Origin of the sequence: Aquibacillus salsiterrae (assembly GCF_028416595.1) — a bacterium.
In the GTDB taxonomy this organism is placed as follows: domain Bacteria; phylum Bacillota; class Bacilli; order Bacillales; family Amphibacillaceae; genus Aquibacillus_A; species Aquibacillus_A salsiterrae.
Genome location: NZ_JAMQKC010000001.1, coordinates 57,672 through 115,342, shown reverse-complemented (window position 1 = coordinate 115,342; position 57,671 = coordinate 57,672). Strand labels below are relative to the sequence as shown.

Sequence of the window (57,671 nt, the reverse complement as noted above, 5' to 3'; positions counted from 1 at the left end):
CAACTATCTTAGCTACATGTGTCACTACCATTTCAGCTATTATTGTTGATAGGCTATTTTATATGAGAAGGGTGCGGAAAAATAAATCATGAGTTTGATAACAACTATTAGCACGTGGATTATTCCTTGTATCATTTTATTTGTATTAGTAGTTGCCACAATGAAAAAGTTACCGACCTATGAAATTTTCGTTGAAGGAGGGAAAGAAGGGATAAAAATGGCTATTTCTCTTCTTCCTTTTTTACTTGGAATGATGGTTTCAATCGCTATTTTGCGAGGGTCTGGAGCAATGGATGCCATGATTGCTTTTATATCACCGTTTTTAAAAGCGGTTGGTGTTCCATCAGAAATTGTCCCGCTCGCTGCCATTAGACCAATTTCTGGGACAGCGGCATTAAGTATGACGACAGAATTGATTAAAACGTACGGACCTGATTCCTTTATTGGGAAATTAGCTTCAACTATGCAAGGGAGTACAGATACAACGCTTTATATCTTAACGGTGTACTTTGGAGCTGTTGGGATTAGGAGAATGGGTGATGCTTTAAAAGTTGGACTCATTGCCGATTTTATTGGTATAATAGCTTCAATCGTCATCGTAACGATTGTTTTTTCTGGTTAGGCGTTAACATTATTGTTAACGCTATTGTTATGTTTAAAATAATTTTGAAAAATGGTGATTTTAAATGTCTAATAATCAAGAACGACTACAAAAAGTGATTGCACAAAGTGGCTATACATCAAGACGCAAAGCAGAACAGTTAATTGAAGCTGGTAAAGTAAAAGTAAATGGTGCGATTGTAAAAACGTTAGGTGCTAAAGTATCGCCAAATGATGCTATTGAAGTAGAGGGAATCCCTTTAGAAAAGGAACAGCCTGTATATTATATGTTGTACAAGCCCCGTGGCGTTATTTCAAGTGTGAAAGATGAAAAGGGAAGAAAGGTTGTTACCGACCTATTACCTGAAGTGAAAGAAAGACTGTTTCCTGTTGGTAGACTCGACTATGATACATCAGGTATATTACTCTTAACAAATGACGGTGAATTTGCTAATTTGCTGATGCACCCAAAACATCAAATTGACAAAATTTATGTAGCAAAAGTAAAAGGTATACCGACAAAAGAAGAGTTACAGACTTTTAAAAAAGGAATACGGATAGATGGAGAAAGGCTAAAAGCAGAGTTTGTCAAAATAATATCGTCTGATCGACAAAAAAACACAAGTATCATACAGCTTGTATTGCATCAAGGAAAAAATCGCCAAATAAGACGAATGATGGAATCGATTAATTGTCCAGTTATGAAACTTAAGCGTGAGCAGTATGGCTTCTTAACTTTACATGGTCTAAATCCTGGTGAGTTTCGCGAACTAACTCCAAAAGAAGTTAACCAACTTCGGGCAGAGGCAGCAAAATAGGTTAAAAAGATAAAAAGGGTAGAAGTTTATTTAATTGCTGCTTTTTTATATTGCAACACTTTAATAATAGGCATAAAGTATTAAGAAAAGGGGGGTTTTGGAGATGGATAAACAAGCGAAAATTTTAGTTGTAGATGACGAGGAAAGAATTAGGCGTTTAATACGAATGTACTTAGAAAGGGAAGACTATCAAATCGACGAAGCAGAAGATGGTGATACTGCTGTTAAAATGGCATTAGAAAATGAGTATGAATTAATTTTGCTAGACTTAATGATGCCCGGAAAAGATGGGATTGAGGTTTGTAAGGAAATCCGAGAGAAAAAGACTACTCCTGTTATTATGTTAACCGCTAAAGGAGAAGAGTCTAATCGTGTTCAAGGATTCGAAGTTGGTACAGATGACTACATTGTCAAGCCGTTTAGTCCCAGAGAAGTTGTGTTAAGGGTTAAAGCATTATTAAGAAGGTCTGGTAGTGCTAATCTACTTAATAGTGGAAATACAACGAAAGATATTTTAGAGTTTCCTCACCTTGTTATTGATAATGATGCACACCGCGTGTTAGCGGATGGAATAGAAGTTGGCTTAACACCTAAGGAATATGAACTGCTTTATTTCTTGGCGAAGGCACCAGATAAAGTATATGACCGAGAACATCTGCTTAAAGAGGTATGGAAGTACGAATTTTTTGGGGACCTTCGAACAGTAGATACGCACGTTAAAAGACTACGTGAAAAATTAAATAAGGTGTCAAAAGATGCCGCTAAGATGATTGTTACAGTTTGGGGTGTAGGCTACAAATTTGAAGTAGCTAGTGAGTAATGTTTTGGCGAAGTGTAGTTGGAAAGCTATGGTTCACATTTCTGTTGTTAGTTTCTGTTGTGCTGGCTATTTTATCATTTCTACTCCTTCAGTTTTTCCAAAATTTTAATATTGTTGAAGCTGAAAAGGATTTGATGCAAACGGCAACAAAGATAACAGTCTTGATTGAACAATATGATGATCGCGATTTTATTATCGAAACGGCTGATCGGGTAAAAGATTTATCAAGTCGAATCGTTATTTTGTTTGATGATGGTGACTTTTGGATATCAGATAGTACGGATGATAAGTTACCAGCTATTTCTAGAAGTTGGATAGCTTCAGAGAATGATTTAAGGCAAGTCATGGAACAGGAGGCACAAGTAAAGAAGCAAAAAACGATTCCAGATAGCAATGATGAAGTGATGATTGTTGGAAAACCAGTTGAAGGCAAAGGCGGGGCTGTGTATGTTTACCAATCATTAAGGGCGGTCAAAGAAACGACTGAGCAGACAACGCAAATTATCCTTATCAGTGCAGGAATTGCGATTGTGCTTACAACTGTTTTTGCCTTTTTCTTATCAACAAGGATTACTTCACCACTAATTAAGATGCGAGAAGGGGCGTTTGAGTTAGCGAGAGGTGAGTTTAATACAAAAGTTCCGATCTTAACTCATGATGAAATCGGTGAATTAGCGATGGCCTTTAACCGGATGGGCCGACAGCTAAAATTTCATATCAATGCGCTAAGACAAGAAAAAGAACAGTTATATAGTATCTTGAGTTCGATGGCTGATGGAGTCATAACAATGAACCGTAAGTCTGAAATTATTGTGACGAACCCACCTGCAAAAAAATTTTTGGAAGACTGGTATTACGAGAATAACGTTGTCCAACCGGATACACTCGAATCACCGACAGAATTAAAAAAGTTACTTCAAGAGGTAATCGAGTCGGAAAAAGAGATCTCAAGAGAAATTTTTATTCAAGGCCGAAGCTGGGTAATCATCATGTCTCCTTTATACGACCAAACGTACATAAGGGGAGTAGTAGCAGTAATTCGAGACATGACAGAAGAGCGAAAACTTGACCAACTTAGGGAAGATTTTATTGCTAATGTCTCTCATGAACTTCGAACACCAATCTCTATGTTGCAAGGCTATAGTGAAGCTATAGTGGATGATATTGCTGAGAGCAAGCAAGAAAAAAATGATTTAGCTAAAATCATCCATGAGGAATCATTACGTATGGGTCGACTTGTTAACGAATTATTAGATTTGGCACGGATGAAGGCTGGTCATATTTCATTGAACAGAGAAAATGTAAAGCTCGAATTGTTTCTTAAGCGAATTGTTCGGAAGTTTAAGGGTCTTTGCGAAAGTAAAGAAATTCAATTAATTTCTGAGTTGAATGTTAACACTGCATCCATATCGATTGACCCGGACAGAATTGAACAGGTGTTAACAAACCTAATTGATAATGCAATTAACCATACGAAGGATAATGGAAGTGTCATAGTCTCTGTTAATGAACAATCAAACTATCTTGAATTCTCCATAAAGGATAATGGATCTGGTATTTCCCAAAAAGATTTGGCATTTGTGTTTGAAAGATTTTATAAAGCTGACAAATCACGGAAGCGAAAAAATGGGAAAACGGGAACTGGCTTAGGACTAGCCATTGCAAAAAATATTGTCGAAGCTCATAACGGTACGATTTCTGTTCAGAGTAAGGTAAATGAAGGAACGACATTTACTTTTAGACTTCCAAAAATTATCGAAAAAGCTGAATAAATGTTGAAACTTCTTGTTACTTATGAAACAACATAAATAAACGATAACTTGTAGAAAAAGCAGTTTTCTACAAGTTTTTTTGTAGGTAAAAAAAACAGTTGGCGGCAATTGTCTAGCTTCAGCACCCTCCATTTTTGTTATGTAATATTTAAATTAGGTCTAGATAGATTGATTTGATTCGATTAATATGAATAGAGAGTGAGTGATCCATACATAGTTATTTCGGAAAGTAATAAACCATAAAGAATTCAGGAGATACCTCCTCAAGTTTTTACTAAAAGATAAAAAAGTATAAAAAAGCCCAAGAGCTGTCTGGCTTCAGCGCCTAGCCCTCCTGAGGTCATAAGTCTGATCAAGGCGCCCTGCGCTTTTCTTAGTCTGTAACTTTTTCGTTGCAGAGACGACAACTATAAATGAAATGGGGGTTCTAGCGTGAGAGCCGCTTTTGATGAACTTTATGAAAACTATCATAAGGATTTATTTCAATTCGTGTTTTACATGGTTAAAGACAGGCAACAAACAGAGGACATTATTCAAGAAGTCTATATTAAAGTAATAAATGCATATGACACATTCAAAGGGGAAAGCTCAGAAAAAACTTGGCTATTTTCCATTGCAAGGCATGTAACGATTGACTTTTTCCGCAAACAGCAACGAAAACGCAATAGAATCATTGATTTCTTTGACTGGGGAGAAAATGGTCATTTTATTAAGGATGAGGCAGACTTGCCGGATGAAGTTGCCGTCATGAATGAAGAAATGAGATTGGTTTATCAATGTTTGGACCATTGTAGTATCGATCAAAAAAGTGTTATTATCCTAAGATATATTCAATCGTTCTCCATCCAGGAAACGGCGGAAACACTAGGATGGACGATAAGTAAAGTGAAAACGACCCAACACCGTGCCTTAAAAACATTAAAGAGAATGCTTGCCGATCATGATCGAGGGGAGGGAACAAATGTTGAGTCACGATAATTTTAATGAAGAAAAGTTAAGTAAAATGCTGTCCGAAATGCCGAAAATTCAAGATAATCAAGATAAAGACAAGTTGTATGAGAAGATATCTAACAAAATAAATGGTGATGATCAACAGGACGCGTTCCGTACAAAACAAAAGTTTCCTTGGGCAATCCCTTCCATTGCATCAATTGCAGTAGTCATTCTGTTAATTGTTATTTTTCAGGATGCTTTTCCAAATAGGCAATATTCTAATAGTGACAGTGCTTCTGAGCAAAGTACGTCCTCTTCAGACAAAGCTTTAGAAAACAGCGATATGGCTCCTTTTGCAGCAGAAAAAAATGATAGTTTTGATGCAGGAAAAAGGGACGAATCTGATGGAATGACGGAAAATGAAATGTCCATGCTTACGAAAGACATTGGGTTTTCTAGTTATATTATTTACGACTCAAATCCGAATGTTTCGATAATTCCTGTGGCGGCGATGGATGAAAATATACAATATGTTGTTCCCTTAACCCTTGTAGACAATACTAATCCAGATGCAGATCCTGCGAATTTTTATAATCAATTGGATGCGTTTATCAATGAAGAAGAGTTGGGTGTGGTAGTCTTTCCGTTTGGCAAAATAGCTTTTCAATTAGAACTAGGTGAAAACAAAGTATTACTTACTATTCCGGACGGTTATCAGATGGAAGAGGGTAGTGCAATCGGGGGGATGTTTAAACAAGTACTTGCTACCATGTTTACACCATATGGTATTACCAAAGCAGTAGTAGACCCTGATAATTCGCGAAACGAGTCATTTGGAATGTACGGAAATATAGATTCATTGCCGTTGGATAAGCCAAAGAACCAAAGTTTTAAGCTGTACCGTGGGACTAAAGCGAATCAAGCTTTACTTATCCCGTCTTTACCAAATCAATTCAACACGATGGAAGAAGCGTTGGAAGATATGAAGCAGAATCAACCAGATTTTCTTTTGGAAGCGACGATAGACAGTGATGTCGATTTAGAGATAAAGGTAAAAGCACAAGGTGTAACGATCAGTAGTTCAAGTAGCAAAGTAGCAAATAATCAGGAAACAGCAACCATGATTGAGGCAATCTTGTTAACAGCTAAAAGTTTTGGTTATACCAGTGTTACCTTTGATTTTCCAGTTGAACAGGTAGGCGCTTATCAGCTTAACAAATCAATTCAAGTCCCGGCAGGCCCAAATCCCATACAATTGCATTAACTAGTTGTAATGTTTAACCGTGAAAGGTCACAAGTACGGAGCATTGAATTGTAAAAAATTTAATGCTCCTTTTTGAACGATAAAACTGCCATACAATTCAAAAGTTGTACAAGTACTAAGCCTTGAACTACTTAGATACTAAGGGTGGACTGACTTATTTGTGAAATGACTGTAGCAAATCGATCCCGTTCCGTGGTAGAATATTGTAGAACTAAATCACTTTATGCCGGTTAGGAACAAAAGCGCTCTGACGTGGCTGTTGCTGGATGGTATCGACGCTTGGATTTTTAATACTTTCTAATCTTTTAAGAAAAAAACAGAAAACGTTACTGGGATAACATACGTAAATCAGCGGGAGTATGCTTATCTGGCTGGCTTATCTAGTTTTTTTATTGATTCTGTCGGACAATTCTCAATAGCGTCAGCAAAATCATCCGCAAGCTCTTTTGGTATTTTAGCTGTACCTGTGTTGTTGTCTAAATGTACGTAGGCTAGTCCTTCATCATCATAATCAAATATAGCCGGAGCAGCTGCACCACAAGCCCCGCAAGCGATACAAGTATCTTTATCTACGATTGTATACGTTGGCATTGTTCTTTCCTCCTATTACTTCCTCATCACTAGAATCGAATAGAATGTACCTTATCCCAATTGTAAGGAGAAAATCAAGTGTTTACACTCATTATACTAGATTGTATTAACAAATTAAGCTTAGATCGTAGTATTTCCGGAATATACCATATGCTAACAGGTAAAAAATCTGTTCAATCCATTCAGGATGCCCACATTTTTCAGTTAACTGCCTATTTTGGTATCTACAAACGATTGGATTTTGCTGAATTTGAACGGATAATAACGGTACTCGAACGAGAACAGTTTATTGCTGTTTCTGATAATTATTCTGCGGTACTCACGGACAAAGGAAAACAGTACGTAACGGACAAACAGGAAATTCTTAACCAAGTTGGATTGAAGGGCTTGAAATATCACCGAATGTCAGAACAGTTTCTGTTACGACTTCAATTGTTTTGCCAAACGGCAACTAACTTATTTGCAGGGAATAACTCTTTTTTGGCGATTACAGATAATCGTGAAGTGCAACTATGGGTTAAACATTTTTATCATGAGACAAAACCTGACTTACGAAAATGTTTAGATGAAATGTATAAAGAGCTGAAGATATTTTTGTCTCAAATAGATCAACGGAGTGCCGAACTCTTCGTTGACCGGTTAACAGGCTTCAAGCGAATCGCACTTAGCAAGGAGCAATTATCAAAAAAGTACAAAAAGTCAATCCATGAAATTGAAGTACAGTTAACCGATATTGTCCACCGCTTGATTGCGTTTATCTTGAATAATAAACAAGTAACACCATTTTTAGTTTCATTTGTTGATGACTTAAAAAGTCAGATGTTTCTGACTGATTCAGCAAGTCACACATACAGGTTGTATCAAAAAGGTTTATCTATTGCTGAGATTGCGAGTACCCGAGGTTTAAAACAAAATACTATTCAAGACCATATCATTGAGATAAGTTATATTTTTCCAGAACTCATTCTTCCATCATTTCTCAATAAAGAAGCAATTGAAACGATCAAATCAGCAATGAATCAAACGAACTCAAAGCGCTTGAAAGATATAAAGGCATTAGTAGGGGATAACTATTCCTATTTCGATATTAGGCTAGTAGTCGCCGTAAACCAAATGGATAAATAGGTGATTAAAATGTTGGAAAAATATTTAGAACAATACTTTGGTTATCCGGAATTTCGACCAGGCCAAAAAGAAATTATAAGCAATGTCCTAGACAACAAGGACGTACTTGGAGTGTTACCGACCGGGTCAGGCAAGTCAATTTGTTATCAACTTCCTGCCAAGTTACTAGATGGTACAGTAGTGGTCGTATCTCCCTTAATTGCCTTAATGGTTGATCAAGTAAAGCAATTAGTTGCGACAGGATTTAAAGAAGTTGTTGCAATTAACAGTTTTCTTGATTTTGAAGGTAGGAGTGATGTGTTATCCAACTTAAGTTCATACAAATTGATCTATATCTCTCCAGAAATGTTACAAAATAAAAATGTGTTCCAACATTTATTACGGATAAGCGTATCATTATTTGTCATTGATGAGGCTCATTGTATATCTCAGTGGGGGCATGAGTTTAGACCAGATTACTTAAAATTACATGAGGTCATTCCATTATTAGGTAATCCCACTGTTCTAGCATTAAGTGCAACGGCAACACCTGATGTGCAAAAAGATATTATTCATCAACTACAAGTTCCAAAGATGAAGAAATTAATTTTCTCCATGGACCGTGATAATATTGCCTTTAAAGTAGAGCACTGTGATGATGTTACCGAGAAATTAACCTATTTAGTGGATATCATTGGCAAATTTCCGGTTCCGACTTTAATTTATTTTACTAGCCGAAATTGGACCGAAAAAGTAGCTAATATTCTTTCAGAAAAGGTTCCCGAAGTTAGTAGTGCATTTTATCATGGTGGTATGGATCAATCGGAACGGCTTCTCATTCAACAGCAATTTATGAATGGGCAATTAGACGTGATTTGTTGTACAAGTGCTTTTGGTATGGGCATTAATAAAAATGACGTACGCTTAATTATTCATTTTCATCTGCCAACACAAATCGAGTCTTTTATTCAAGAAGTGGGAAGGGCTGGAAGGGATGGACAATCAAGTGTGAGTTTAGTTCTTACTGCACCTAATGATAATATGTTACCTAAAAATTTAATTGATGCAGAATTCCCTACCATAGGACAGATTGAGATGGTTTGTACCTACTTGTCAGAAAATGACGGTGTAATAATAAGTAACGATATGCTTCTTGAGCGATATCAGTTGTCCGAATCACAATGGAGGTTTCTGTATTACCAACTTGAGAAAAGCGGTGTGATTAAAGACAACCGAATTGTTTCAAACAACATCGATCTAAATAAGATAGCAAAGCAAATCCAATCCTTTGTTAATCAGCGAAAAATCCACAAATTGAACAAATTTAACGATTTGGAAAAATGGGTGCACCATAAGGAACAGTGTCGACGGGATGGGTTATTTTCTTCCTTTCAAGCTGAAGTTAGGAAGGCTAAATTTATGTGTTGTGACAAATGTGATTTCACCTTTGAACATTGGGAACCACGATATAAAAGTAAGCAAGTGAAGCAGGGGTCGTGGCAGGATGTGCTTGATGAATTATTTTTCAAAGGAGCATACGAATGAAAAATAAGCAAGCAGAAATAGCGCAAATGCTAACTAGTAGACAGTTACAGCAACAGTTATATCTGTCGCAGGCGATGATAGTACTTGTAACTCTTTTAATAAGTTTCTTTCTTTTTGATTCCTTTGGTGATTGGGTACCGCTCTTTAAATTTGCTCCGAAACAACTATTTTGGTATGGGGTATTACCCGGTTTGTCGGTAGTATTGATTGACTTATTGCTGATGAGGTATTTGCCAGAAAAGTACTATGATGATGGTGGAATTAACAAGAAAATTTTCCAGAATCAAACGATTTTTAGTATCTTTATGATTGCCTTCGTTGTCTCGGTAGTGGAAGAAATGCTATTTCGAGGTGTTATCCATACAGAATTTGGCTATGTCATTGCTAGTACACTTTTTGCCGTTGTTCACGTTAGATATTTGACTAAACCTGTACTATTGGTATCTGTTTTTCTGTTAAGCTTTTATTTAGGACTTATGTTTGAATGGACAAATAATCTTCTAGTTACGATAGTTGCCCATTTTATTATCGATTTCTGTTTGGGATTATCGATTCAGAGTCATGCCGAAAGGAGACGATCATAATGAAACATGAAAAAGGCTTAGAAGATGAAACCCTTAGAAATTTAATCGACGAAATAGACAATGATCGTGAAGGTGAACCGAAAGCGGACATAAAAAAGTCTGAGCAGGAGTTAAGTGTTCTTGACTTACCCCCGAGAAAAGAAGTTCACGTAAACAACAAGACGAGAATGAAATGGAAAATTAGTTTTTCATTAGTTCGATTATTGTTTGTGTTATTTTTGTTTATTGTCTTGGTTGTGTTAACCTATCAAATTTGGGGGAAACGGCTAATGGATAGCTCTGAGGGTGTTGAACAAGTAACTTTTGCGCCTAATCCTGCGTATGAACAGGTTCATATTAAAGCAAAAAATGAACAACCGTTTGATAAAAAAGAAGAACCACAATCAAAGCTTAGTAACACCGAAGAAACAAAAACGGAAACAGCAGACGTTGTCAACAAGCAGTCTGAACAAACAAGCCCTTCTAACGTTATAGCAACACCAACACAACAAGAGCGAACAAGCGAAACAAAGCAAGACGAGAAGACAGTTGAACAAGCATCAACTATTTATTATGAGGTGAAAAAAGGAGATACGCTTTTTTCCATAGGGATGAAATATTACGGTGGAAAAAAGGGAGAGCAAATCATTATGGATGCGAATAACCTTTCGGCCAAAACGGTAAAGGTTGGACAAACGTTGGCAATTCCAGTAAATTAAAGGAGGGAGCTGGTATGCTCCCTCTCGTTTGAATGTTTAAGGTATACACGAACTTCGGAAAAAGCAAATTAATGAAGTAATTCGTTGTGTGTCATTATACCTGGCTTTTTAACAACCTCTAAAAGATTATTTTTTTGTCTCTTTCTTCAATTAGTAATTGAGCTGCTTCTCTAAACCGTTGCGAGTGAACAATTTCTCTTTCTCTTAAAAATCTTAACGAGTCATTCAAATCAGGGTCATCCGACAGGTTTATAATCCACTGATAAGTTGCACGTGCTTTCTCCTCAGCTGCTATGTCTTCGTAAATATCTGCAATTGGGTCGCCTTTGGATTGGATGTACGCCGCGGTCCAAGGATTACCAGCCGAGTTATGATAAAACAAAGATTTTTCGTGGTTAACATAGTGTGGAGCAATACCGGCCTCTTCTAACTGTTCTGGTGTTGCATCTTTCGTAAGCTTATAGATCATAGTTGCAATCATCTCAAGATGTGCGAATTCCTCTGTGCCAATGTCATTTAGTAAACCAATAACTTTACCTGGGATGGTGTACCGTTGGTTAAGGTAGCGAAGTGCAGCGGATAATTCACCGTCTGCGCCACCATATTGTTCAATTAAATATTTGGCGAGTCTAGGGTTACATTGTCTTACTTTAACCGGATATTGAAGTTTTTTTTCGTAATACCACAAATGGAATTCTCCTTTCTAAACCTGCCAAGGCCATGGTTGGTCATCCCACTGCCATGGGTACTGGGAATAACTTCTCCCAAAATGCATAAGAGGACCAAATTGCTTTTCAAAGTTCTTTTTCAACTTTCTACTTTCATATGTCAGGCTATTAAATTGTTTGATGGCTTCATAGTCATCTGGATGAGTGTCTAAATATAGATTTAACTCAACAATTGCAAAATCGACCATTTGAATTTCTTCTAATTGCTGATAATATTCGGGCGGCATTTGCTTCGGACTACTCATCGTATTCACCTCGATAGTCTTTCTTATCATATTTACTGTACAATGCGGGCCACAGTGTTCCGCGGTATAGTGCTTCTTTTATTTCAAATTGGGGTAGGTTTGGTGGTTGAAAGCCTAAATACATTTGAGGGGGCGTTGGATAGCTTTTTCTTATGATTGGTTTGCATGGGTCAAACGGACTAATGTATGGGTAGTAATATTTGGTGTACGTATTGCTCATGATTATCCTCCTTTCAACAGAATACGTTCGTTTTCATCCTATGCAATATCTGACATGTCCCATGAATCAATTCACTTAATTCATGCAGGAAAGTTTTTGTTGATGTAGAATTAATAAGGTCAGGAGAGATAGCTAACAGGCTAATTCGTAACATGAAAACTTAAGGTGGAAGAACTTAGGAATTAGGCTTACTGAAGAAATTCGATGTGTCATTCTACCGGGAGCTATTTTTCTTTGTCTTACAAACAAGTTATGTTATTATCTGCTTTAGAAAGCAGTAAAGGAGAATTATGATAGTTACTATAATAGTCGTTTTATGTAGTTTAACTAGTTTGTTTTTCTATATGCTATATAAAGCACACCATGATGTACTTGATGATCGGCCCATATTTATTGAAGGGAAATCAAATCAAAAGTTAGTTAACTTATTTTTTATTTCTGATATTCATAGACGAGTGATTAACCAAAAGACATTAGACCTCGTTCCTCTTGATATCGATTTTGTCGTCATTGGTGGTGACTTGCTTGAAAGCGGAGTGCCATTAGCAAATGCTCGTGAAAACATTAAGCGGTTAAAACAATTACAAGCTCCAATTTATTTTATTTGGGGAAATAACGATTATGAAACAAATATCCAAGCCTTTAAACGAATGTTGTACAATGAAGGTGTATATATATTAAAGAATCAGGTGTTTTCCTTTCAAGTAAATAATAAACACTTTAATCTTATTGGCCTTGATTATTATAAAAAAGGCAAGCCCAAGTATGACTTTAGCTGGTTACAGGCAACAGAAGATGCATATAATATCTTATTAACTCATGACCCACGTGCATTTAATCGTTTCTCTGATAAGGAGATCGAACATATCCATTTGGTTTTAAGTGGACATACGCATGGTGGACAAATTAGGTTTTTTGGCTTCGGTCCATATGAGAAGGGCGGATTGAAATTTGTTCGAAAAACACCTATTTTCATCAGTGAGGGGTATGGATATACGAAATTGCCCTTGCGTCTTGGAACAAACGCCGAATGTCATATTTTGAGGTTAAAGTAATCATTCAACATAGGCTTTCGGACGATGATTTTTAGTTTATCATAAGCTAGTTATGATAAAGGGAATAGGGGGGAACTCATTTGAGATTAGAAAGGCTTTCTATTAATCAGTTTCGGATTTTTCTAACATTTGATGATTTAATTGAGAGGGGATTAACGAAGGAAGATTTATGGCATGATTTACCTAGGGTTCATCAACTATTTCATGACATGATGTATGAAGCAAGTGATGAATTAGGGTTTGAACTAGAGGGATCCCTACTAGTTCAAGTACAAATCATGCAAGCACAAGGTATGCTTATAATTGTTACGCAAAATAATTATACGGACGATGAAGATTATGATGACGAATACGTAGAAATGAAAGTGACACTAGATGAGAGTAGAGAACTAATCTTCGCTTTCGACAACTTTGAAAATATAATCCAAGTCTGTTCACACTTGCATGATATTGGTGTGAATGGGGGCGCAATATATCATATGGAAAACTGTTACTATATGCAATTGAATGACCAATTAGTTGAAGGAAGAAACCGTGAGCATATAATTGCTATTCTTTCCGAGTTTTCGTCTGCAAGTATAATTACTTCCTATAGACTAAAAGAGTATGGGAAACGTATTATGGAGAATAATGCAATTGAACAAGTTGTTAACTATTTTAAAGCATAATCTAATGGAGGTTGGTAAATAAAAACCAATCTCCTTATTTAAACAGATAAGAAAGTATAAAAAGATCAAAGAGCTGTCTAGCTCCGGCGCCTACGCTTTTCTAATGATTTTTATGGTAAATTATTGCATAATAGTATGTAACGTGTATACTATTGTTTGAAATAACCAAAGATAAAAGGTTTACATAAGGATATAGAAGGATATATGGTAAATAACATAAGTTTGTATGATTTGCGTGGGAGGTAAATGATTCATGGTAGCCGATAAACAGTCAGAAAATCCAAATGAACAAAACGATAATTTAGATGTATTAAAATCAACTCAGACCATAGTACAGTTGGCCTTGGAAAAACTGGGTTACCCTGAAGAGGTGTTTGAGCTCTTAAAAGAACCAATTCGAATGATGACTGTCCGAATTCCAGTTAGAATGGATGACGATTCCATTAAAATTTTTACTGGCTACCGTGCTCAACATAACGATGCAGTTGGACCAACGAAAGGTGGAGTCCGTTTTCATCCGGCGGTAACGGAAAAAGAAGTGAAAGCTCTATCGATTTGGATGAGTTTAAAAGCAGGGATAGTTGATCTTCCTTATGGGGGAGGAAAAGGTGGTATTGTTTGTGACCCAAGAGAAATGTCATTTAGAGAACTCGAGGGGTTGAGTCGAGGATATGTAAGGGCGATAAGTCAAATTGTAGGTCCAACAAAAGACATACCTGCACCAGATGTCTTTACTAATCCACAAATTATGGCATGGATGATGGATGAATATAGTCGAATTGATGAATTTAATAACCCAGGATTTATTACAGGTAAACCAATTGTCTTAGGTGGTTCGCACGGTCGAGAATCAGCAACAGCTAAAGGGGTAACGATCTGTATTAATGAAGCAATTAAGACAAAAAATTTAAAACTAGAGGATACGAAAGTCGTGATTCAAGGTTTTGGAAATGCGGGTAGCTTCTTAGCTAAATTTTTACATGATGCAGGGGCTAAAGTAATTGGTATTTCTGATGCTTATGGGGGATTACATGATCCAGACGGTCTTGATATTGATTATTTATTGGATCGTAGGGACAGCTTTGGGACTGTAACTAAGTTATTTGATCAAACGATTACAAATGAAGAGTTGTTGGAATTAGAGTGTGATATTCTTGTACCTGCTGCCGTTGAGAATCAAATTACAGAAAAAAATGCAAAAAACATACGTGCATCCATCATCGTAGAAGCTGCCAATGGCCCAACAACGCTAGAAGCAACGAAAATTTTATCTGATCGGGGTATTTTGTTAGTACCCGACGTACTTGCTTCCGCTGGTGGTGTAACCGTTTCTTACTTCGAATGGGTGCAAAATAATCAAGGGTATTATTGGTCTGAGGAAGAGATTGAAGAAAAATTATATAAAGTGATGACAAAGGGTTTTAATAACGTTTATCAAACAGCTGTGACTAGAAGGATAGATATGCGACTAGCGGCTTATATGGTTGGTGTCAGGAAAATGGCAGAAGCAGCTCGATTTAGAGGTTGGATTTAAATACAATTATATATTGTCTTAAAAAGTACTTGTTAATGTTATTAATGAGTACTTTTTTTGTGTCAAAAATGGATACCACACAAACGAAATGAAAAATTTGGGAGTATTTGATTGGAATAACAAAGTCCTTTAACTTATAGTTAATATGTTAGGTCAAAAGTTATCCAAACAAATAAGGGGTGTAAGACATGCAGAAGGAACATACTATCATTATTGGTGCAGGCCCTTGTGGTATGTCAGTGGCCATTGAATTACAAAAACTAGGAATCAAGCCATTGCTTATAGAAAAAGGGAATGTGGTTAACTCCATCTATCATTACCCAACTCACCAAACTTTTTTTAGTTCTAGTGACAAGCTAGAAATCGGTGAGGTGGCATTTATTACCGAAAAGAAAAAGCCTGTTAGAAATCAAGCACTAGCATACTATCGAACGGTTGCCGAACGGTTGGACTTAAGAATAAATAGTTATGAAAAAGTTGATAAGGTAGAGAAATATGGCGACGATTTTTTGGTTGTGACTCATAAAAGAAATAATCGAAAAGAATATGTTGCGGGTAACGTGGTCGTAGCAACTGGTTACTATGACCAACCAAATATGATGGGTGTTAAGGGTGAGCAACTGGATAAGGTGATGCATTATTTTAAAGAGGCACACCCTTATTACGATAAAGATGTTGTCGTTATTGGTGGTAAGAATTCTTCTGTGGATGCAGCATTAGAGTTACATAAGGCTGGGGCTAGAATTACTGTTCTCTATCGAGGTTCTGAATATTCCGGTAGCATAAAACCATGGATATTACCTGAATTTGAGTCATTGGTGCGAAAAGAAATCGTTAAGATGGAATTCAATGCAACAGTCCAAGAAATCACTGAAACTGAGGTGATCTACCAAGTAGGTGGTCAATCAATGAGGATTAAAAATGATTTTGTGTTTGCGATGACAGGGTACCAACCTGATCAGAAATTCCTAGTTAACATGGGCATAACAATTGAAAATGGATCAGGACGGCCATCCTTTAGCGAAGAAACAATGGAATCAAATGTGCCAGGTATTTATATCGCTGGTGTTGTGGCTGCGGGTTATGATAACAATGAGATTTTCATCGAAAACGGTCGCTTTCATGGTGGGAAAATCGCTCAAGATATTAAGAGAAAAGAAAAACAAATCTGAATACTCATGAATAGGTGTTATTCTGCAACAAAAATGCAAATTACAGAATTTGTTATTTTCATCACTAATGCTTCATGGTACGATGGAGTTATTAGAGTAATGAAAGAAGGTGTCGACATTGTTGACGCTATTATCTGCAGCTATAGCACCGACACTGGCATTAATGACTTTTTTTTATTTAAAAGATGAGTTTAATGAAGAACCAATATCATCAGTCGTTAGAACATTTCTTTATGGAGCAATTCTCGTATTTCCAATTATGTTTATTCAATATGCCTTTGAAGAAGAAGGAATTGGGCAAATGCCATTTATTAGGTCGTTTGTTTTGATTGGTTTACTAGAAGAATTTTTTAAGTGGTTTGTCTTTTTATATACAGTTTATAAATATACAAAGTTTCATTCGGTCTATGATGGAATCATTTATGGCGTGTCGGTAAGCTTAGGGTTTGCAACAGTCGAAAATCTTCTTTATTTAATTGCCAATGGAATTGAATTTGCATTTGCAAGAGCGCTTTTTCCGGTATCTTCTCACGCACTTTTTGGCGTTATAATGGGGTATTATATGGGGAAAGCAAAATTTGAGCGTCGCACGAAAAAGATGATGATTACTATTTTTATAGCCTTAATAATTCCTGCTATACTACATGGTGCTTATGATTTTATTTTAGCAACAATAACAAGTAATTGGTTATATATTTTAATTCCTTTTATGATAGGGCTTTGGATCAATGGATTAAGAAAAGTAAAATTAGCCAATCAATTGAAACATGACCAGCTTGTCTATTTCCCGGAAAAAAGTTTTCAAAAAATGGAGTAAATGAATCAGCTGCCTACAAAGAACATGCTGCACACCTAATTAGGACTAATAGCAAAAAGACACTTGGATTTATAATGCCAAGTGTCTTTTTTTAGAGCTGTCTAGCTCCGGGCGCTTTTCTTACGTTTCAAGCAAAGCTCCTTACCTCACAAATAAAACCCATTAAATGGCAAGTTTCAGATTTTCTGCCATGATGAATAAAAATTAGATTAAATAGAAAAATAACTACAAATAAAATGGAACTTTTGCTCATAGGAGGATTACTTATGAACATAAAAAAAATGTTGCTATTATTTGTGGTAGCAATTATGACAGTAGGTGGTGTAACAGCTACCAACTCTACAACACCAGTTAAGGCTTTTAGTCAACAGGTGATTCAACAAGGTGCAACTGGACAGGATGTAATTGAGTTGCAAGCAAGATTACAGTACTTAGGGTTTTATAATGGAAAGATTGACGGTGTCTTCGGATGGGGTACTTATTGGGCGCTTAGAAATTTCCAATATGAATTTGGTATGGAAGTAGATGGCTTAGCAGGACCAACCACAAAACAAAAATTGGTGAAAGCTAGTAAGTACGATAAACAATACGTTCAAAATCAGTTAAATGCTGGAAACAAATTTACTTACTACGGGGGTACGCCGACTGAAAACCAGACAGAGCAAACAGGAAATTCCGAAACAAATAACCGACAAGGCGACAATCAAACAACTACCCCACCACAACCGACAGCGGTAAATGTGCCTGCTGGTTTTTCTCAAAATGACATAAAACTTATGTCTAACGCAGTTTATGGTGAAGCCAGAGGAGAACCATATGAAGGCAAAGTGGCAGTTGCTGCTGTTATCCTAAATCGAGTGGAAAGCCCGACTTTCCCAAATACGGTTTCCGGAGTCATTTTTGAACCAAGGGCATTTACAGCTGTTGCCGATGGACAAATATGGCTAACACCAGATGATTCTGCAAGAAGAGCTGTGTTAGATGCTCTTAATGGCTGGGACCCTACCGGTGGTGCCATTTACTATTTTAATCCAGATACAGCAACTTCTAAGTGGATTTGGAGTAGGCCGCAAATTAAACGGATTGGTAAACACATATTCTCTATGTAGAAAGGTGGACTAGCGATGATAAGATGGATTGCGATTGTAGTACTTTCGATAGGATTAATCGGAGTAGGGATATGGGGATACCAAGAAAATCAAGAAAAAAATGCTGTTTTAATTCAAGCAGAGAATAACTATCAGCGCTCCTTTCATGATTTATCCTATTATATGGACTTGTTGCACGATAAGATAGGGACAACGTTAGCAATGAACACAAAAGAACAACTATCTCCACAACTAATTGAAATATGGAGGTTAACTTCTCAAGCGCAAGGTGATGTAGGTCAATTACCGTTAACACTATTGCCGTTCAATAAAACAGAAGAATTTTTATCAAACATTGGAAAGTTCAGTTATCGAACAGCAGTTAGAGACTTAGAAAATGAACCATTGTCAGACGAGGAAGTCAATACGCTTAAAGAGCTGTACAAGAAGTCTGGAGAGATTGAAAAAGAGTTGAGAAATGTACAAAACATGGTTTTAAAGAATAACCTTCGTTGGATGGATGTCCAACTTGCGCTAGCTAGCGATGATGAGCCAGCAGATAATACGATTATTGATGGGTTTAAAACAGTAGAAAAAACAGTTGGTGGCTACGAAGAGGGGGATTTTGGTCCTACGTTTACAGGAATGTCAAAGGAGAATCACGATTATCGGAATTTGCAAGGGGATGAGATTTCTGAAGATAAAGCACGAAAACAAGCGCGGAAATTTTTTGAATTAGATGACCAAACAGAAATTTCGTTGACAAAGTCTGGGGATGGTGCAACTGTTCCATTCTATAGTGGCTCTTACCAAACCAATGAGAAATCAGGGTATGTCGATATTTCTGTTAAGGGAGGATATCCATTATCTTTAATGGTCAACCGAGAAGTAAAAGAGCCAACGATTAGTTTGTATGAGGGTATGGAAAAGGCAACGAAATACTTAAAGGGTCTTGATATAAACAATATGGTCCTGTTTCAAAGTAGCCAGTATGATAATGTTGGAGTTTATAGCTTCTTATACAAACAAGACGATATTCGGGTATATCCAGATTCCATTCAGATAAAAGTGGCTTTAGATAACGGGGAGATTCTCGGCTTATCAACAAGAGAATATTTAAAAAATCATCAAGAAAGAAATTTCGAAAAGCCGGCATTGACTAAAGAAGAAGCAAGAGACAAGGTAAATCCAAACGTTAAGATTCAAGAAGAGTCCATAGCAGTTATTGAAGACAAACTTGGGGAAGAAGTATTAGCCTATGAGTTTCTCGGTACACTAGGAGACGATACGTACCGCATATTCATTAATGCCAATACTGGCGTAGAAGTCCAAGTAGAAAAGCTTAAAATAGGCGAAGATAGATTTAATAATGAAATGTAGGGAAAGGGTTTAACCTTTCCCTTTTTTTTATAAGACAAAAAAATACAGCAATTTCAACAGCGTGGGTTACACCCTAGAATCTGCCACTACAAGGCGCTTGCACTTTTTCCATTATTTGCGATAAAATCATTATAAAAGCCGACTAAATGGGGGAAAAGAGGCAACGGTATTGATTAAAATAGGTACACAGTTGATGTTAGAATTGAAAAAGGAAAATGGCTTGGAACGATTCCGCTGTAAAGTCGTGGAACAAGAAGATAATCTAATTTATGTAGATTATCCGATTAATGAGAATTCAGGAAGAACGGGTATCTTCACTACGGATACTGAATTTCATGCCCGATTTGTTGGACAGGATCATTCTATCTATCTCTTCGCTACTAGAATACTGGATAAAAAAGTTATCACGATCCCAACATTAGTTTTAGAATATCCAGCAAACGAATTAGTTAGAATCCAACGAAGGGAATACGTACGAATCACCACGTCAATTGACGTTGCGATTGATGACCCTGACCAAAGCATAGAGCCGTTTACCACTATTTCTCAAGATATAAGTGGCGGAGGTGTATCCATCTTTGTTCAAGACAAAGGTCAGTTTATTCCTAGAAAGCTGATTGATGTTTGGATGGTCTTGCCTTTAGAATCGGGTTCAAATGAGTATGTTTATGCAACAGCTGAAATTATACGTGTGCGTAGTCGTAAAGACAAATTAAATGACATTCTTACACTGAAATTTGTCGAAATAAATGATAAGGATCGCCAAATGATCATTAAGTATTGTTTTGAAAGGCAATTAAAAGGAAGAAGACGACTTATTTAGGTTTAATGACGATATAAGGTGAATAGATAGTGCCTCCATAAGGGAAGATAAGGAAAAAAAGGTAGATGGACATGAAAAGAGTAGAACGGATAATTATTGCTGCCCTATGTTCACATTTATTATTACTAATTATTTTTCAAGTACTTATCAATCAAACGGATATCAAGCTATATGTAGAACCAGTTTATCAATATCTCGGGGTGTTTAAGGATTATGACTCAAATCATATAAAAACCTTAGACTACCTCTTTAACAATGTGTTATCCTTTTAACAGAGAAAGAATGAGAGGAATTGTTTTATAATGTCTGACAAAAAAATTGCAATAGCGATAGATGGACCAGCCGCAGCAGGAAAGAGTACAGTAGCGAAAAAAACAGCAAGTGCATTATCCTATTTATACATAGATACAGGAGCTATGTACCGGTCGTTAACGTACATGGCATTGAATAACCAGATTGATCTAGATAATGAAGATGAACTATGCAATCTTTTAAACCAATCGACAATCGAATTGCAGCAAGGGGAAGACGGTCAAAAAGTTTTTTGGAACAATCAAGAAATTACTGCAGCAATCAGAACAAAACGTGTTACAAATTCAGTCTCTTACGTTGCTAAGCATCCTAACGTTCGTAAACAGATGGTAAAAAGACAAAAAGATCTGGCAGCGAAACGTGGTGTCGTTATGGATGGAAGGGATATTGGTACACATGTGATTCCGGATGCGGAAGTGAAAATATTTCTCATCGCGTCTGTTGAGGAAAGAGCATTACGGAGACAGAAGGAAAATCTTGAATACGGGATTCGTTCTAATCTAGAACAATTAAAACAAGAAATTGAACAGAGAGATAAACTAGATTCAGAACGAGAAGCTGCACCACTAGTAAAAGCAGATGATGCTATCGAACTTGATACTACCTCACTATCAATTAATGAAGTAGTAACCATTATCTTAAATATTGTAGAGCAGGCAAAAGGAGAATGAAAAATGAGTCTTTACAAAATTGGTAAGGCACTCTGTACGATTTTACTGTCACCAATTTATCGTGTGAAGGTAATCGGGGAAAATAATGTACCTAAATCAGGACCAGTAATTATTTGTTCTAATCATATATCCAATTTAGATCCCCCAATTGTCGGGATTACTTGTCCAAGAGATATTTATTTTATGGCCAAAGAGGAATTATTTTCCAATAAATTGGTAGGTGGGATTTTGCGGGGGGTTCATGCATTTCCAATAAAACGAGGGATGAAAGACAGGAATGCACTAAGACAAGCGTTAGCAATCCTAAAGGATGGGAATACGTTAGGGCTTTTTCCGGAAGGTACCCGAAGTAAAACGGGTGAAATTGGTGAAGGTTTATCTGGAGCAGGTTTTTTTGCTCTTCGATCTGAAGCGGTGATTATCCCATGTGCTATTGTTGGCCCCTACCGGAAGTTTGGCCAACTCAAAGTTGTTTACGGAAAACCAATAGAAATGGATGAGTTAAGAGAAAGAAAAGCGTCAGCACAAGAAGTAACTGACATAATCATGCATGAAATAAAAAAATTGCTCGAAAATCATAAATAATTACGTGTTAGCTTGACAAAAAACAATAAATGTTAGAAGTTAGACTTAGACAAAAGGACAAATATCATTAGCTAACTGTGTTGGAATTTAAGGAGGTCTATGTGATGGAAGAAATGAACAAGGAAATTTCAGAATTTAAGGAACTATCTGTTGGTGATCAAGTAACAGGGAAAGTGGTTAAGGTCGAGGACAAACAAGTACTCGTTGATATTGGGTATAAAGTAGATGCGATTGTTCCGATTAGTGAGTTATCTAGTCTTCGTATTGAGAAAGCAAGTGATGTTGTTTCAGAAGGAGATGAACTAACCCTTCAAGTCAAGAAAGTAGAAGATGAAGAGGTTATTTTATCTAAACGATTAGTTGATGCTGAACAAGCTTGGCAGAATTTGCAACAAAAATATGAAAATGGCGAAGTGTTTGAAGCAGAAGTTCAAGATGTAGTAAAGGGCGGACTTGTAGTTGATGTTGGCCTTAGAGGTTTTATTCCTGCATCTCTCGTTGAAAGCCATTATGTAGAAGATTTTGCAGATTATAAGAATAAAACGTTAACATTAAAGGTAGTCGAATTAGACCGTGAACAAAATCGTGTAATTTTATCACACCGAGCAGTATTAGAAGCAAATGAAGCAGTTAAAAAACAAGAGATTATTCAATCAATCGAAGAAGGACAAACGATCGAGGGTAAAGTCCAACGAATTACAAACTTTGGTGTGTTTGTCGACCTTGGTGGAATTGATGGCCTTGTTCACATTTCACAATTATCACACCAACATGTCGAAAAGGCTTCAGATGTTGTCGAGGAAGGACAAGTAATTAAAGTAAAAGTATTAGCAGTTGACCGGGACAATGAGCGAATTTCACTCTCTTTAAAAGCTACGCAAAAGGGACCATGGGAAAAGATAGGCGAAAATGTCCAAGTGGGTTCCATTGTTGAAGGAACAGTGAAACGATTAGTGAATTTCGGTGCATTTGTTGAGATATTACCTGGCGTGGAAGGTCTCGTACACATCTCACAAATTTCGACGGAGCATATTGGAACTCCACAGGAAGTTTTACAAGTTGGCCAAACAGTTACCGTTAAGGTGTTAGACATTAATGAAAAAGATAAAAGGGTTTCGTTAAGTATAAAAGAAATCGAGATGGACCAAAATCAAGAAGAAATAAAACAATATGAAAAAGAAGAAGACCACTCCGGTTTCCAATTAGGTGATATGATTGGAAACAAGCTAGACAAATATAAATAATTGGAATCTTTTTAGTACCTTTATTCAAAGGCTTGGGTAGAAATGATATTCTATCCAAGCCTTTTTTTACAAGATAAGAAAGTATAAAAAGACCCAAGAGCTGTCTACTCTGCTCCCTAGCCCCGCGGGTCAATCATCACCTGCTATTTGTAATGAGAGGATAGGAAACATTAGAAAAGGGGTTTAGACACAATAAAAGAATGCCATAATAGTTTACAGGTAGGTGTTAGCTATGAGTGGTTTATTGTTTTATTGGACAGGTTGGATGTTTTGGGTTATTGCTACATTTTTAATGGATAAAAGTGTGCTTCGAACTTTTTTGGGTTGTTCCGTTTTAATTACTATTATTTCAAGCAACCAGTGGCTTGTTTATAGCGATGATTTAAAAATTAATCTATCGATCATTAGCTTAACTTTTTGTTCCTTATTATTTTTAGCAAAAGAAAAAGGTTGGTTGCTTAGTACTATTCGTGCGTTGTGCGTATTGTTTGGCTATGTGGGCATCCTTTTTTGGGAACAGGTAAGCCCTGTGTGGATGTTTTTACCTCGAGAGATTATCATACCAGTTATTGGTATCCTTGTTGTCATGATTTTAACGAAAAACTATATTGAGCGTGGAATTATTTGGTGTATGGGTATATCGACAGGTGAAATTCTTCACGGTTTAATCTTAAGGAGCTACGGATTTTCCCCTGAAATTGGCGAATTAGCCTTTCTTGATTTGGTTTTCATAGGGTTCGGATTATTGGTAGTGATCCGAGGAATTGTCGAATTAAGATTACGTATGGACATGTTTTTACAACTAGTGGAAAAACAAAAGAAGAGGTGGACCCATGAATGAATATACATACCCTATCTTATTCGGTGTAATTGTTGGAACTATAGCAAGGTTTGTCATGCTTAAAACAGATTACCGACAGTATCCAACCTATTTGCATGGAAAGGTCATACACATAGCGTTAGGTTTTATTGCTGCAGGACTTGGTTCGGTAGCAGTACCAGCTATTATGGAAAAAGAATTTACAGCGGTGACTTTCCTAACAATAGCTGCCTCACAGTTTAGAGAGGTTAGAAATATGGAAAGAAACACGTTATCTGAGCTTGATAGTTTTGAGCTTGTACCACGTGGGAAAACGTACATAGAAGGAATTGCTGTCGCATTTGAAGGAAGGAACTACTTAGTTATTTTCACTTCATTAATTAGTACTCTTTGTTACCTTGTATGGAATGTTTGGGTTGCTATCATAGCTACTATCATTTGTTATCTAATCATACGGAAATTCATGAGTGGTTCAACATTAAAAGATATTGTTGATATTGAACAAAGTGACATTCATTTTGATGGTGCAGGACTGTATGTTGACACGATTTATATAATGAATATTGGTTTACCTGCTAGACAGAAAGAAATTTTAAAATATGGTATGGGGTTTATCATAACACCCAAGAATGCTGATGTAAGGACAACGATAGCAAACTTAGGACAAAGGCAGGCTATATTACACGATGTATCGGTTTCAATGGGTGTGTTCCGTGACTCAGGAACGCCCGCATTAGTTCCGTTGATTAAGCGTGATTTAGATGATGGAAGAATTGGTGTCTTTATCCTTCCGCAAGACCCAGACGTTGAACGAGCAAAGCGTGTGATTGGTGCTGTACCGGTATTAGAAAATGCTATTCGGATGCCATCAGAGTCAAAAGCAAGGAAAAAGGAGAGTCCAAGTAAATGAATATAGAAAAAGCTGTCCTTTCTGTCATAACAACAAATAAGAGCAAAATTGATGGCGGTGCGCCAATCTTTTTGTGTGAGACAAAAGAGGAAATGGACAATGTCGCGGCAAATTTAGAAGCAATATTGGATGGAATCAGTCACGCATTAAGTGATGAGCTATATATTATTGTCAAACATTAAGTGAGAGAAATTACTCTGTATTGTTTAAAATTAACGTATTTGCTAAAATATACAAGTTAAGAAGCAATGAAATTTGTAAAATGGAAAGGATGTACCTTTCGTGAGAAAATCAGTAGTAGCAATCGTTGGCAGACCGAATGTAGGGAAATCAACGATCTTTAACCGGTTAGCAGGAGAGCGAATATCAATTGTCGAGGATGTGCCCGGAGTCACCCGTGATCGAATTTATTCGCAAGCAGAATGGTTAACAAACACATTCAATGTTATTGACACAGGTGGAATTGAACTCGGGGACGAACCTTTACTTGTGCAGATGCGAGAACAAGCGGCCGTCGCAATTGATGAAGCCGATGTAATCATATTTATGGTAAATGGTAGGGAAGGAATTACAGCAGCAGACGAAGAAGTAGCTAAAATTCTTTATAAATCAAATAAACCTGTCGTTCTTGCTGTCAATAAAGTGGACAATCCTGAAATGCGAGAAGATGTTTATGAATTTTATTCCTTAGGCTTTGGTGAACCTTATCCGATTTCTGGGACACATGGCTTGGGGTTAGGGGATTTGTTAGATGCAGTAGTTAGTTATTTTCCGGAAGTTGTTCAAGAAGAACCCGAAGACGATACGATTTATTTTAGCTTAATTGGTAGACCTAACGTTGGAAAATCCTCTTTAGTCAATGCACTTTTGAATCAAGAGCGAGTCATTGTGAGTGATATTGCAGGTACGACAAGAGATGCCATTGACACCCCTTTTACGAAAGACGATCAGGATTTTGTTATTATTGATACGGCAGGGATGAGAAAACGCGGTAAAATCTATGAATCAACTGAGAAATATAGCATCTTACGTGCACTCCGGGCAATTGAGCGATCTGATGTTGTTTTGACTTTGATTGATGCAGATACCGGAATAATCGAACAGGATAAGAAGATTGCTGGGTATGCGCATGAAGCTGGAAAAGCTGTTGTTATCGTCGTAAATAAATGGGATACCATTGAATCACATGAGAAGGCAATAAAAGAATTTGAAGACAAGATCAGAGCCCATTTTCAGTTTTTAGATTATGCGCCGATTGTATTTTTATCAGCAAAAACAAAAAAACGAATTCATACACTGATACCAAAAGTGATGGAAGCAAGTGAAAACCATTCAAAACGTGTAGAAACAAACGTATTAAACGACGTTATTATGGATGCTCTTGCGATGAACCCGACACCAACGGTAAAAGGCCAACGCTTAAAGATACTTTATGCGACTCAAGTAGCAATTAAACCTCCAACCTTCGTTGTGTTTGTTAATGACCCAGAGTTAATGCATTTCACTTACGAAAGGTTTTTAGAAAACCGAATTCGTGATGCATTTGGCTTTGAAGGAACACCAATCAAGATATATGCAAGACAGAGGAGCTAAAGGAGGGGAAGTAGTGGAGAAAGTGGCTGTATTGGGAGCAGGAAGTTGGGGAACTGCTTTAGCGATGGTGCTAGCAGATAATGACCATGATGTTCGCCTATGGACCCACAAACAAGATCATGCAAATGAAATGAATCAACGCCGTCAAAACGAAAAATATTTACCAGGTGTACACCTGCCTGAAAAAATCGTTGCTTATTATCAGTTGGATGAAGCGGTTAAAGATGTTTCGACAGTCCTCGTTGTCGTACCAACTAAAGCAATACGAGAAGTATGTTCTTCTTTAAATAAAGTGCTAGACCATAAAGTAACGATGATACATGGAACAAAGGGTATTGAACCAGGTACATTGAAGCGTGTATCAGAAATGATGGCTGAAGAGCTATCAAACGATTTATACAATAAGATTGTTGTTTTATCGGGTCCAAGTCACGCAGAAGAGGTGAGTCAACGCCATCCGACGACCGTAACCGCCTCTTCGACAAATTTGAAAGAAGCTGAAAAAGTTCAAGATTTGTTTATCAATGAGAACTTTCGCGTTTATACAAGTCCAGACATGATAGGTGTCGAACTTGGCGGTGCACTAAAAAATATTATTGCCCTAGGCGCTGGTATTTCTGACGGACTAGGCTATGGGGACAATGCGAAGGCTGCTCTAATGACGCGAGGCCTAGCTGAAATTGCAAGGTTAGGTTCATCAATGGGAGCAAATCCCCTGACCTTTATCGGATTATCAGGGGTAGGGGACTTGATTGTTACTTGTACAAGTATCCATAGTAGAAATTGGAAGGCTGGTAATTTGTTAGGTAAGGGACATGACTTAGCGGAAGTATTAGATAAAATGGGAATGGTTGTTGAAGGGGTAAGGACTACAAGAGCAGCTTATGAGTTATCAAGGAAACAAAACATTGAAATGCCAATCACCCAAGGGTTATATCAGATTCTTTTTGAAGATGAAAAGCCAAAAGCTGTCGTCGACCAACTGATGACTAGATTGCGCAGACATGAGATGGAGGACCTTTCCTCTATCCTAAGTAATCGATATTCTACTCAATCAGAATGAACGGACAGATGCCCTCCTGCATATACTGCTTGTGAATGAATAAGGCAAGGAGGAGTAACTGTGAGCGATTTTCAAAAAAATATGTTCGATCAAATTCAAAAGAAGTCTAATATAAGACCAGACCAAATTTTAAATGTTGCTAATTCACTTCAAAATGCAGATCTTTCCGATGAAAAAACGGTTAGAAATCTGGTGAAGCAATTAGCAAAAATGGCGGATAAACCTGTGTCTAAGGAGAAAGAAGATAAAATAGTTGAATCGATTACGAATAATAAAATACCAACAGATTTAAACTCTTTAAGTCAACTATTTAAAAAATAGCTCAGTTTTGGGCAGATGATGATACACAAACGCTTGGATTGGCATAGAATAAATCGCACAAGCATTTCAAGTTCAGCGTTACTTTGGGTATTATTTAGTCGAGCCGAGGTAGAATTAGCCCCTTCTACCTCGGCTTTTTTATTGTTTCCGTACAAGATTTAAGCTTGTCGGGGCTTACCAGGCGCTCTACGCTTTTCTTTTTTGTCTAGCTCCGAGCGCCTAGCCCCTCGAGGTCTTAAGCAAAAACTCTTTGTGTCAAAGAGCGCCACATAGATTTTTTGCTTAAGCTTGTCGGGGCTTACCAGGCGCTCTACGCTTTTCTTTTTTCAAAAATATTAAAACTTAAAAAACGACAAAAATCTTTTTTGTGTTATAATACATGGAGCAAATTGGAATTGCGGTCGAAAGGAGAGAATGTATTTGTCACAATCCATGTTAAATATGTACATATCTTTTGCTGGTATGATTTTTTTACTTCTTTCAATTGGGCTTATTTTATTAAGTCGACATAAGTTAAAGGGTATTTTAGCGATTTTAGTTGCTATTATTGCCTATATCCTATTTATTCTCGGAAGTATTATCATTTTTTATATTGTCTTTACTGGGCCTACTGCATAGAAATGGAGGAATATCATGAAGCGACTACTAGTATTTTTATTACCTATCCTCGCATTGTTTTTGTTAACTGGCTGCCTTTATCCGAGTGGAAATTTAGCTAAAAACCAGGTTCCTAATGATGTTCAGCTCGAGTCTGTCCAAGATGCTGTTGACCGTTACGTAGAAAAAAAGCAAGGACTTGTTCCTATTTTCACCAAAGAAAATGATACTCCTATATTTCAAAAATATATCATTGACTTCACTAAGTTGAAGCAGGAAAATGTCATTGCAAATGTCCCTGGCAATGCTTTCGAATATGGTGGCCCTTATCAATATGTTTTAATTTATCCTGAAGATGATCCTACTGTAAAAATTATTGACTTACGTATAACAGAAAAAATTAGGAGAATCTATAACAAAATTAATGTGTATCGCAGTGAACAAATCTATCCACCCTTTGGTGAAGAAGTTACAAAAGGTGTATATAAAATTAATAAGCAGTTACTTGGACTTGAAACAGACCCATTTGTAGTAAGTCCATATTCGGGAAAGAATCTTCCGATAGTGATGGATGTACAAGGGAATTTATTTGTTGATTATCGAATGGATTTGTACGAAGCATTAAACAATTTTGAACATAATCTAAAAGAAGGGGATGACATACGTTATCTTCTTGCGGACAATTACCCTTTTGTACCGGCATATTCTTTACCATATACCGTTAAAGACGGTGAACCAGTTTTCATGTTGCCTGAGTAATTGATTTAATTATAAGGAATATAAGGACCCTTGCTGCATATAATGTGGCAAGGGTTTTTGTACATAGTTTAACTAGTTTTAAAACTAATACAAGAGCTCGGGTAGCTGCCAATAAGTGTTTATGATAAGTTTTTTAAAGGATAAGAAAGTATAAAGATCCAAGAGCTGTCTAGCTCCAGCGCCTAGCCCGCCTGAGGTCAAAAGTCAATCCCTTCTGTGGCAAAGACCGCCACGTCAGGGCTTGTCTTATGCCTGTCGGGTCTAGCAAGGCGCCCTGCGCTTTTCTTATTCGGATTAATAATTTTTTATATTTTCCATAGAAACAAGTCATAATTTGATAGGACAACGTCATAGACTTTATTGTCAAAGATTCGTAAAAGCTATGGCGAAGTAGATCGGGAGGGGATTTTTTGGAAAGAGTAGATATTTTTAAGGATATCTCGAAACGGACAAACGGGGATATTTATTTAGGTGTTGTTGGAGCGGTAAGAACTGGTAAGTCGACATTTATTAAAAAGTTTATGGAACAGGTAGTGCTACCTAACATCTCTGATGAAGGGGAAAGAGCAAGAGCACAGGATGAACTACCACAAAGTGCCGCTGGAAAGACAATCATGACAACGGAACCTAAATTTGTTCCGAACCAAGCAGTTTCTGTCCAAGTGGATGAGGGCCTAGATGTTAATATCCGACTTGTTGATTGTGTTGGATATACTGTCAGCAGTGCCCAAGGATTTGAGGATGAAAATGGTCCTAGAATGATTAATACTCCTTGGTATGAAGAGCCAATTCCATTCCACGAAGCAGCTGAAATTGGTACTCGCAAAGTAATCCAGGAGCACTCTACAATTGGGGTAGTTGTTACAACAGATGGTTCTATCGGTGACATACCTAGAAACGATTATGTTGATTCTGAAGAACGTGTCGTTGAAGAATTAAGAGAAGTAGGTAAACCATTTATTATGGTTGTCAATTCTGTTCAGCCCTACCATCAAGAAACAGAGGCATTACGCCAAGAGTTAGCTGATAAATACGACATTCCAGTTCTTGCTATGAGTGTTGAAAGCATGACTGATCATGATGTTTATAATGTTTTACGTGAAGCATTGTATGAGTTCCCTGTGCTTGAGGTGAATGTTAATTTACCAAGTTGGGTAATGGTCCTTAATGAAGACCACTGGCTTCGTGAAAGTTATCAAGTAGCGATCCAAGAGACAGTGAAGGATATTAAACGTTTACGAGATGTAGACCGGATTGTTGGTAATTTTGATTTATATGATCATATTGAGCATGCACAACTTGCTGGAATGGAAATGGGTGAGGGTATTGCAGAAATTGACTTAAAGGCACCTGATTACTTGTATGACCAAGTCCTTAAAGAAATCGTTGGAGAAGAAATTAGAGGTAAGGACCATTTATTAGAATTAATGCAAGACTTTGCTAATGCTAAGCGCGAATATGATCAGGTAGCAGAAGCGCTCCAAATGGTTAAACAAACTGGTTACGGTGTTGCTGCCCCTGCCCTGACGGATATGGCGTTAGATGAACCTGAAATTATTAGACAAGGATCTAGGTTCGGTGTACGTCTCAAGGCAGTTGCACCTTCGATTCACATGATCAAAGTAGAAGTTGAGTCTGAATTCGCACCTATTATTGGAACAGAAAAACAAAGTGAAGAATTAGTCAGATATTTAATGCAGGACTTTGAAGAGGATCCATTATCCATATGGCAGTCTGACATTTTTGGTAGATCGTTAAGTTCCATTGTACGAGAAGGTATCCAAGCAAAACTATCTTTAATGCCTGAAAATGCAAGATATAAATTAAAAGAGACACTAGAACGAATTATCAATGAGGGTTCTGGCGGACTTATAGCAATCATTCTTTAACGGCTTGTTTTTTACAGGCCGTTTTTTTTTTTTTTTTTTTTGACAGATAAGAAAAAACCAAGAGCTATCTAGCTTCAGCACCTAGCCACTAAAAAGCTCAATCCCTTATCTCACAACAGCTCTGAACCTCTTGCATAAGATTTCCATCTATGATAACATTCAGATGAATTAGCAAAAGAATAGTTGGATGATTTTAGAAATAAAAAGTGATGATTGTGTTGATTTATGTTGAATTCCGCCGAAAACTCGTATAATATAAGGCTTGTCACCACATATTTGGTGATATAGGTATAAAATAATCTAAAATGGTGAACAAATGGAATACAATCCGTTTTTGTTCGAGGAACCACATACATAGTTTTGGGAGGAGGTGAATGTCATGAACAAAACTGATCTAATTAATGCAGTTGCAGAAAAGAGCGAACTTTCTAAAAAGGATGCTACGAAAGCTGTTGATGCAGTTTTTGAATCTATCATGGATTCACTCAAAAATGGAGATAAAGTACAATTAATTGGTTTCGGGAACTTCGAGGTACGTGAGCGTGCGGCTCGCAAAGGGCGTAACCCACAAACAGGTGATGAAATCGAAATCCCTGCAAGCAAAGTCCCTGCGTTTAAACCAGGTAAAGCCCTTAAAGATAATGTAAAATAATTATTTACATAATGGGCCAAAAAGGGTGCGAATGCACCCTTTTTATTTTGAACAATTTTAAGGGTTAGGTTGAAGATGAATTGTTGTTTTTTTAAAAAAGAATAAGAAAGCATAAAAAAACCAAGAACTATCTAGCTCCGGGCGCCTACCCCCTCGAGGTCTTAAGCAGAAAATCTTTGTGGCAAAGAGCGCACATGGATTTTCTGCTTAAGCTTGCCTTAGGCTAGGCAATGCGCCCCGCGCTTTTGTTCAAAGATAAGAAAGTATAACAAAATCCAAGAGCTGTCTACTCTGCTTTTCTAAAGGGCAGACGTTTATGATAGATTTTCTTAAAGTTAGCACCAACGTTTATTTAAATATGAGTTGGGGGAGGGATTATCAATGAGTGAATTAACACATTCGAAGGACTATATTGTTATAAAAGCGTTAGACGATGGTGTACAAGTTATTGGTTTAACACGTGGAACAGATACAAGATTTCATCATGCTGAAAAATTAGACAAGGGTGAAATCATGATTGCCCAATTTACCGAACATACTTCCGCAGTGAAAATTCGAGGAAAAGTAGTCATTCAATCGAGTTATGGTGAAATGCGTAATGATCAAGACTAATTGGTAATCTTTATTAAAGGTATTGTGAGTATGATATGTTATACTTAAGTAAAACAATTGTATGAAAGGCAAGCTTCTGCTAAAGTTCTTGGTAGTAGGGATAATAGGAAAGGGCTAGAGGTGATCAACATGAATAATTCAAACGTATCTATATTCGAGATAAAGGAAGAAATCGATAAGCAGTTACATCATTCATACTTAAAGAAATTTCTTCCGAAGCCCATTATCGACGATGATAAATTATTTATTTTATCCACTATTATCGATCAATCTAATTTGGATCCATTAGAAAAGAGAAGCTATATTGTGACTACTATGCTCGTTCAGATTGCATTAGATACACATGACTTGGTGACTCAATCAAATAATGAATCTGATTCTGACTTGGACAAGAAGAGGCGACAGCTGACAGTACTTGCAGGTGACTACTATAGCGGACTTTATTATTATTTGTTATCAAAACTAAATGATATTCCAATGATTCAAACGCTTGCTTCTGCAATTAAAGAGATAAATGAAAAGAAGATGCTTGTCTATTACCGCGAGTTTGATACGGTTGATTCTTTCATGGAATCGTTAAGAGATTTAGAGTCTGTTCTCCTTTTACGTGTTGCAACCCATGTAAAGGTCGGGAATGTAAGTGACTTTATTCAAAACTGGTTAATTGTAAGAAAATTAATGAAAGAAAGAGATACATACGTATCAGGAAGAAATTCTCATGTGTTAACGTTAATGACGGACGGGCCCGCTTTTCATATGAATGAAACTGTAGCAATAGAGGCGGTTGATTCGTGCATTGAACAGTATCAATTGATTGTTAATGACATGCTGGATTCACTACCGCAACCATTTGAAACGGTTAAGGAATTACTATACAACAAAAGAGAAAAAAGCATTCAAGTGATGGAAGAAGGGTAAAAGGGCATGCAACAATCTAAAGAAGAACGCGTTCATCATGTGTTTGAGAAAATTTACCATCAATACGATTTTATGAATTCAATAATATCTTTCCAAAGGCATAAAGCTTGGCGGAAAGATGTAATGAAGCGTATGAATGTACAACTAGGAGACAAAGCCTTGGATGTTTGTTGTGGAACAGGTGATTGGTCGTTTGCACTTGCTCGGGCTGTCGGATCAAACGGAACAGTGATCGGTTTGGATTTTAGTGAAAATATGCTTTCGGTCGCACAAGAAAAGCTTAATAAGGAAAGTGTACCTCAACTGTCGTTTGTTCACGGTAATGCAATGGAGCTACCATTTGAGGACAATTCATTTGACTATGTAACGATTGGTTTTGGACTAAGAAATGTACCAGATTATGTTCAAGTATTACGTGAAATGAAGCGGGTGGTAAAGCCTGGTGGAAAGGTCGTTTGCTTAGAGACTTCACAGCCAACCATGTTTGGTTTTAGGCAACTTTATTATCTTTATTTCGGGTACGTGATGCCAGTGTTAGGCAGGCTATTTGCAAAAAGTTATAAAGAATATGCTTGGCTTCATGAATCTGCTAAAGATTTTCCGGGACAAAAGCAATTAAAAGAGATGTTTATCAGTGTCGGCCTAAATAATGTGGAAGTAAAAGCATATACTGGTGGTGTTGCTGCCATGCATATGGGAGAAAAGCCTTCAAAATTATAAACAATAAAGGTGAACTACATGAAATTAGCAAAAACCTATTCTTATTTAAAACAAGACTTAGATGTAATAGAAAAGGCATTAAATGAAACGATTCGTGCTAAGAGTCAAGTGTTAAGGCAGGCGTCAAGTCAGTTGTTACAGGCAGGAGGAAAAAGAATTCGTCCTGTTTTTGTTTTGCTTTCTGGAAAGTTTGGGCAATATGACTTAGACCGAATCAAAACAGTCGCGGTGTCTTTGGAATTAATCCATATGGCTTCCTTAGTTCATGATGATGTTATAGATGAAGCTGAATTAAGACGGGGGAAGCCGACAGTTAAGGCTAGGTGGGATAATCGTATTGCGATGTACACAGGTGATTATATCTTTGCGAGGTCATTAGAAAATCTTTCAGAGCTCGATAATCCACGTGCCCACCGGATATTGGCAAAGACGATGGTTGAATTGTGTTTAGGAGAAATGGAACAAATACGAGATAAATATAATTTAAATCAAAATATGCGTACATACCTAAGAAGGATTAAACGAAAAACAGCCTTATTGATATCATCAAGTTGCCAATTAGGGGCTATAGCTTCTAGTACAAGTGATTCAGTGGAAAAAGCCTTATATTGGTATGGCTATAATATCGGGATGTCCTATCAAATTATCGATGACATTCTTGATTTTACATCTACAGAAAAACAATTAGGTAAACCGGCTGGAAGTGATTTGTTACAGGGGAATATTACGTTACCGGTCTTATATGCAATGGATGATGCAGAGGTTAAAGGAATGCTGGTTGACTTTGCAAGACAGTCAAAAGAAGCACCCCCTGGTCAACTTAGCGGTATTATTGACAAAATAAAACAAACGGATGCAATTGACCGTTCCTATGAGATGAGTGATAGATACCTTGAAAGAGCACTCCAATCCATTGAAATATTGCCAGATAATCGTGCTAAACAAACGTTAATAGACATCGCAACTTATATTGGTCGAAGAAAGTCATAGATGAAATGATTGTCAATGACTTTCTAATTTGATAATATTTTTATATTAGCGCTTTCATAAGTACATAATTAAAGAGGTGTAATAATGGAGAGAACGTTTTTAATGGTAAAACCAGACGGAGTGCAACGAGGATTAGTTGGAGAAATTGTCCACCGGTTGGAAAGAAAAGGTTTCAAACTAGCTGCTGCTAAATTAATGGTAATTTCTAATGAATTAGCGAATGATCATTACGGTGAACATAAAGGCAAGCCATTTTTTGAAAATCTCGTTGATTTTATTACTTCTGGTCCTGTTTTTGCAATGGTGTGGGAAGGTGACAATGTTATTGCAACAGCAAGACAAATGATGGGTAAAACAAATCCACAGGAAGCATTACCAGGGACTATTCGAGGAGATTTTGGCTTGATTACAGGGAAAAATGTAATTCATGGTTCAGACTCTTTGGAAAGTACCAAAAGAGAAATTTCTTTATTTTTCAACGAAGCGGAATTAGTTAGTTATGATAAAGACGGGGATAAATGGGTTTATTAATCGTCTTGTATCTTTCTAGTAGTGTTGCTAGTAGACGCGCAATCGTAATACAAAATGTTATTCCTAGCAGTAATCTAGTAGTCCAGTTCTAACTGCTGAATTGGGCTGCTTTTTTTTGACTGTTTTCTAATTTACTGTACATCATATACTCTGTTATTTTCATTCCAAGCACTTAGTGGCAATTAAACGAGCGCTCTATCCTTTTCGATAAAAAATTGATTTACTTCTTTGTCAATTTTGATTACGATTAAGTTGGATATTTTTGAAAAATATGAAAGTAATTGAAAACAAGGGTTCTCAAAGCGTAGAGTGCATAGCTCTCGGGGATTATAAGTCAAGCTCTTCTGTGGCAAAGAACACTACGTCAGGTCTTGTTTTATGCCTGCCTTAGTCTGACCAAGGCGCGACTTGCGCTTTTGTTCATCGAGTATTTTTTCTATTTTTCAAAAAAATCTAACTTTATTCGCGGTTTTGTGCGTTTAGATTTACACAGGATTGAAAAGGTATGATATAGTAGTACAAAAATAAATATACGGGGGGACGCAACATGCGTTATTTAACAGCTGGAGAATCTCATGGAAAACAACTAACTACGATTGTGGAAGGATTACCTTCTTTAATGCCATTAACGCAAGAAAATATAAATGAATCATTACTTAGAAGACAAAAAGGTCATGGCCGCGGCAAACGGATGCAAATAGAGAAAGACCTTGTTGATATCGTTGGCGGTGTGCGACACGGATATACACTTGGTTCGCCGATTGCGATGGTCATTCGTAACGATGACTTTAAGCATTGGGAAGATGTGATGGGAGAAGACCCAATTGACCCCGACCAAAAAGTTAGACGAGTGGTAACACGTCCAAGACCTGGACATGCAGACCTTAATGGAGCGATAAAATATGGTCATCGCGATATGCGTAATATACTTGAGAGATCATCTGCAAGGGAAACTGCAGCAAGAGTAGCTGCAGGAGCTGTTGCCAAAACATTATTGGCACATTTGGGGATTAATATTGTTGGGTATGTTCGTGAAATAGCAGGAATTGTTGCCAAGGAATATCCTGAAATGAGCATGGCAGAGCGCGTAAAAATTTCAGAAGACTCTCCTGTTCGTAGTTTAGACAAAGAAGCAGGCCAACAAATGATGGATGCGATTGATAAGGCGAAGAAAGATGGCGACTCAATTGGTGGAGTTTGTGAGGTTTACATCGAAGGCATGCCAGCAGGCGTTGGTTCCTATGTTCACTATGACCGCAAATTAGACGGTAGATTAGCAGGAGCTGTAGCGAGTATTAATGCGTTTAAAGGTGTCGAATTTGGGATTGGCTTTGAGGCAGCACGAAAAAATGGTAGTGAAGTTCATGATGAGATAGCGTGGGATAAAGAAAGAGGATATTACCGTAAAACAAACAGATTGGGTGGATTTGAAGGTGGAATGACAACTGGAATGCCAATTGTCGTAAAAGGTGTGATGAAGCCAATTCCGACTTTATACAAACCACTACAAAGCGTCGATATTGAGACGAAAGAACCATTTAACGCAAGTATCGAACGATCTGATTCATGCGCAGTACCGGCTGCTGCTGTAGTTATGGAACATGTTGTTGCATTTGAGTTAGCAAAAGCTCTCTTAGAGCAGTTTCCGCATGATCAGTTTCCTAAATTGAAAGAAGCAATTGATGCATACCGTGAAGAGGTAAGGTGTTTTTAATGAATACGTTAGATGTCCAGACAAGTACGAACACATATCGTGTCTATATTGGAAGTAATCTACGGAAAAATTTAACAAACTACCTTCCAAAATCATACAAAAATGTAATGGTCATTACCGACAGTGAAATTGAGAAACACTATTTGCAAGATGTCATCGAAGGGTTTCCTGCGGATACGAAGGTGAGCTTCTCTGTTGTACCAAATGGAGAAGCTTCAAAAAGCAGTGAACAATATTTTAACCTTTTAACCAACGCGATTGAAAATGGCCTCGATCGAAAATCGCTGATTGTTGCACTTGGTGGAGGAATGATTGGTGATTTAGCAGGGTTTGTTGCAGCTACGTTTATGCGAGGAATTGACTATGTTCAAGTCCCCACTTCCATCTTAGCTCATGATAGTAGTGTTGGCGGAAAGGTTGCCATTAATCATCCGGAAGGAAAAAACTTGATTGGAAGCTTTTTTCCTCCACAAGCAGTTGTTTATGACGTTGATACACTTTTCACACTACCGCAAAGAGAGATTCGATCCGGTTATGCAGAAGTTGTTAAACACGGGTTGATTAGTGACAATTCTTTTTTTGAGGAAGTTGTAGCTACGGATTTAACAACCGATCTAAAGCCTGAAGTTCTAACCCGTCATTTACAAAAAGGAATTGCTGTAAAGGCTAAAATTGTCGAAAATGATGAGAAAGAAAGTAACGAGCGAAAGTTTTTAAACTTTGGACATACGCTAGCACATGCACTTGAAGCGGAGCTAGGGTATGGTAAGCTTACCCATGGGGAAGCGGTAGCTATTGGTATGTTATTCGCGATTCGTGTGAGTAATAAATTTTATCAAACTCAATTACCATACCAACGATTGTATCAATGGTTAGAAACAAACAACTATCCTTTAACACTGCCGCGAATAGATGTCAATGTACTAGTTAATCGGATGAAAAAAGATAAAAAATCTGAAAATGCAAAAGTTCAGATGGTACTTTTACGTGAAGTAGGAAACCCGACATTAGAACAAGTTAATGATGAAGAACTAAATAGTTTATTAGAACAATTTTTAGGAGAGTTGGTGAACCATTGATCAGAGGGATTAGAGGAGCAACAACAGTCGAAAAAAATGATGAAACCGAAATTGTTCAAAATACGAGGCAATTAGTAGAGGAAATTGTTGAACAAAACAATGTTAAACCAGAGGATATCGCGTCCGTTCTTATTTCTGTTACTTCAGACTTAAACGCAGGATTTCCAGCTAAAGCGCTTCGGCTAATAGAAGGCTGGACTTATGTTCCTGTTATGTGCATGAAAGAAATTGAAGTTCCGGGTAGTTTAGCAAAATGTATTCGTGTGATGATGACTGTTAATACAACAATTAATCAGCAAGATATCACGCATGTATATCAAAAAAATGCTACGGTGTTACGACCAGACTTATCCAGTCAAACAGAAAAAAACTAAGTCAAGGATCAACGTTTCATTTTACTGATGTCATAGATTGGAGAGAAATAAATGAGAGGTAAAGAGATATTTAACCAGATGTCCCCTTATAAACCGGGTAAGCAGATTGAAGATGTGAAAAAGGAATATGGATTAGAAAAAATTGTAAAGCTTGCCTCCAATGAAAATCCATTTGGTTATTCAACGAAGGTTAAACAAAACCTTTCAAACTGGACCGAGCACCTAGAAATTTATCCTGATGGATATGCTACAAACTTACGATTAGCCTTAGCAGACAAACTAGATGTAGATAAAGATCAGCTCGTATTTGGCTGTGGGTCTGATGAAGTAGTCGATATTATTTGTAGAACATTTCTTGAGCCTGGGACTAATACAATTATGGCATCGCCAACCTTTCCACAATATAAACATAATGCCCGTATTCAAGGTGCGGCAATCAAAGAAGTAGCGCTAGTTGATGGTTATCATGACTTAGAAGGCATGTTGAACGAAGTGGATGAGCAAACGAAGGTTTTATGGTTGTGTACACCGAACAATCCAACTGGATGTCTAATAAATTGTGAACAATTCACTTATGTGATGGATAATTGTCCCAAACATGTACTTATCGTCGTTGATGAGGCTTATTATGAGTACATAGAAACAGACGATGCGCCAGACACTATTGCTGCACTAAAGAAATACCCTAATTTAATTGTTCTTAGAACGTTCTCAAAAGCGTATGGATTAGCTGGTCTTCGAGTAGGTTACGGGGTAACGAGTGAAGAAATAGCTACGATTTTAAACATTACTAGAGGTCCGTTCAATACGACAACGATTGCGCAAGGTTCAGCACTGATTGCTTTAGAAGATGAAGAGTTCTTGCAATTCTCTGTTAATCAGAACAAGCAAAATAAGCAAGACTTTATCAAGTTTTTAGATTCTATTGGACTTTCTTATTATGATTCGGAAACAAATTTTGTGTTTGTTAAATTACCAGTACCTGGTGATGAGCTATTCGAATATCTTTTGCACAAAGGCTTTATCGTTAGATCTGGGGAAGCGTTAGGGCATCCGTATGGGGTCCGAATTACAATTGGGAATAAACCAGATATGGATGAACTACAACAAATAATGAAAGAATATTTTACTTCCGTAAATAAGAAGGAGAATATACATTGAAACAAACTGTGTTAGTTGCAGGGCTAGGATTAATAGGTGGCTCATTAGCAATCAATTTGAAGCAAACAACGGATCATCATCTCATCGGGTTTGATGTTAACCAAAAGACACTAGATTACTGCACGATGAATGGGATTATTGATGAACAAGCAACCGATTTTAAAGAGGCAGTCGTTAAAGCTGATTTTTGTATCATTGGTGCCCCAGTATCGAAAGCGGTCGAGTTGGTACAACAATTGAAAGAGGTAGTATTTGAAAAACCAATTATTATATCTGATGTATCTTCTGTGAAAACTCCGATTATGGAGTCAGCTCGAGAGATTACATCAGATTTAGTTACATTCATTGGTGGGCACCCAATGGCAGGCTCGCATAAAAAGGGAATTACGGCTGCGAAAGGACATTTATTTGAGAATGCGATCTACATCTTAAGTCCGATTAAACCTTGTCCACCAGAACATGTGGAAGCATTAAAACAATTATTAATTGGAACAAAGAGTAACTTCTTATTGTTAGAGCCTGAGGAACATGATGAGATGACTAGTGTTATTTCACATTTTCCTCACTTAATTGCGTCTTCCCTTGTTCATCAAGCAAAGCATTGGCAAAAAAAACATCCGTATATTCCGCAACTTGCTGCAGGCGGGTTTCGAGATATAACAAGAATTGCTTCTAGTAACCCTGCAATGTGGAAAGATATTTTTTTTCAAAACAAGGTTGGGATGAGTCGTTTGCTTTCTGACTGGATTGAAGAAATGACCTCTTTGAAACAACTGCTAGATAATGAGGATAAAGAGACAATGTATCACTATTTAGAACAGGCTCGAGAATATCGAGATGGTTTAGATAGTAATAAAAAAGGAGCAATCCTTTCTTTTTATGATCTGTATGTCGATATTTTTGACCAACCTGGTGCATTGCTTAAGGTAATTGAGGTTTTAGCGAAAAAGGAAATAAGTATTAATAATATCGAAATATTAGAAATCCGAGAAGGCATTACAGGGGTGCTTCGCCTTAGTTTTAAGGATAAAAATGATCAATTAGTTAGTAATCGGGTTCTGATTGAAAAAGGCTATGAAACAATGATTGAGGATTAAGAGGTGATTGGATTGTCAGAAAGAGTATTATCTCCTATTAACAAATCACTGACAGGCGAACTATACGTCCCGGGCGATAAATCAATTTCACACCGGGCTATCATTTTCGGTTCGTTAGCAAACGGAGAAACAACGGTAACACATTTCTTAGACGGGGAAGACTGCATGCGTACAATTGATGCTTTTAGACTTATGGGCGTCGAAATTGAAAAAAATGACAACACCGTTAAAATTGTTGGAAAAGGGATTTCAGGTTTATCTGAACCATTAGAACCAATCAATTTAGGCAACTCTGGGACAACAGCAAGATTATTGCTAGGAGTTCTAGCAGGACTACCGTTCCACTTCACCTTATTTGGGGACAGCTCTTTAACAAAGCGCCCGATGGACCGTGTTGCTATCCCGTTAAGGGTAATGGGGGCAACAATTGATGGACGTGAAAACGGGAAATTTCTCCCACTTTCCGTTAGGGGCGGGGAATTAACAAGTATTACGTTTGAGACGCCGGTGAAGAGTGCTCAAGTGAAATCGGGAGTATTACTAGCCGGCCTGTTAGCGAATGGAGTGACTTCGGTATCGGAAAAAACGACAACGAGAGACCATACTGAAAATATGCTCCAAGCATTCGGCGGCAATGTTTCGAGAGAAGCGGGAACGATTCGGATTGAAGGTAAGCAACGTTTGTCTGGCACAACGATTCAGGTTCCTGGTGACATTTCTTCCGCAGCATTTTTTATGGTTGCAGCTGCAATTGTACCCAGAAGCAATGTAACTATTAAAGATGTTGGTCTTAACCCAACAAGAACTGGTATCATCGATGTCATGAAACAAATGGGTGTTTCTATCGAAGTCACAGTAGAAAGAACGGTTGGTGGAGAGCCGATTGGATCTATCTTTATCGAACATTCACCGATTAATGGTACGGTAATCGGTGGTGACATTATTCCGCGTATTATCGATGAAATACCAATTATTGCGTTACTTGCAACACAAGCAAATGGCAAAACGATTATTCGCGATGCCGAAGAATTAAAATATAAAGAAACAGATCGAATTGCTTCAGTCGTCACAACATTACAAGCACTAGGTGCAACGATTGAAGCAACAGAAGATGGAATGATTATCGAAGGAAACGGAACAATTCTAGGTGGTTTCGCAGATTCTCACGGAGACCACCGAATTGGAATGATGATTGCTATCGCATCTTTAATTGCAAAAGACACTGTTACGTTAAAAAATGAAGAAAGTATTGCTATTTCCTATCCAAACTTCTTTGTAGATTTAGAAAAATTAATTTCGAAATCATCATAGTCTATGCATGACCTTCATATCTTGTACAAATTCCGTTAGGAGGTACAAGGTATGGGGTCATATTTTTTTTATAGCGATTATGTTTATAATCATAACGATTGGACATCGAAAAGTATCCAAGTAGAGAGTTGTAGTTTCACAAACAATATCAAGGGTGATACACGTGTTAGTGAAATGGATATTAGCAACTTTTGGGTAGGGCCTGGGAAAGTGTACGTAGATGTCGAGCAACCACTTCATAACAAAATAGATCTACCACGACTTTCAAACCGATATATATTTAAGGGTTGTACACTTCTTTTGTGTCAGCTACCAATCCGGAGTAAAACCGTTTTTCAGCAATCATTTTCTAAATTTAAACAAGTTCTGTCTGATTTGCCGATTGATCACATGATTGTACCAAAAATACCACTGTCGATGATAAGTCTTGAGCACATTCGTTTCTTTGGTAGAAAGAAGGTACCTTTTATTCTCCTTGAGATTGAGGACGTGGAAGAGTTAAAAAAACAAAAATGGCAATGGATTCAACAGGCCCAATCGTTTTCAAACATTCCGATTACGCTTAATTGGGATAATATTCCTGAAAATCTTCATGTCAAAACAGAGAAGTTGTGGAACAAAATTGTTAAATCTTTTCAGATAAATACATTACCAGACAAGGTATTAACAGAACCGTTATCAAGAGAATCACTTCGTAAAACAGGAATATCTCCTTATAAGGGGGAGATTATTCCAAATGGTTACGCCGATTACAACTTATTTGATTTGTCGAAATTTCCTTTAATTGAAGAAAAGGCAAATTTTAGTTATCATAAAGCTATTCCAATCATAACAGTGATGAACGGAAACGTAATTAGGACGAAGCAGTCAATTCTTGTTGAAAAGGGTGAGGGTCAATACCGAACCGTCTCACTACCGAGCCATTTTGCTGCTATGTAAGAAGCTCTGCTTGCGCTGGTTGTGGTTAAAAAGGAAGGATGACTAAAAAATGGAAGAAATACACAAGGCAATTCAATTAATGGAGCAAAATAAACCAGAGGATGCAATAAATCTATTACAGTCTTTTCTACCCCGCGCAAATGAAGAAGAGAAGTTTACGATTGCCGAATTGTATATGCGATGGGGAATGCTGAACGAAGCAAAGCATATTTTAATCGATTTTTTACAATCGTATCCCAATGAAGAAGAAATCAAGATCATGTTAGCCGAAATTTATATTGATTTAGAGGAAGACGAAGCAGCGATTGACTTGTTGAATCAGTTTACACCACTGGACGAAGGCTATGTAGAGGCGTTGATTCAGCTTGCCGACTTATATCAAGCACAAGGGCTTTTCGAAGTGTCAGAACAGAAGCTATTAGAAGCGAAAAACATTAATCCACATGAACCATTGATTGATTTTGCCCTGGGTGAATTGGCTTTTTCAGTTGGGGAGTATCAGAAAGCTATTCCTTATTATGAAAAAGTCTGGAATGTACAACCCGTGATTGCTGATATTGAGATTGGTTTAAGACTTGCAGAAGCATACGCAGCAACTGGAGATTTTGAAAATGCACTAGATTATTATCAGTCTACGGAAAATGATAATCCAGATCACTTGTTTCGCTATGGCTTTATCGCATTTCGAGGAGATCGTCTCGATATTTCAATAAAAGTATGGGAACAATTACTTGAGACAGACCCTCACTTCCAATCGGTATATTATTACCTTGCGAAGGCCTACGACGAAGAAGGGATGATTGAGGAAGGTTATGAAACTGCAAAAAAAGGATTAAGGATAGATGAATTTAATAAAGAACTGTTTTTCCTAACTGGCGTCTTAGCGCACAGGTTAGGAAAACGGGAGGAAGGTTTACAATTCGTTAGGGAATCCGTATCAATAGACCCAGGCTATAAGGAAGCAGTACTTTTCTTAATTGAAAACTATAAAAATATCGAAGACAACCAAGCTGTTATTGATTTGCTAACGCATGTGCAAGAACTTGGGGAAGAAGAAGGATATTATAAATGGGAACTTGCTAAAGCACATCGTGAGATAGAATCCTTTAATGATGCATTAAATATGTATATGGATGCATATAATGATTTTAAAGATGATTCTGATTTTCTGAAAGAATATGGGTATTTTCTTGTTGAAGAAGGGAGGATAAAAGAAGCAACAAAAGTTTTAACCGAATATCTTAAAATAGAACCAGTAGATATCGAAGTAGAAGAATACTTAGGTCGATTAAAGGAAAACGAACTTTTTTAGCCTTTTCTTAACTTATAGTGCTTTTTTGAACAACCTCTTATATGTTTTTTTGAAGATGAGTAAAAAAGAATAAAAGTACCGGGAATTGTCTAGCTTCAACACCTGTCAGGGCTTGCAAGACGCCTACGCTTTTCTTGATTGTCTAGCTTCGGCGCCTAGCCCCTCGGGTCATAAGTCAATCCCTTTTGTGGCAAAGACCGCCACACCAGGTCTTGTCTTATGCCTGTCGGGGCTTGCAAGACGCCTACGCTTTTCTTGATTGTCTAGCTTCGGCGCCTAGCCCCTCGGGTCATAAGTCAATCCCTTTTGTGGCAAAGACCGCCACACTAGGTCTTGTCTTATGCCTGTCGGGGCTTGCAAGACGCCTACGCTTTTCTTGTAAAAAAGAAAGTCTCTTTTAATTAGGAGGGGACCTAAATTTGAATACATCTATTTCAATTAAAGATAAGAAAGAATTTATTCGTTGGTTTTTAAGTAATTACCAGCTAAAGAAAAGGGAAAGTGTTTGGATATTAAATTATTTAATTAATCACGATAGCTTGCTCAACAAAGTCCACTTTATTAGAGAAGCACGTTATTGTCCGAGAGGTATTGTCATATCTACCCATTGTTCTAAGGATGTTCCATTTCGTTTTTATAAAAATCATATTGTCACAACAGATGCAGAAAAATCTTTCCATGATATTCGTCTTAACCGGGAGGAACCAATTTATATTCAATTAAGTTTCAAAAATTCTAATCAATGTGCTGCATATGTAGCTGTGCTAGAAGATAATCCATTCTTGCCTGATGATTTCTTTATCACTAAAAAGGAGAAGAAATTAGCCAAGGATGTATTAGATATCTCTTTATTTGAATACCAAAAGTCGCAAATTCAAAAGAAAATTGATCAATCGCTAGACAAGCGCAATAAAGAGAAATTTCATTATTACTCTAAGCAGCTCGATGAACTTGAAAAAAGATTCAACACCACCCGAGAAACAAATCAATAAGAATTAAGAACAAAAACAAAGATAGCTAGTTCTACCTTTATCAATAAAAAACGAATTTCCCTTTCGAAAAGGTGAAATTCGTTTTTTATTATGATAAATTTAGAAATAAGAGGAATAATAGGAAGGATTGGTTTGCAATGCAGATGAACCGGAAGGACTTGGAGCAATTTATCGAAGCGAAAGAATATGTGGATACGTTATTAATTCCACTTAGCCCTGTTTCCATTAATGGAGATGAACAAGGTAAAAAAGTAGTATTTCAAGGGGAGTTATTACAAATATTTTGCAATGAAATTGAAAAATATTACACAGGTAGAATTTTCCTATTCCCTCCATACTACTATTTAGTTAATGGAAGCTATCAAAATGAAGTAGAACGGCTCAACAAATGGGTCGGTGCTGCAAAAGAACATCCGTTTGAACATGTGTTCTTTCTAACATTTGACCATTTTTGGAAAAAACAAGAAAAAAACATCGATGGTCATTTACTATGGTTCCCAACGATGACATCGGGTGATCTTCATTCGAAAGAAAATCAAAGTTTGATCAAGGAGCAAATAGAACAAATCAAACAATTAATTACATCTTATTGGTAATATAGTTGAGATATTTTATTGACCAGACAACTAGTTTGCGCTATCATGGTAATGTCCTAGTAAACTGTGAGAATTACATACATGTATGACTTTATTAAGCACAGAGGGGGGTAAAAGATGAGTGAGAAGAAAAAGCAAGTATCCCGTCGTCAATTTTTAAACTACACGTTAACTGGTGTTGGGGGGTTTATGGCAGCAGGAATGCTTGCACCTATGGTTCGCTTTGCTATTGATCCTGTGCTACAAACACGTGAGCGTGGTGGCTTTTCAGCTGTAGTAGATGTGGACGAGCTTACAAATGAACCACAGCGTTTTGACTGGCAGATTGATCAAGTTGACGCTTGGTATGAATCAAAAGTAACAAGAAGTGCATGGGTTTATAAAAAAGAAGATGGAACTATTATGGCGTTATCACCAATATGTACACACTTAGGTTGTGTAGTTTCTTGGCAAGGTAATGATGATTATCCAGACCAATTCTATTGCCCATGTCATGGAGGTCGCTATACAAAAGAAGGGGTAAACATACCAAATACACCCCCGCCAGCTCCTTTAGCGTTGTATGAGCAAAAGGAAGAAGAAGGAACATTATTCCTTGGAAAAGCAATACCGAGAGAGGGGGCGTAAACTTATGATGCAAAAAATATATGACTGGATTGATGAACGGGTCGATATTACGCCTTTGTGGCGGGATATTGCAGACCACGAAGTGCCAGAACACGTTAACCCAGCGCACCACTTTTCAGCATTTGTGTACTGTTTCGGAGGTTTAACCTTCTTTGTAACTGTCATTCAAATTTTATCTGGAATGTTCTTAACGATGTATTATGTACCAGATATTGAAAATGCGTGGAAATCAGTCTATTACTTACAAACAGAAGTGGCTCACGGGCAAATTGTTCGGGGCATGCACCACTGGGGTGCGAGTGTTGTTATTGTAATGCTATTTTTACATACCTTACGTGTATTTTTCCAAGGTGCATACAAGAAACCACGTGAGCTTAACTGGATGGTTGGTGTTTCCATTTTCTTTATTATGTTAGCGCTTGGTTTAACTGGTTACCTTTTACCTTGGGATAATAAGGCATACTTTGCAACACAAGTAACCTTAAACATCGCAGGGGACCTTCCTTATATTGGAGACTTTGCGAAAACATTACTTGCTGGGGATCCTGAAATAGTTGGGGCGCAGACACTTACACGATTCTTTGCGATTCATGTATTCTTTTTACCTGCAGCATTATTTGCTTTAATGGGTGCCCACTTTATCTTAATCCGTAAGCAAGGTATATCAGGACCACTTTAAGTTTTTGACTACTTGTTAAAAAGGAGGGAATGCTGTGAAGAAAGGTAAAGGGATGCAGTTTGTAGGTGATTCCCGTATTACTGCAAATAAACAGAAGTTTATACCGAAAGATTATTCTGAATACCCTGGTAAAACGGAAGCATTTTGGCCAAACTTCTTGTTAAAGGAATGGCTAGTTGGAGCTGTTTTCTTAGTTGGTTTTCTTAGTTTAACAATGGCCCATCCTGCTCCACTAGAGAAAATGGCTGACCCAACAGATGCGGCTTATATTCCGTTACCAGACTGGTATTTCTTATTCTTATATCAATTATTAAAATATCAATTTGCTAGCGGGCCATATTTTATTATGGGAGCAGTAGTAATTCCGGGTCTTGCGTTTGGTGGCCTGTTTTTGGCACCTTTTCTTGATAATGGTACGAAAAGGCGCCCATTCCACCGACCAATTGCTACTTCTTTAATGTTGTTAGGACTTGTTTCTGTCATTTGGTTAACGTGGGAAGCGGCTGAACACGTTGATTGGGAAGTTCGCGCAGAGCAAAATAAGCCAGTTTTGGAAGAAGCAGTCGAAATTGATAAAGAGGACCCTGGATATGAAGTATATTCAAGTCAGGCTTGTATTAATTGTCATGGTGATAACTTACAAGGTGGAGCAGCGGCGCCAAGTTTAATTGGTATCGATCGTTCCGCTGAAGAGATCATGGATATCGCAAAAAATGGTACAGGGTCAATGCCTGCTGGACAATTTGAAGGCTCAGACGAAGAGCTTCAACAGTTGGCTGAATTTATTGTATCTGCAAATAAAGAAGAATGATCATTTATTTAAATCCCTCGTCTTGTTAGACGAGGGATTCTTCATCTTATACTCTGAACAAAAGCGCCAGTCGCGCCCGGAGCGAGAATACACTTATATCTTTTATATATCTCTTAAAGAAGGGGAAACACATGATGGTTAGACATATTTTAACAAATCGAACGTTTTTGCTATTGCTTTTCTTTGTCAATTTAGCTGGAACAATTTATGGTTATATTTGGTACGGGGGCCAACTAGCAATTACTCCTGATATTTTTTTGATTTTCGTACCTGATAGTCCGACAGCTAGTTTATTTTTCACAATCTTTTTGCTGTTTTATCTATTAGGTAAAAACTCTCCTTACATAGAAGCACTTGCCATCGTTACGTTGTTTAAGTACGGTGTTTGGGCTGTTGTAATGAATCTGCTAACCTTAGTAGTTAATGGTGACTTACCGTGGCAAGGTTATATGTTAATTGCATCCCATGGAGCTATGGCCATTCAAGGTTTATTGTATGCACCCTTTTATCAAATAAAAATGCGTCATCTTGTCGTTGCAGGCATTTGGACGCTACATAATGATGTCATTGATTATGTGTTTGGCATGATGCCTATTTACTCTAGTTTAACGATGTACATGAGGGAAATTGGCTATTTTACCTTTTGGTTAAGTGTCGCATCAATACTTATAGCCTATTACTTTACGATTAAGAAAAACACATGGCACCGGGAGCTAGACAATTAGAAAAGCGCCTGATTTTTACACTTTATAAACAGGATCACCGCTTTCTTATTAATTTTTGCTTTTAGGTCTAATCTTGTCTTCTTTTTCATACATTTACAAGAGAATGGATGAGAGAGGGGATCTCTGTGAAACGTATGAATCATCTTAGTAAGTACATCGTATTAATTAGTATTACCGTCCTTTTAGGAATACAGCAATTTCCAAGCATAACTTTTGCAGATCATTCGAGTCTTACGAAAACAATTTATCAGTTCGAACGTTTAATTGAGGAAAGAAGGTTTGCAACGGCGAAAGAATTGTTAGTAGGTCACAAAGATGAATTAATAACCATGTTTAAAGATGAACCGTTAGAAGTGGAGAATGACATGTTAGCACTGATTGATGCTAATATAAAAATAGTAGATGATCCATCGGTTGAATGGGGTTTGAAAATTAAAAATGCACTCGCTTTGGTTCTTGCAGTCGATTCGATTCGGAACGAAAATGACCCGCTTTGGATAAATTGGAAGTCAGAAGTGGAAACTACTTTAGCTACAACAGATGAACGAGCGTTAACTGAAGAGGATTTACAGTTGCTAAATGAAAAGTGGGCTATCATTAAGCCGGCATTGCAATTAAGTTTAAGTGAAGAACAATACAAGAAAGTAAGTAAAAGCTACCAAGCGTTTTATGAAAATCCAGACCGAACAGAAAATGTAGAACAACTAATTACTGTCTTTCGAGATACAACCATTCTTGACGTTTCCAATACGACACACAAAAAGGATAGCATGACGTTTATTTGGTTAATCTTTGTGGTAGGAGGTTTAATCACATTAACACTTTCTTATGTTGCCTGGAAAAAGTACAAGGCTGAGAAAAATAAGAATCAGAGGCAGCCTACAAATTAGTTGACTTACAAGTGTAATTTGACTAAAATTGACCTATAAAGAATTATGAATTGTAATGGGGGAATGTAGATGTTTGCATCATTAGGTGGTTATCTTCTTTACATCGCTCTTTTGTTAATAGTTCCTCTTTGGGCTCAATCAAAAGTGAAACGCACGTATCGTAAATATTCACAGGTTGCGACTTCATCTTATATGACTGGTGCACAAGTAGCACGGAAAATATTAGATGACAATGGTTTATATAACGTTGATATTGAGGAAACTCGTGGAGTACTTTCCGACCACTATGATCCGAGAAAAAAAGTCGTTCGTTTGTCTAGTGATAATTTCCATGGACATTCGATGGCCGCTTCAGCAATCGCAGCACATGAAGTAGGACATGCTATGCAAGATGCGGAAAGCTATGCATTTTTACGTTTTAGACATGCCCTTGTGCCTCTTGCAAATTTAGGATCGAATATGTCTTTTATCTTAATTTTAGCAGGTATGTTCTTAGGAATGATGAACCTATTCTTAGCTGGGATTATATTTATGTCTTTCGCCGTTTTATTTCAATTAGTTACGCTACCAGTTGAATTTAATGCATCGAACCGTGCAATGGCACAATTAGTATCAAGTGGTGTAATTAGAAATAATGAAGAAAGACAAACGAAAAAAGTTTTAAACGCTGCTGCTTTAACTTATGTTGCAGCTGCACTGGTTGCATTAGCAGAACTTATTCGGTTTATTTTGATGTTTGTCATGTCAAATAACGAAGAATAAAATAATTTAAACTGCAGGAGCCGATGATTTTCCTGCGTATCAAAAAAGCTGACGATTGAATTTGTCAGCTTTTTTTGCAAGATAAGAAAGGATAAATAAACCCAGAAGCTGTCTAGCGTTAGGTGCTTTTCTTATTGTAATCATATAATAGCCAGGTCTAACTACCTTTAATCTGACAATGGCTGTTTATTTTCATCGAGAGTAAATCCTTCACCTAATACATCATGGACAGAGGTAACAGCGACAAAGGCGTGTGGGTCAATGCTATGAATAATCCCTTTTAATCGGACAATTTCATTTCTTCCAACTACACAATAAAGTACATCCCTTTTTTCTCCTGTATATCGGCCTTTTCCTGCTAAGACAGTAACCCCTCGGTCCATTTCATTCATTATTTTATCGGCAATTTGATCACTAAACCCAGAGATAATGGTTGCGCCTCTAGCTGCATAGGCACCTTCCTGAAGAAAGTCGATGACACGTGCGCCAATATATACAGCAACTAATGTGTACATCCCTTCTACTAATTCGAGGTAGGTAATAATGGATGTCGTAATGACTACAGCATCAAATAAAAACATTGTACGCCCCATACTCCAGCCCGCATATTTATGCATGACCCGGGCGATAATGTCGACACCACCGGTTGTACCACCATAACGAAAAATAATGCCTAACCCGACACCAATCGAAACACCAGCGAACAATGCGACAAGTGTCATGTCTGATTGTAAGTGCAGTTCATAAGGATTTAGCTGAAATAAGTATAAAAAGATCGATACTGCAAAAGTTCCTATTATCGTGTAGAAAAATGTATTTCTACTTAAAAATTTCCAGCCCACAAAAAAGGTTGGAATGTTCAGGATAATATTGGAAATGGCTGGGTCCCATCCCCATAAAAAATAAAACAGTAATGTAATCCCAGTAAATCCACCTTCACCTAAATTATTTTGCATATTGAAATGAACGATTCCAAATGAAAATATAGCTGCACCAAGTAGAATAAAAAATATATTTTTGAATTTTAATCGAATACCCAACATACCCACCTCATTATTCCTTTCATTCTTGTTCCATTAGTTTTCCACTTAATTCAGATAGTATGAACTATACATATTTTAGTCAGCAGATGAATTATTTGTCAAAAATTGAACTTTTAGCTAACATGTAAAGTATTAGAATAGAATAAGGGGTATAATGTATGACTACCGAAAAATACCATACCGAGCAAATGCAGCAACGTGTTGACCGGTACATCTCTCAATTTAAAGAAGGTTATTTTTCCCCATTGAGTATGCTAGCTAGATTCACCGAGGAAATTGGCGAATTGGCTAGAGAAGTAAACCATATTTACGGAGAAAAACCAAAGAAACAATCAGAAATGGACAATTCAATTGAAGATGAACTTGGCGACTTGCTTTTTGTCATGATTTGTTTTGCTAACTCACTAGACATTGATCTATCTGAAGCATTTAACAAATCGATGACTAAAATCGAAACAAGAGACAAGTTTAGATGGACAAGAATTCAAACAGAGGGTGATAAGGATGAATAAAATTAAAGTAATTGTTGCAGGGCCAAGAGGGAAAATGGGAAGTGAAGCACTACGAATGATAAAAAAGGAGGAAGAAGAGCTAGAGCTTGTTGCTTGCATTGACCATAAGTTTGACGGCTATAAAGTTATCGATGTCGAAGGATTACCACCTTTTGATGCATTGATTTATAATAATATCGAAGAGTGTTTGCAAGCTGTCGATGCTGACGTATTGGTTGATTTGACAACGCCAGAGGTAGGGTATAAGCATACCAAAACAGCCTTAGAACACGGAGTAAGGCCGGTAGTTGGGACAACAGGTTTTTCAGATCAACAATTGCTAGAGTTAACGGATTTAGCAGAAAGTAAAGGGATAGGTGCAGTAATTGCACCCAATTTTGCAGTTGGAGCCGTTCTCATGATGCAATTTGCTAAAATGGCAGCTAAATATTTCCCAGATGTCGAAATTATAGAAAGACACCATGACCAAAAATTAGATGCACCATCTGGTACAGCAGTTAAAACAGCACAACTCATTCAAGAAGTAAGAGAAAGTAAGCAACAAGGTCATCCAGATGAGAAAGAAACAATAAAAGGTGCTAGAGGAGCCGATTTTGATGGAATGAAAATTCATAGTGTTAGACTCCCGGGTCTAGTTGCCCATCAGGAAGTAGTATTTGGTTCACCTGGCCAAAATTTAACGATAAAACATGACTCCTTTCATCGGGAGTCGTTTATGTCAGGTATAAAACTAGCAATAGATCATGTAATGAAACTCGATCTGTTAGTGTACGGTTTAGAAAACATAATGGAGTAGGGGAGAATGTAAATGAAGATTGCATTAATTGCGCACGATAAAAAGAAACCTGATATGGTGAATTTTACGATTGCATACACGAATATTTTAAAACATCACGAATTATTTGCGACTGGAACAACAGGAAGTAGAATAGGTGAGGCAACAGGCCTAGATGTGTACCGTTTTCAATCTGGTCCATTAGGTGGCGACCAGCAAATTGGCGCAATGATTGCTAACAATAACATGGATTTAGTTATCTTTTTACGTGATCCGCTGACAGCACAGCCTCACGAGCCGGATATTATTGCTTTAATGCGTCTATGCGATGTTTATCAGGTACCACTTGCAACGAACATGGGCGGTGCAGAAATATTGATTCGCGCACTAGAAGATGGATATTTTGAGTGGAGAGAAATTGTTAACAATGAACAATAATCGGAAAATCAAAATAGGTATTACGTGTTATCCAACTGTTGGTGGCTCTGGTGTGATTGCTACGGAACTCGGGATGCTTTTAGCAAAGCAAGGTCATGAGATCCATTTTATTACTTCAAGTATTCCGTTCCGTTTGAAAGATCACTATTCTAATATCTTTTTTCATGAGGTGGAGGTGAATCATTATCCAGTTTTTCAGTACCCACCTTATGATCTTGCTCTTGCAAACAAGATGGCAGAAGTGATTGATAATGAGAAGCTAGACATTTTGCACGTCCATTATGCTATGCCCCACGCCATTTGTGCTATTCTGGCTAAAGATATGGCTAGCCGTGATGTTAAAATAGTCACAACACTTCATGGCACGGATATTACTGTTCTTGGTATTGACAAAAGCTTGAAGAAAATGATTAGACATGGGATTGAGAAATCAGATAAAGTGACAGCAGTTTCCCACAGTTTAGTACATCAAACAAAGGAAATGCTTCATGTGAATAAAGATATTGATGTCATTTACAATTTTGTTGATGAAGAAGAATATTACGTAAAGCATAATCCTTCACTAAAAGAACAATATAAAATAAGCGAAAATGAAAAACTCCTTGTACATATTTCTAATTTTCGTAAAGTAAAGCGTGTCCAAGATGTCATTCATGTCTTTAAAAAGGTCGTGGATGTCATACCGTCTAAATTGATGTTAATTGGTGATGGGCCAGAGTATTCAGAGATGAGACAATTAGTAAAAGAATTAGGTATCGAACAAAATGTTTTATTTCTTGGTAAACAAAAAAATATTGCTGAACTACTTTCATTAGCTGATTTGAAGCTACTACTTTCGGAAAAAGAGAGTTTTGGATTAGTATTGTTAGAAGCAATGGCTTGTGGTGTACCGTGTATTGGAACCAATGTTGGTGGAATACCTGAGGTTATTGTACCAGACGAAAACGGTTTTTTAATTGAATTAGGTGATGTGGAACGGGCTAGTGACTATGCAATAAACTTACTTAGTGACGGGGATAAGTGGGGCAGGTTCTCACGGCATGCGCTTAAGCATGTTAAGCAGCATTTTCATTCAACAAACATTTTACAGCAATACGTAAACGTGTATCATCAAGCATTAAATGGGGATTGAGAAATGACAAATAGCCTTTTTAACAGAGCGAATAAGTTACTTAGCATTCTTGAACAGCATGGTTTTAAGGCATATATAGTTGGCGGTGCTGTAAGAGATTCGCTGATGGGTCGTCCTGTTGGTGATATTGATATTGCAACATCTGCAAGTCCCGCAGAAGTTCAGTCGATATTTGAAAAAGTAATACCAGTTGGAATTGAGCATGGTACCGTCATCGTTCGGTTCGATGGCGAGTCTTTTGAGGTGACAACCTTTCGCGTCGACGGAGATTATACCGATTTTAGACATCCTGATCATGTCTTGTTTGTCGCCGATATAAAAGAGGATTTAGCAAGGAGAGACTTTACAATTAATGCAATGGCGATGGACAAAGATGGTCTGGTGATAGATCCCTTTATGGGTCATCAGGATATTCAATTGAAGCTACTTCGTACAGTGGGTAAACCGAAGCTGCGATTTGAAGAAGACCCCTTACGGATGATGCGAGCCATCCGATTTGTAAGTCAATTAGGATTTGAAATGGAAGCAACTACGTTTCAAGCGTTAGTCGACGATATCAGTTGGATTGAAAAGATTGCAATTGAAAGAGTTACTACTGAAATAAAAAAGATGTTCGAAGGAATTAACCTTACGAATGGAATCGAATTGTTAATTAGGAGCAAAGCAATTAATTATATCCCTGTCTTAAAGGAAAATCATCAATTGGAACGATTGTTAATAAACAATCCCAAACCGCTCCATTCTTTTACCGAAATAATCGCAACGCTACACCTACTTGATCGATCTATTTCAGTCGACCATTGGGTGAAACATTGGAAACTTTCAAATGAAGTGAAACGTAATGCAACAACGCTCGTTCAGTCGATCACCTACTATATGGAAAAACGACTTGATCAATGGTTGGTGTACCGTTTACCGGAAAACCTAGTAAGTAGTTTCATCCGAGTTCTAACCTGGATGGTGACTGACATAGATAAAAAAGCAATAAATGACCAAGTAGTTTGTATGAGAAAACAGTTACCAATTGCTAACCTAAAGCACTTAGCGATTACAGGGAATGAGATAGTTGCACTTAAGGCTTCGCTCGAAAAAGGGCCGTGGATTAACACTTGTATCGCTGAAATCGAAAAGCAGGTTGTGTGTGGCAATCTACCAAATTGTAAAAATGCACTAAGAGAGTGGGTTGAGGCATGGAGTCCACCAGAAATAAACTAATTGACATATTAAACGTTCATAAAAATTCATTTATCTCAGGTCAGCAGCTTTCCAATCAATTAAATATTTCAAGAACGGCCGTTTGGAAGCATATGCGTGAGCTTGAGAAAGATGGCTATGTGATTGAAGCTGCCCCAAGAAAGGGCTATCGGATTGTCGAGTCGCCGAAAAAGGTAAGTTCTAATACGATTCATTGGGGGCTTCAAACCAAATGGTTAGGAAAGGAAGTAGTGCACAAGCATCGTGTACCTTCGACACAAACCGTTGCTCACCAGCAAGCATTAAATGGCTCAAGTCATGGAACAGTTGTCATTGCTGACCAACAAACAAAGGGGAAGGGGCGACTGAATCGTAAATGGTATTCGGAGAATGATGATGGGGTATGGATGAGTGTGGTCCTTAGGCCGAACATTCCTCCTAATCAGGCACCACAATTAACGTTACTAGCAGCAACTGTCTTAGCAAACGTGCTAACTAAGCTTAAGATACCTGAGGTTGGCATTAAATGGCCAAATGATATTTTGATAGGGGATAAAAAAGTAGCAGGAATATTAACGGAAATGCAAGCAGAACATGATCAAATTCATTACCTTGTCTTAGGTATTGGTTTAAATGTAAATCAATCATCAGACACGTTTCCTGATGAGGTAAAGGATATTGCCACATCACTTAAACTAGCTTCTAATCAGTCCTATAGTATTCGCCAGTTAATTCAAGACATATTGTTTGAGTTTGAAAAAAGTTATGATGTCTATATGAGTGATGGGTTTACTTCTATCAAACAAAACTGGGAGCGATTCGGATATAAAATGGGAGAAAAAGTCGCAATTAATTCTGGAAATCGGACGTGGACGGCTACATTGCATGGAATTGAAGCAGATGGATCATTACTAGTTAGTAATGACGATGGTTCACACGAGCGACTTTATTCTGCTGAAATTAATTGGAAAGGAGGAAATGTCGTTGAAGAGTAGGTTTAGTTTTGAAGAAATGAAAAAAAATCAAGACAAAATTACCATGGTTACCGCTTATGACTATCCATCAGCTAAATTAGCCGAACGAGCAGAAGTTGATATGATTCTAGTTGGAGATTCCTTAGGGATGGTTGTATTAGGTTATCCGTCAACAATTCATGTTACCGTCGACGATATGCTGCATCATGCTAAAGCAGCCAGACGAGGAGCCCCGAATACGTATACAGTAGTGGATATGCCGTTTATGAGCTATCACGTGTCATTAGAGGATTCGATGAAAAATGCGAAAACACTTTTTCAACAGACAGGTGCACAGGCCCTAAAGATAGAAGGTGCATCAGCAGAAGTAGTACAACTTACTTCTCGTTTAACTAGTGCTGGGATTCCGGTCGTAGCTCATATCGGCTTAACACCGCAATCTGTTAATGTCCTAGGTGGTTATCGTGTCCAAGGAAAAGAAAAGGATACGGCAAAAAGACTAATCGAGGAAGCTGTTGAGTTAGAAAAACATGGAGCGATCGCAATTGTGCTTGAGTGTGTTCCAAAAGAAGTTGCCCGTTTGATTACTAACAAGCTTTCGATACCGACTATCGGAATCGGTGCGGGTATTGATTGTGACGGACAGGTCCTTGTTTATCATGATATTATTCAATATGGTGTTAACCGTGTACCAAAATTTGTTAAACCATATGGTGATGTAAATCATTCCATTAAACAGAGTATTTCTTCCTATATTGCTGAAGTAAAAGCTCAAACCTTTCCGAATGATTCCTATTCATTTACAATCGACGAACATGAACTGCCAGAAGGGAAGCTTGAGGATTAAGATGAATATTATACGATCCATTGCTGAAATGCAGCAATTTT

67 protein-coding genes (2 of these 67 cut by a window edge) are annotated in these 57,671 nt (G+C 37.4%); 62 read left to right on the top strand and 5 right to left on the bottom strand.

The features are described from left to right. The 7 genes from NC799_RS00620 to NC799_RS00590 form a co-directional block, all read left to right on the top strand. Positions 1–92: the end of a nucleoside recognition domain-containing protein gene (locus tag NC799_RS00620; RefSeq protein WP_272444385.1), read on the top strand. 499 nt of this gene lie to the left of the window's left edge; 92 of the gene's 591 nt are visible here — the last part of the coding sequence; its start codon lies beyond the left edge, outside the window; the stop codon is at positions 90–92. Further along, positions 89–622 carry a spore maturation protein gene (locus NC799_RS00615; protein ID WP_272444384.1) on the top strand — a complete coding sequence of 178 codons (534 nt, stop codon included), beginning with the start codon at positions 89–91 and terminating at the stop codon, positions 620–622. Before NC799_RS00620 ends, NC799_RS00615 begins: the two co-directional genes overlap by 4 nt. Before the next feature lie 64 nt (positions 623–686). Beyond that, on the top strand, positions 687–1,418 hold the full coding sequence (locus tag NC799_RS00610) for a pseudouridine synthase (protein WP_272444383.1): 732 nt from the start codon (positions 687–689) through the stop codon (positions 1,416–1,418). A 103-nt stretch (positions 1,419–1,521) separates the two neighbouring features. Then, on the top strand, positions 1,522–2,238 hold the full coding sequence (locus tag NC799_RS00605; protein ID WP_272444382.1) for a response regulator transcription factor: 717 nt from the start codon (positions 1,522–1,524) through the stop codon (positions 2,236–2,238). After that, positions 2,238–4,010 carry an ATP-binding protein gene (locus NC799_RS00600; RefSeq protein WP_272444381.1) on the top strand — a complete coding sequence of 591 codons (1,773 nt, stop codon included), beginning with the start codon at positions 2,238–2,240 and terminating at the stop codon, positions 4,008–4,010. Before NC799_RS00605 ends, NC799_RS00600 begins: the two co-directional genes overlap by 1 nt. Before the next feature lie 432 nt (positions 4,011–4,442). After that, positions 4,443–4,988 (top strand): RNA polymerase sigma factor SigX, encoded by a 546-nt coding sequence (gene sigX / locus NC799_RS00595; protein ID WP_272444380.1) that lies wholly within the window; start codon positions 4,443–4,445, stop codon positions 4,986–4,988. Continuing rightward, complete coding sequence (locus tag NC799_RS00590; RefSeq protein WP_272444379.1) at positions 4,972–6,207, top strand: hypothetical protein; 1,236 nt, start codon at positions 4,972–4,974, stop codon at positions 6,205–6,207. The genes sigX and NC799_RS00590 overlap by 17 nt, the downstream gene beginning before the upstream one ends. 363 nt (positions 6,208–6,570) lie before the next feature. On the opposite strand, the gene NC799_RS00585 is transcribed toward NC799_RS00590, so the two are convergent. Further along, positions 6,571–6,798: a 4Fe-4S domain-containing protein gene (locus tag NC799_RS00585; RefSeq protein ID WP_272444378.1), complete on the bottom strand. Its 228-nt coding sequence runs from the start codon at positions 6,796–6,798 to the stop codon at positions 6,571–6,573. 78 nt (positions 6,799–6,876) lie between these two features. Here NC799_RS00585 and NC799_RS00580 point away from each other — a divergent pair, with 78 nt between their 5' ends. From NC799_RS00580 to NC799_RS00565, 4 genes are read left to right on the top strand one after another with little or no spacing between them, the layout of a single operon-like run. Then, positions 6,877–7,923, top strand: coding sequence for a YpbB family protein (locus NC799_RS00580; RefSeq protein WP_272444377.1), 1,047 nt, complete (start codon positions 6,877–6,879; stop codon positions 7,921–7,923). Between the two features lie 9 nt (positions 7,924–7,932). Then, a complete protein-coding gene (locus NC799_RS00575; protein WP_272444376.1) occupies positions 7,933–9,447 on the top strand; it encodes a RecQ family ATP-dependent DNA helicase in 1,515 nt (504 codons plus the stop codon). Further along, positions 9,444–10,031 carry a CPBP family intramembrane glutamic endopeptidase gene (locus tag NC799_RS00570; RefSeq protein WP_272444375.1) on the top strand — a complete coding sequence of 196 codons (588 nt, stop codon included), beginning with the start codon at positions 9,444–9,446 and terminating at the stop codon, positions 10,029–10,031. The genes NC799_RS00575 and NC799_RS00570 overlap by 4 nt, the downstream gene beginning before the upstream one ends. Beyond that, complete coding sequence (locus tag NC799_RS00565) at positions 10,031–10,729, top strand: LysM peptidoglycan-binding domain-containing protein (protein WP_272444374.1); 699 nt, start codon at positions 10,031–10,033, stop codon at positions 10,727–10,729. The genes NC799_RS00570 and NC799_RS00565 overlap by 1 nt, the downstream gene beginning before the upstream one ends. Before the next feature lie 118 nt (positions 10,730–10,847). Here the strand turns inward: NC799_RS00565 and NC799_RS00560 are convergent, their stop codons facing one another. Genes NC799_RS00560 through NC799_RS00550 form a run of 3 tightly spaced genes read right to left on the bottom strand, consistent with a single transcriptional unit; the run spans position 10,848 to position 11,922 of the window. Then, positions 10,848–11,417 (bottom strand): manganese catalase family protein, encoded by a 570-nt coding sequence (locus NC799_RS00560; RefSeq protein ID WP_272444373.1) that lies wholly within the window; start codon positions 11,415–11,417, stop codon positions 10,848–10,850. 15 nt (positions 11,418–11,432) lie between these two features. Beyond that, the gene (locus tag NC799_RS00555; protein ID WP_272444372.1) at positions 11,433–11,702 is read right to left on the bottom strand and encodes a spore coat protein CotJB; all 270 of its coding nucleotides are present in this window, start codon (positions 11,700–11,702) and stop codon (positions 11,433–11,435) included. After that, positions 11,695–11,922, bottom strand: a complete 228-nt coding sequence (locus tag NC799_RS00550) for a spore coat associated protein CotJA (RefSeq protein WP_272444371.1) — start codon at positions 11,920–11,922, stop codon at positions 11,695–11,697. The genes NC799_RS00555 and NC799_RS00550 overlap by 8 nt, the downstream gene beginning before the upstream one ends. Positions 11,923–12,212: 290 nt before the next feature. Between NC799_RS00550 and NC799_RS00545 the strand changes: the two genes are divergently transcribed. The 43 genes from NC799_RS00545 (at position 12,213) to NC799_RS00335 (ending at position 50,715) form a co-directional block, all read left to right on the top strand. Then, complete coding sequence (locus tag NC799_RS00545) at positions 12,213–12,977, top strand: metallophosphoesterase (protein WP_272444370.1); 765 nt, start codon at positions 12,213–12,215, stop codon at positions 12,975–12,977. 80 nt (positions 12,978–13,057) lie between these two features. Next, positions 13,058–13,645: a genetic competence negative regulator gene (locus NC799_RS00540; protein ID WP_272444369.1), complete on the top strand. Its 588-nt coding sequence runs from the start codon at positions 13,058–13,060 to the stop codon at positions 13,643–13,645. 253 nt (positions 13,646–13,898) lie between these two features. Then, positions 13,899–15,179 (top strand): Glu/Leu/Phe/Val family dehydrogenase, encoded by a 1,281-nt coding sequence (locus NC799_RS00535; protein ID WP_272444368.1) that lies wholly within the window; start codon positions 13,899–13,901, stop codon positions 15,177–15,179. 188 nt (positions 15,180–15,367) lie between these two features. After that, positions 15,368–16,351, top strand: coding sequence for a YpdA family putative bacillithiol disulfide reductase (locus tag NC799_RS00530; protein WP_272444367.1), 984 nt, complete (start codon positions 15,368–15,370; stop codon positions 16,349–16,351). A gap of 118 nt (positions 16,352–16,469) precedes the next feature. Continuing rightward, a complete protein-coding gene (gene prsW, locus NC799_RS00525; protein WP_272444366.1) occupies positions 16,470–17,168 on the top strand; it encodes a glutamic-type intramembrane protease PrsW in 699 nt (232 codons plus the stop codon). Between the two features lie 308 nt (positions 17,169–17,476). Next, the gene (gene sleB / locus NC799_RS00520) at positions 17,477–18,277 is read left to right on the top strand and encodes a spore cortex-lytic enzyme (RefSeq protein WP_417006658.1); all 801 of its coding nucleotides are present in this window, start codon (positions 17,477–17,479) and stop codon (positions 18,275–18,277) included. A 15-nt stretch (positions 18,278–18,292) separates the two neighbouring features. Continuing rightward, positions 18,293–19,636 carry a germination protein YpeB gene (gene ypeB / locus NC799_RS00515; RefSeq protein WP_272444364.1) on the top strand — a complete coding sequence of 448 codons (1,344 nt, stop codon included), beginning with the start codon at positions 18,293–18,295 and terminating at the stop codon, positions 19,634–19,636. A 169-nt stretch (positions 19,637–19,805) separates the two neighbouring features. Further along, a complete protein-coding gene (locus NC799_RS00510; RefSeq protein WP_272444363.1) occupies positions 19,806–20,459 on the top strand; it encodes a flagellar brake protein in 654 nt (217 codons plus the stop codon). A 65-nt stretch (positions 20,460–20,524) separates the two neighbouring features. After that, positions 20,525–20,731 carry a DUF5359 family protein gene (locus tag NC799_RS00505; RefSeq protein ID WP_272444362.1) on the top strand — a complete coding sequence of 69 codons (207 nt, stop codon included), beginning with the start codon at positions 20,525–20,527 and terminating at the stop codon, positions 20,729–20,731. A 30-nt stretch (positions 20,732–20,761) separates the two neighbouring features. Continuing rightward, a complete protein-coding gene (cmk, locus tag NC799_RS00500; RefSeq protein ID WP_272444361.1) occupies positions 20,762–21,442 on the top strand; it encodes a (d)CMP kinase in 681 nt (226 codons plus the stop codon). Between the two features lie 3 nt (positions 21,443–21,445). Next, positions 21,446–22,027, top strand: a complete 582-nt coding sequence (locus tag NC799_RS00495) for a lysophospholipid acyltransferase family protein (RefSeq protein ID WP_272444360.1) — start codon at positions 21,446–21,448, stop codon at positions 22,025–22,027. Positions 22,028–22,131: 104 nt separating this feature from the next. After that, entirely contained in the window at positions 22,132–23,271 is a 1,140-nt protein-coding gene (rpsA, locus tag NC799_RS00490) for a 30S ribosomal protein S1 (RefSeq protein WP_272444359.1), read from the top strand. A gap of 232 nt (positions 23,272–23,503) precedes the next feature. Next, positions 23,504–24,112 carry a YphA family membrane protein gene (locus NC799_RS00485; protein ID WP_272444358.1) on the top strand — a complete coding sequence of 203 codons (609 nt, stop codon included), beginning with the start codon at positions 23,504–23,506 and terminating at the stop codon, positions 24,110–24,112. After that, positions 24,105–25,001, top strand: coding sequence for a YIEGIA family protein (locus NC799_RS00480; RefSeq protein ID WP_272444357.1), 897 nt, complete (start codon positions 24,105–24,107; stop codon positions 24,999–25,001). Before NC799_RS00485 ends, NC799_RS00480 begins: the two co-directional genes overlap by 8 nt. Next, positions 24,998–25,183, top strand: coding sequence for a capping complex subunit for YIEGIA (locus tag NC799_RS00475; RefSeq protein ID WP_272444356.1), 186 nt, complete (start codon positions 24,998–25,000; stop codon positions 25,181–25,183). Before NC799_RS00480 ends, NC799_RS00475 begins: the two co-directional genes overlap by 4 nt. A gap of 100 nt (positions 25,184–25,283) precedes the next feature. Beyond that, positions 25,284–26,594: a ribosome biogenesis GTPase Der gene (gene der, locus NC799_RS00470; protein WP_272444355.1), complete on the top strand. Its 1,311-nt coding sequence runs from the start codon at positions 25,284–25,286 to the stop codon at positions 26,592–26,594. 13 nt (positions 26,595–26,607) lie between these two features. Next, positions 26,608–27,657, top strand: coding sequence for an NAD(P)H-dependent glycerol-3-phosphate dehydrogenase (locus tag NC799_RS00465; protein WP_272444354.1), 1,050 nt, complete (start codon positions 26,608–26,610; stop codon positions 27,655–27,657). Positions 27,658–27,717: 60 nt separating this feature from the next. Then, entirely contained in the window at positions 27,718–27,978 is a 261-nt protein-coding gene (locus tag NC799_RS00460) for a stage VI sporulation protein F (RefSeq protein WP_272444353.1), read from the top strand. Between the two features lie 420 nt (positions 27,979–28,398). Next, a complete protein-coding gene (locus NC799_RS00455; protein ID WP_272444352.1) occupies positions 28,399–28,596 on the top strand; it encodes a DUF2768 family protein in 198 nt (65 codons plus the stop codon). A gap of 15 nt (positions 28,597–28,611) precedes the next feature. Then, positions 28,612–29,334, top strand: a complete 723-nt coding sequence (locus NC799_RS00450) for a hypothetical protein (protein WP_272444351.1) — start codon at positions 28,612–28,614, stop codon at positions 29,332–29,334. 410 nt (positions 29,335–29,744) lie between these two features. After that, entirely contained in the window at positions 29,745–31,223 is a 1,479-nt protein-coding gene (gene spoIVA, locus NC799_RS00445; RefSeq protein ID WP_272444350.1) for a stage IV sporulation protein A, read from the top strand. Between the two features lie 379 nt (positions 31,224–31,602). Continuing rightward, positions 31,603–31,875, top strand: a complete 273-nt coding sequence (locus tag NC799_RS00440; RefSeq protein WP_272444349.1) for an HU family DNA-binding protein — start codon at positions 31,603–31,605, stop codon at positions 31,873–31,875. A gap of 381 nt (positions 31,876–32,256) precedes the next feature. Then, positions 32,257–32,487, top strand: a complete 231-nt coding sequence (gene mtrB / locus NC799_RS00435; protein ID WP_272444348.1) for a trp RNA-binding attenuation protein MtrB — start codon at positions 32,257–32,259, stop codon at positions 32,485–32,487. A 129-nt stretch (positions 32,488–32,616) separates the two neighbouring features. Then, positions 32,617–33,405, top strand: a complete 789-nt coding sequence (locus tag NC799_RS00430; protein WP_272444347.1) for a heptaprenyl diphosphate synthase component 1 — start codon at positions 32,617–32,619, stop codon at positions 33,403–33,405. Positions 33,406–33,411: 6 nt separating this feature from the next. Then, positions 33,412–34,125: a demethylmenaquinone methyltransferase gene (menG, locus tag NC799_RS00425; protein WP_272444346.1), complete on the top strand. Its 714-nt coding sequence runs from the start codon at positions 33,412–33,414 to the stop codon at positions 34,123–34,125. Positions 34,126–34,143: 18 nt separating this feature from the next. Continuing rightward, complete coding sequence (hepT, locus tag NC799_RS00420) at positions 34,144–35,115, top strand: heptaprenyl diphosphate synthase component II (protein ID WP_272444345.1); 972 nt, start codon at positions 34,144–34,146, stop codon at positions 35,113–35,115. Positions 35,116–35,199: 84 nt separating this feature from the next. Continuing rightward, positions 35,200–35,646, top strand: coding sequence for a nucleoside-diphosphate kinase (gene ndk, locus NC799_RS00415; RefSeq protein WP_272444344.1), 447 nt, complete (start codon positions 35,200–35,202; stop codon positions 35,644–35,646). Positions 35,647–36,193: 547 nt separating this feature from the next. Further along, positions 36,194–37,360, top strand: a complete 1,167-nt coding sequence (aroC, locus tag NC799_RS00410) for a chorismate synthase (RefSeq protein WP_272444343.1) — start codon at positions 36,194–36,196, stop codon at positions 37,358–37,360. Next, complete coding sequence (aroB, locus tag NC799_RS00405) at positions 37,360–38,439, top strand: 3-dehydroquinate synthase (protein ID WP_272444342.1); 1,080 nt, start codon at positions 37,360–37,362, stop codon at positions 38,437–38,439. Before aroC ends, aroB begins: the two co-directional genes overlap by 1 nt. Next, positions 38,436–38,813, top strand: coding sequence for a chorismate mutase (gene aroH, locus NC799_RS00400; protein WP_272444341.1), 378 nt, complete (start codon positions 38,436–38,438; stop codon positions 38,811–38,813). The genes aroB and aroH overlap by 4 nt, the downstream gene beginning before the upstream one ends. A gap of 51 nt (positions 38,814–38,864) precedes the next feature. Next, positions 38,865–39,974 carry a histidinol-phosphate transaminase gene (gene hisC, locus NC799_RS00395; protein WP_272444340.1) on the top strand — a complete coding sequence of 370 codons (1,110 nt, stop codon included), beginning with the start codon at positions 38,865–38,867 and terminating at the stop codon, positions 39,972–39,974. After that, complete coding sequence (locus NC799_RS00390) at positions 39,971–41,071, top strand: prephenate dehydrogenase (protein WP_272444339.1); 1,101 nt, start codon at positions 39,971–39,973, stop codon at positions 41,069–41,071. Before hisC ends, NC799_RS00390 begins: the two co-directional genes overlap by 4 nt. Before the next feature lie 12 nt (positions 41,072–41,083). Next, positions 41,084–42,382 (top strand): 3-phosphoshikimate 1-carboxyvinyltransferase, encoded by a 1,299-nt coding sequence (gene aroA / locus NC799_RS00385; protein WP_272444338.1) that lies wholly within the window; start codon positions 41,084–41,086, stop codon positions 42,380–42,382. Positions 42,383–42,433: 51 nt separating this feature from the next. Next, positions 42,434–43,321: a hypothetical protein gene (locus tag NC799_RS00380; RefSeq protein WP_272444337.1), complete on the top strand. Its 888-nt coding sequence runs from the start codon at positions 42,434–42,436 to the stop codon at positions 43,319–43,321. A 49-nt stretch (positions 43,322–43,370) separates the two neighbouring features. Next, the gene (locus NC799_RS00375; protein WP_272444336.1) at positions 43,371–44,633 is read left to right on the top strand and encodes a tetratricopeptide repeat protein; all 1,263 of its coding nucleotides are present in this window, start codon (positions 43,371–43,373) and stop codon (positions 44,631–44,633) included. A 419-nt stretch (positions 44,634–45,052) separates the two neighbouring features. Further along, positions 45,053–45,625 carry a ReoY family proteolytic degradation factor gene (locus NC799_RS00370; RefSeq protein WP_272444335.1) on the top strand — a complete coding sequence of 191 codons (573 nt, stop codon included), beginning with the start codon at positions 45,053–45,055 and terminating at the stop codon, positions 45,623–45,625. 137 nt (positions 45,626–45,762) lie between these two features. Beyond that, positions 45,763–46,221, top strand: a complete 459-nt coding sequence (locus NC799_RS00365; RefSeq protein WP_272444334.1) for a YpiF family protein — start codon at positions 45,763–45,765, stop codon at positions 46,219–46,221. 117 nt (positions 46,222–46,338) lie between these two features. After that, a complete protein-coding gene (locus NC799_RS00360; RefSeq protein ID WP_272444333.1) occupies positions 46,339–46,848 on the top strand; it encodes a ubiquinol-cytochrome c reductase iron-sulfur subunit in 510 nt (169 codons plus the stop codon). Between the two features lie 4 nt (positions 46,849–46,852). Continuing rightward, positions 46,853–47,527, top strand: a complete 675-nt coding sequence (qcrB, locus tag NC799_RS00355) for a menaquinol-cytochrome c reductase cytochrome b subunit (RefSeq protein WP_272444332.1) — start codon at positions 46,853–46,855, stop codon at positions 47,525–47,527. A gap of 34 nt (positions 47,528–47,561) precedes the next feature. After that, on the top strand, positions 47,562–48,338 hold the full coding sequence (locus NC799_RS00350) for a menaquinol-cytochrome c reductase cytochrome b/c subunit (RefSeq protein ID WP_272444331.1): 777 nt from the start codon (positions 47,562–47,564) through the stop codon (positions 48,336–48,338). Positions 48,339–48,472: 134 nt separating this feature from the next. Further along, positions 48,473–49,063, top strand: coding sequence for a lipoprotein heptaprenylglyceryl N-acetyltransferase LhaT (gene lhaT, locus NC799_RS00345; protein ID WP_272444330.1), 591 nt, complete (start codon positions 48,473–48,475; stop codon positions 49,061–49,063). A gap of 134 nt (positions 49,064–49,197) precedes the next feature. Further along, the gene (locus tag NC799_RS00340; protein WP_272444768.1) at positions 49,198–49,953 is read left to right on the top strand and encodes a sporulation protein YpjB; all 756 of its coding nucleotides are present in this window, start codon (positions 49,198–49,200) and stop codon (positions 49,951–49,953) included. Between the two features lie 69 nt (positions 49,954–50,022). Then, the gene (locus tag NC799_RS00335; protein ID WP_272444329.1) at positions 50,023–50,715 is read left to right on the top strand and encodes a zinc metallopeptidase; all 693 of its coding nucleotides are present in this window, start codon (positions 50,023–50,025) and stop codon (positions 50,713–50,715) included. Positions 50,716–50,882: 167 nt separating this feature from the next. On the opposite strand, the gene NC799_RS00330 is transcribed toward NC799_RS00335, so the two are convergent. Further along, positions 50,883–51,758 carry a YitT family protein gene (locus NC799_RS00330; RefSeq protein WP_272444328.1) on the bottom strand — a complete coding sequence of 292 codons (876 nt, stop codon included), beginning with the start codon at positions 51,756–51,758 and terminating at the stop codon, positions 50,883–50,885. 158 nt (positions 51,759–51,916) lie between these two features. Here NC799_RS00330 and NC799_RS00325 point away from each other — a divergent pair, with 158 nt between their 5' ends. The 8 genes in view from NC799_RS00325 to panC are tightly spaced (at most 12 nt apart) and all read left to right on the top strand, a layout consistent with a single transcriptional unit that may run on beyond the window. Beyond that, the gene (locus tag NC799_RS00325; RefSeq protein ID WP_272444327.1) at positions 51,917–52,270 is read left to right on the top strand and encodes a nucleotide pyrophosphohydrolase; all 354 of its coding nucleotides are present in this window, start codon (positions 51,917–51,919) and stop codon (positions 52,268–52,270) included. Then, positions 52,263–53,066, top strand: a complete 804-nt coding sequence (gene dapB, locus NC799_RS00320) for a 4-hydroxy-tetrahydrodipicolinate reductase (protein WP_272444326.1) — start codon at positions 52,263–52,265, stop codon at positions 53,064–53,066. The genes NC799_RS00325 and dapB overlap by 8 nt, the downstream gene beginning before the upstream one ends. A gap of 12 nt (positions 53,067–53,078) precedes the next feature. Beyond that, on the top strand, positions 53,079–53,483 hold the full coding sequence (gene mgsA / locus NC799_RS00315; RefSeq protein WP_272444325.1) for a methylglyoxal synthase: 405 nt from the start codon (positions 53,079–53,081) through the stop codon (positions 53,481–53,483). Continuing rightward, entirely contained in the window at positions 53,473–54,615 is a 1,143-nt protein-coding gene (bshA, locus tag NC799_RS00310; RefSeq protein ID WP_272444767.1) for an N-acetyl-alpha-D-glucosaminyl L-malate synthase BshA, read from the top strand. Before mgsA ends, bshA begins: the two co-directional genes overlap by 11 nt. Positions 54,616–54,618: 3 nt before the next feature. Beyond that, positions 54,619–55,830, top strand: a complete 1,212-nt coding sequence (locus NC799_RS00305; RefSeq protein WP_272444324.1) for a CCA tRNA nucleotidyltransferase — start codon at positions 54,619–54,621, stop codon at positions 55,828–55,830. Continuing rightward, the gene (locus NC799_RS00300) at positions 55,806–56,804 is read left to right on the top strand and encodes a biotin--[acetyl-CoA-carboxylase] ligase (protein WP_272444323.1); all 999 of its coding nucleotides are present in this window, start codon (positions 55,806–55,808) and stop codon (positions 56,802–56,804) included. The genes NC799_RS00305 and NC799_RS00300 overlap by 25 nt, the downstream gene beginning before the upstream one ends. Continuing rightward, positions 56,794–57,630 (top strand): 3-methyl-2-oxobutanoate hydroxymethyltransferase, encoded by an 837-nt coding sequence (gene panB, locus NC799_RS00295; protein ID WP_272444322.1) that lies wholly within the window; start codon positions 56,794–56,796, stop codon positions 57,628–57,630. The genes NC799_RS00300 and panB overlap by 11 nt, the downstream gene beginning before the upstream one ends. Before the next feature lies 1 nt (position 57,631). Continuing rightward, positions 57,632–57,671, top strand: partial view of a pantoate--beta-alanine ligase gene (gene panC / locus NC799_RS00290; protein WP_272444321.1) — the 5' end (the start) only. Its footprint extends 833 nt past the window's final position; the window shows 40 of its 873 coding nt (coding positions 1–40); its start codon is at positions 57,632–57,634; the stop codon falls past the right edge of the window.

What these genes read in the sequence shown, in the direction of transcription:
- NC799_RS00615 (WP_272444384.1), top strand. Translation starts at nt 89, where the DNA reads ATGAGTTTGATAACAACTATTAGCACGTGGATTATTCCTTGTATCATT.
- NC799_RS00610 (WP_272444383.1), top strand. Translation starts at nt 687, where the DNA reads ATGTCTAATAATCAAGAACGACTACAAAAAGTGATTGCACAAAGTGGC.
- NC799_RS00605 (WP_272444382.1), top strand. Translation starts at nt 1,522, where the DNA reads ATGGATAAACAAGCGAAAATTTTAGTTGTAGATGACGAGGAAAGAATT.
- NC799_RS00600 (WP_272444381.1), top strand. Translation starts at nt 2,238, where the DNA reads ATGTTTTGGCGAAGTGTAGTTGGAAAGCTATGGTTCACATTTCTGTTG.
- NC799_RS00590 (WP_272444379.1), top strand. Translation starts at nt 4,972, where the DNA reads ATGTTGAGTCACGATAATTTTAATGAAGAAAAGTTAAGTAAAATGCTG.
- NC799_RS00585 (WP_272444378.1), bottom strand. Translation starts at nt 6,798, where the DNA reads ATGCCAACGTATACAATCGTAGATAAAGATACTTGTATCGCTTGCGGG.
- NC799_RS00575 (WP_272444376.1), top strand. Translation starts at nt 7,933, where the DNA reads ATGTTGGAAAAATATTTAGAACAATACTTTGGTTATCCGGAATTTCGA.
- NC799_RS00570 (WP_272444375.1), top strand. Translation starts at nt 9,444, where the DNA reads ATGAAAAATAAGCAAGCAGAAATAGCGCAAATGCTAACTAGTAGACAG.
- NC799_RS00565 (WP_272444374.1), top strand. Translation starts at nt 10,031, where the DNA reads ATGAAACATGAAAAAGGCTTAGAAGATGAAACCCTTAGAAATTTAATC.
- NC799_RS00555 (WP_272444372.1), bottom strand. Translation starts at nt 11,702, where the DNA reads ATGAGTAGTCCGAAGCAAATGCCGCCCGAATATTATCAGCAATTAGAA.
- NC799_RS00550 (WP_272444371.1), bottom strand. Translation starts at nt 11,922, where the DNA reads ATGAGCAATACGTACACCAAATATTACTACCCATACATTAGTCCGTTT.
- NC799_RS00545 (WP_272444370.1), top strand. Translation starts at nt 12,213, where the DNA reads ATGATAGTTACTATAATAGTCGTTTTATGTAGTTTAACTAGTTTGTTT.
- NC799_RS00535 (WP_272444368.1), top strand. Translation starts at nt 13,899, where the DNA reads ATGGTAGCCGATAAACAGTCAGAAAATCCAAATGAACAAAACGATAAT.
- NC799_RS00530 (WP_272444367.1), top strand. Translation starts at nt 15,368, where the DNA reads ATGCAGAAGGAACATACTATCATTATTGGTGCAGGCCCTTGTGGTATG.
- sleB (WP_417006658.1), top strand. Translation starts at nt 17,477, where the DNA reads ATGACAGTAGGTGGTGTAACAGCTACCAACTCTACAACACCAGTTAAG.
- ypeB (WP_272444364.1), top strand. Translation starts at nt 18,293, where the DNA reads ATGATAAGATGGATTGCGATTGTAGTACTTTCGATAGGATTAATCGGA.
- NC799_RS00505 (WP_272444362.1), top strand. Translation starts at nt 20,525, where the DNA reads ATGGACATGAAAAGAGTAGAACGGATAATTATTGCTGCCCTATGTTCA.
- cmk (WP_272444361.1), top strand. Translation starts at nt 20,762, where the DNA reads ATGTCTGACAAAAAAATTGCAATAGCGATAGATGGACCAGCCGCAGCA.
- NC799_RS00495 (WP_272444360.1), top strand. Translation starts at nt 21,446, where the DNA reads ATGAGTCTTTACAAAATTGGTAAGGCACTCTGTACGATTTTACTGTCA.
- rpsA (WP_272444359.1), top strand. Translation starts at nt 22,132, where the DNA reads ATGGAAGAAATGAACAAGGAAATTTCAGAATTTAAGGAACTATCTGTT.
- NC799_RS00485 (WP_272444358.1), top strand. Translation starts at nt 23,504, where the DNA reads ATGAGTGGTTTATTGTTTTATTGGACAGGTTGGATGTTTTGGGTTATT.
- NC799_RS00480 (WP_272444357.1), top strand. Translation starts at nt 24,105, where the DNA reads ATGAATGAATATACATACCCTATCTTATTCGGTGTAATTGTTGGAACT.
- NC799_RS00475 (WP_272444356.1), top strand. Translation starts at nt 24,998, where the DNA reads ATGAATATAGAAAAAGCTGTCCTTTCTGTCATAACAACAAATAAGAGC.
- NC799_RS00450 (WP_272444351.1), top strand. Translation starts at nt 28,612, where the DNA reads ATGAAGCGACTACTAGTATTTTTATTACCTATCCTCGCATTGTTTTTG.
- NC799_RS00440 (WP_272444349.1), top strand. Translation starts at nt 31,603, where the DNA reads ATGAACAAAACTGATCTAATTAATGCAGTTGCAGAAAAGAGCGAACTT.
- mtrB (WP_272444348.1), top strand. Translation starts at nt 32,257, where the DNA reads ATGAGTGAATTAACACATTCGAAGGACTATATTGTTATAAAAGCGTTA.
- NC799_RS00430 (WP_272444347.1), top strand. Translation starts at nt 32,617, where the DNA reads ATGAATAATTCAAACGTATCTATATTCGAGATAAAGGAAGAAATCGAT.
- menG (WP_272444346.1), top strand. Translation starts at nt 33,412, where the DNA reads ATGCAACAATCTAAAGAAGAACGCGTTCATCATGTGTTTGAGAAAATT.
- hepT (WP_272444345.1), top strand. Translation starts at nt 34,144, where the DNA reads ATGAAATTAGCAAAAACCTATTCTTATTTAAAACAAGACTTAGATGTA.
- ndk (WP_272444344.1), top strand. Translation starts at nt 35,200, where the DNA reads ATGGAGAGAACGTTTTTAATGGTAAAACCAGACGGAGTGCAACGAGGA.
- aroC (WP_272444343.1), top strand. Translation starts at nt 36,194, where the DNA reads ATGCGTTATTTAACAGCTGGAGAATCTCATGGAAAACAACTAACTACG.
- aroB (WP_272444342.1), top strand. Translation starts at nt 37,360, where the DNA reads ATGAATACGTTAGATGTCCAGACAAGTACGAACACATATCGTGTCTAT.
- hisC (WP_272444340.1), top strand. Translation starts at nt 38,865, where the DNA reads ATGAGAGGTAAAGAGATATTTAACCAGATGTCCCCTTATAAACCGGGT.
- NC799_RS00380 (WP_272444337.1), top strand. Translation starts at nt 42,434, where the DNA reads ATGGGGTCATATTTTTTTTATAGCGATTATGTTTATAATCATAACGAT.
- NC799_RS00375 (WP_272444336.1), top strand. Translation starts at nt 43,371, where the DNA reads ATGGAAGAAATACACAAGGCAATTCAATTAATGGAGCAAAATAAACCA.
- NC799_RS00365 (WP_272444334.1), top strand. Translation starts at nt 45,763, where the DNA reads ATGCAGATGAACCGGAAGGACTTGGAGCAATTTATCGAAGCGAAAGAA.
- NC799_RS00360 (WP_272444333.1), top strand. Translation starts at nt 46,339, where the DNA reads ATGAGTGAGAAGAAAAAGCAAGTATCCCGTCGTCAATTTTTAAACTAC.
- qcrB (WP_272444332.1), top strand. Translation starts at nt 46,853, where the DNA reads ATGATGCAAAAAATATATGACTGGATTGATGAACGGGTCGATATTACG.
- lhaT (WP_272444330.1), top strand. Translation starts at nt 48,473, where the DNA reads ATGGTTAGACATATTTTAACAAATCGAACGTTTTTGCTATTGCTTTTC.
- NC799_RS00340 (WP_272444768.1), top strand. Translation starts at nt 49,198, where the DNA reads ATGAATCATCTTAGTAAGTACATCGTATTAATTAGTATTACCGTCCTT.
- NC799_RS00335 (WP_272444329.1), top strand. Translation starts at nt 50,023, where the DNA reads ATGTTTGCATCATTAGGTGGTTATCTTCTTTACATCGCTCTTTTGTTA.
- NC799_RS00330 (WP_272444328.1), bottom strand. Translation starts at nt 51,758, where the DNA reads ATGTTGGGTATTCGATTAAAATTCAAAAATATATTTTTTATTCTACTT.
- NC799_RS00325 (WP_272444327.1), top strand. Translation starts at nt 51,917, where the DNA reads ATGACTACCGAAAAATACCATACCGAGCAAATGCAGCAACGTGTTGAC.
- dapB (WP_272444326.1), top strand. Translation starts at nt 52,263, where the DNA reads ATGAATAAAATTAAAGTAATTGTTGCAGGGCCAAGAGGGAAAATGGGA.
- mgsA (WP_272444325.1), top strand. Translation starts at nt 53,079, where the DNA reads ATGAAGATTGCATTAATTGCGCACGATAAAAAGAAACCTGATATGGTG.
- bshA (WP_272444767.1), top strand. Translation starts at nt 53,473, where the DNA reads ATGAACAATAATCGGAAAATCAAAATAGGTATTACGTGTTATCCAACT.
- NC799_RS00305 (WP_272444324.1), top strand. Translation starts at nt 54,619, where the DNA reads ATGACAAATAGCCTTTTTAACAGAGCGAATAAGTTACTTAGCATTCTT.
- NC799_RS00300 (WP_272444323.1), top strand. Translation starts at nt 55,806, where the DNA reads ATGGAGTCCACCAGAAATAAACTAATTGACATATTAAACGTTCATAAA.